The organism is Bacteroides sp. NSJ-39, from assembly GCF_014287315.1.
GTDB lineage: Bacteria > Bacteroidota > Bacteroidia > Bacteroidales > Bacteroidaceae > Bacteroides > Bacteroides finegoldii.
Genome location: NZ_JACOOB010000023.1, coordinates 1 through 57671 on the forward strand (window position 1 = coordinate 1; position 57671 = coordinate 57671).

The window sequence follows — 57671 nt, forward strand, 5'->3', positions numbered from 1 at the left end:
ACTACTTGGACAATAATTTGGTCGAGCGGTACAACCGATATATATCACTGTCCAGAAGAAATTCCCTTTTCTTTGGAAGCCATAAGGGGGCGGAAAGAGGTGCCTTATTTTATTCGCTGACCTGTTCATGCAGAATGCAGGGAATAAATACCTTCGAATATATCACGGAGGTAATCAATAAAGCGGCAAAGCTACCACCAAATACGGACATAAAGGTATATAGAAATTCATTGCCGGACAAATGGAAAGAAAATAGAAGTAGGATCGAAACATAAAGAGGAGATGCTACTTCTATTTTTTGAGGGGGGACGGCATCGCCGAGACGCTTACGTAATAACATCAATGATTCTGCAATGCCTCAATCAACAATGTTATATTGGCGGTGAACAATCTGACGGAAATAGCCAATAGAATGATACCAAAGAACTTACGAATAATATAGATACCACCTTTGCCGAGGAAACGCTCAACACGTCCGGTCATACTCACCACGAAATATACCCAGATCATATTCAGCACCAAAGCTATAATAATATTAACGCTTGCATATTCCGCCCGGAGAGAAAGCAACGTCGTGAAAGCTCCGGCGCCCGCAAGCAGAGGAAAAACAAGCGGAACCAAAGTAGCCTCTTTGATAGGCCCCTGATTCTTAAAAATCTCAATATCCAGAATCATCTCCAAAGACATGAGGAAAATAACAAATGCACCGGCAACCGCAAATGACTCAATATCCACATGAAAAAGCTTCAACATCATATCACCCGCATAGAAGAACCCGATTAACAAGACGAAAGAAATGACAGTAGCTTTCATCGCATTTACATCTTTACCTCTTTCTTTTAGGTTAATAATAATAGGTATAGAGCCGATAATATCTATTACGGCAAAAAGTACGATAAACGCACTGATCATCTGCTGCCAATTAAAGCCTGTGAACATAATTTCCTCCTTTTTTTCTGCAAATATACTCTATTTTTATGCATTCAAACAATAAAAAAAACAAAAAGAGAGGTCAGATGTTGACAGCAGTATCGTATTATGAGTAAATTTGTACGATTAACAAGAAATTACGACGTATGGAAACAATGTTCGACACTTTGCTCCAATTGCCTTTATTTCAAGGTCTTTGTAATGAAGATTTTACCAGTATTCTGGAAAAAGTAAAGCTACACTTTATCAAACATAAAGCAGGGGAGACCATCATTGAAAATGGAAGTGCTTGCACACAACTTTGTTTTCTATTGAAAGGAGAAGTTTCAATCGTCACAAATTCCCCCCAAAATATATACACAGTCATCGAACAGATGGAAGCACCTTATTTAATAGAGCCGCAATCACTGTTTGGAATGAGCACCCATTACACCTCTTCTTACATAGCACATACAGAAGCGCATACTGTAAGTATCAGCAAAGCCTTTGTGCTCAGCGACCTGTTCAAATATGATATTTTCCGGCTTAACTATATGAATATTGTCAGTAACCGGGCACAAAATCTTTATTCCCGTTTATGGGAGGAACCGGCTCAGGACTTGAAAAATAAAATCATTCGTTTCTTCCTGCTACATTGCGAAAAAACACAGGGAGAAAAAATATTCAAGGTAAAGATGGACGACCTTGCCCGTTATCTGGATGACACCCGGCTGAATACGTCCAAAGCTCTTAATGAACTGCAAGACAACGGCGTGCTTGAATTACGCCGGAAAGAGATCCTGATCCCGGACGCAGTGAAGTTAGTGAACGATTAGAAGTGGCTCTGCAATAAACGAAACAATTCGAATACTGCTAAATTTTTCACCACGGATTACAGAGATTTCCACAGATTTATTATTAAAACGAACTTTTAATGTTAATCTGTGGCAATCTGTGTAATCCGTGGTGAGTTTTGATATATAACTAGGAATAATTTATCACTCCCACTCTATGGTAGCTGGCGGTTTAGAACTAATATCATAGGTTACGCGATTCACGCCTTTTACCTTATTAATAATATCATTTGATACTTTACCCATAAATTCATATGGCAAATGTGCCCAATCGGCAGTCATAGCATCGGTTGAGGTCACAGCACGCAATGCAACAGCACGTTCATACGTACGCTCGTCACCCATGACACCGACAGACTGCACCGGCAACAGAATAACTCCCGCCTGCCATACTTTATCGTACAGTCCCCAATCACGCAATCCTTGAATAAAAATATCATCCGCATCTTGTAAGATACGTACTTTCTCACGGGTAATATCGCCCAAAATACGTACAGCCAAGCCCGGTCCGGGGAACGGATGGCGGGTAATCAGATGCTCCGGCATACCCAATTCACGCCCCACACGACGAACTTCATCCTTGAACAGCAAGCGAAGCGGCTCGCAAAGTTTTAGATTCATCTTTTCAGGAAGTCCGCCTACATTATGGTGGCTTTTAATCACCGTACCTGTAATAGATAACGACTCGATACAGTCCGGATAGATTGTTCCCTGAGCCAGCCATTTTACATCCTTTATCTTATGAGCCTCTACATCGAATACATCGATAAAACCCTTACCTATAATCTTACGTTTACCTTCCGGCTCAGTCACGCCCGCCAGTTCCGAGAAGAATTTTTCGCTGGCATCTACACCAATCACGTTCAGTCCGAGACATTCGTAATCTTTCATCACATTCTTGAACTCATTCTTACGCAGCATACCATGATCTACGAAAATACAAGTCAGGTTCTTGCCAATAGCCTTATTCAGCAACACGGCAGCAACAGAAGAATCTACACCACCGCTCAAACCGAGCACAACCTTATCATCTCCCAACTGGGCTTTTAATTCAGCTACAGTACTTTCAATGAAAGAGGCCGGTGACCAGTCTTGCTTGCAACCACAGACATCCACCACAAAATTCCTCAATATCTGCGTACCGTCTTCACTATGAAACACCTCCGGATGGAACTGTACGCCCCATACCTGCTCACCCTCTATTTGATAAGCCGCAATCTCTACTTTATCCGTCGAAGCGATCTTTTTGAAATTATCAGGAATAGCGGTAATCGTATCACCGTGGCTCATCCATACTTGCGAGCCGTCACGCACTCCTTTCAGCAGCACATTATCTTTGCAGAAAGAAGCCAAATGAGCACGTCCATATTCACGTGTACCCGCCGGTTCCACTTTTCCACCATTGGTATACGACAGATACTGCGCACCATAACAGATACCCAATATCGGATATTTACCACGAATCTCACTCAAATCGACTTTAAACGCATCTTTATCGTAAACCGAAAAAGGACTGCCCGAAAGGATTACCCCTTTAATTGTAGAATCATCTTTTGGAAATTTGTTGTAAGGAATGATTTCGCAATATGTATCCAATTCGCGCACACGACGACCTATAAGCTGTGTTGTTTGCGAACCGAAATCAAGAATTATTATTTTTTCCTGCATATAAATGGTTGGATTTTAAATAAATGATTTGCAAAAGTAGAAAAAAGTACGCAATCTATTATTAATAATAAGGAGAAAAATAAAAGGAGATTCACAGGATAACGCCCGGAATCTCTTCCTATATTTTATCGGAATTAATCTCTCTTCTCTTTCAGTAAGTCACGAATTTCCGTCAACAGCACCTCTTCTTTCGTAGGTGCAGGAGGAACAGGAGGTGCGGCAGGCGCTTCCTCTTTTTTCTTAGCCGTCAGTTTCGTAATCAGGCGTATAAATAAGAATATAGAAAAGGCAATAATCAGAAAGTCAAAGGTAGCCTGCAAGAACTGACCGTAATCCAATGATACCGCAGGCGCAATCTCTTTGCCGTCGGCTCCAATCTCAGCCGCCTTCATTACCCATTTCAAATCCGTAAAGTTCACACCGCCAACCAGCAAGCCGATCGGAGGCATAATTACATTAGCAACCAGCGATGATACGATCTTGCCGAACGCCCCACCAATAACCACACCGACAGCCATGTCAATGACGTTTCCTTTCATTGCAAACGCCTTAAAGTCCTGTAAAAATGTACTCTTTCCCATCTTTTTTCAATATTTAATGTGAATTTAATATGCGAATATAAAAACATTTTTGTAATTTTGCACCGCATTTGAAAAATAAAACAAATGCGGAGACCGAGAGATATTTGAACAAATATTATAAAACCCTTAAAAGTTTAAACAAAATGATTAAAGTAGGTATTAATGGATTCGGACGTATCGGACGTTTCGTTTTCCGCGCTGCAATGAAGAGAAACGATATTCAAATCGTAGGTATCAATGACCTTTGCCCGGTTGATTACTTGGCTTACATGTTGAAGTATGACACAATGCACGGTCAATTCGACGGTACTATCGAAGCAGATGTTGAAAACAGCAAATTGATCGTTAACGGTCAAGCTATCCGTATCACAGCTGAAAGAAATCCGGCTGACTTGAAATGGAATGAAGTAGAAGCTGAATACGTTGTAGAATCTACAGGTTTGTTCTTGAGCAAAGACAAAGCTCAGGCTCATATCGAGGCTGGTGCAAAATATGTTGTAATGTCAGCTCCTTCTAAAGATGACACTCCGATGTTCGTTTGCGGTGTAAACGAAAAAACATACGTTAAAGGTACTCAATTCGTATCTAACGCTTCTTGTACTACTAACTGCTTGGCTCCTATCGCTAAAGTATTGAACGACAAGTTCGGTATCCTTGACGGTTTGATGACTACAGTTCACTCTACAACTGCTACTCAGAAAACAGTTGACGGTCCTTCTATGAAAGACTGGAGAGGTGGTCGTGCTGCTTCTGGTAACATCATCCCTTCTTCTACTGGTGCTGCTAAAGCTGTAGGTAAAGTTATCCCTGCATTGAACGGCAAATTGACTGGTATGTCTATGCGTGTTCCGACTTTGGACGTATCTGTAGTTGACTTGACAGTTAACTTGGCTAAACCGGCTACTTACGCTGAGATCTGCGCTGCAATGAAAGAAGCTTCTGAAGGCGAATTGAAGGGTATTCTGGGTTACACTGAAGATGCAGTTGTTTCTTCTGACTTCTTGGGTGACACTCGTACTTCTATCTTCGATGCTAAAGCCGGTATCGCTTTGACTGACACATTCGTTAAAGTTGTATCTTGGTATGACAACGAAATCGGTTACTCTAACAAAGTTCTTGATTTGATCGCTCACATGGCATCAGTTAACGCTTAATTAGAAGATTAACATATAAGAAACCGCTGCGGATAACCGTAGCGGTTTTTTTGTATTCATTTTATATATTGTTAAAAAGCAAGCTTTTATCCGCATAGTAAGCTACAATTTTAGTAGTTTTGTGTTCTTATGGAAAGATTATTAATAACATTGATACTAATTTGCAGCATGAGTAATATAATAAATGCCCAGAATCCTTTCTTCGGACAGTACTTGACACCGCACGAAACCGTGCCTTTTGACCGTATAAAAACCGAGCACTATGAACCTGCTATTCTTGAAGGAATCAAGCAACAAAATGCAGAGATAAATGCTATCATACAGAACCCGGAAAAAGCAGACTTCCGAAATACAATAGAAGCTTTCGAACAATCCGGAGAGTTACTGGACAGAGTTACCGCCGTGTTCGGCAATATGCTCAGTGCGGAAACCAACGATGACCTGCAGGCATTGGCGCAAAAAATAATGCCGCTACTCAGCGAGCATAGTAACAATATCACGCTGAACGAAAAACTCTTTGCACGTGTAAAAGAGGTATACAACCAAAAAGAAAACTTACAGCTCAATCCGGAAGAAAGTAAGTTGTTGGAAAATGCCTATAATAGCTTCGTTCGTCACGGCGCTAATCTAGAAGGAGAAGCACGTGAAGAATACCGTCGGTTAACCACCGAGTTAAGTAAGTTAACACTGACTTTCAGCGAGAACAACTTAAAAGAAACAAATCGCTACCAAATGCTGTTGACGAAAAAAGAAAGTCTTGCCGGACTTCCCGAAATTATTGTGGAAGCAGCTGCCGAAACAGCGAAAAGTGAAGATAAAGAAGGATGGGCATTTACCCTTCACGCGCCAAGTTATGTTCCTTTTATGACCTATGCCGACAACCGTGATTTACGGCAGAGGTTATACATGGCGTACAATACAAAATGTACGCATGACAACGAATTCAACAATATCGAGATCGTAAAAAAGATAGCAAATACGCGCATGAAAATAGCGCAATTGCTGGGTTACAAGGATTATGCGGAATATACGCTCGTAAAACGGATGGCCGAAAACAGCGAGTCTGTATACAAGCTGCTTAACCAACTGTTGGAAGCATACACACCTACCGCACAACAGGAATACAAAGAGGTACAGGAGTTGGCACGTAAAGAGCAAGGAGAGGATTTTGTCTTAATGCCGTGGGACTGGAGTTATTACTCCAACAAGCTGAAAGATAAGAAATTCAATATCAACGAAGAAATGCTTCGCCCCTACTTCGAACTCGAACAAGTAAAGAAAGGAGTATTCGGACTTGCAGAAAGGTTATATGGAATAACTTTCCGCAAAAACACGGAGATTCCTGTTTACCATAAAGATGTAGAGGCATTTGAAGTATTCGATAAAGACGGGAAATTCCTGGCTGTCCTGTATACTGACTTCCATCCGCGTCTAGGAAAACGTGCCGGAGCTTGGATGACCAGCTACAAAGATCAATGGATAGATAAGCAAACCGGTGAAAACAGTCGTCCGCACGTATCCGTTGTAATGAATTTCACCAAACCGACCGAAAACAAGCCTGCCCTGCTGACTTTCAATGAAGTAGAGACATTCCTTCATGAGTTCGGGCATAGCCTGCACGGTATGTTTGCCAACTCTACCTATAAGAGTTTGAGCGGAACCAATGTATATTGGGACTTCGTGGAGTTGCCTTCACAAATCATGGAGAATTTTGCCATAGAAAAGGACTTCCTAAATACATTTGCCCGCCATTATCGGACAGGTGAAGCTCTGCCGGATGATTTAATAAAACGATTGGTAGACGCTTCAAATTTTAATGTAGCATACGCTTGTTTGCGACAGGTAAGTTTCGGTCTGCTCGATATGGCATGGTATACCCGCAATACAGCCTTTGAAGGGGATGTGAAAGCCTACGAGCAGGAAGCCTGGAAAAAGGCGCAGATATTGCCTGTCATCGAAGAAGCTTGCATGAGTACACAATTTTCTCATATCTTCGCCGGTGGCTATGCCGCAGGATATTACAGTTATAAATGGGCGGAAGTGTTGGATGCAGATGCATTCTCCCTGTTTAAGCAGAAAGGAATATTCAATTGTGAAATTGCCGATTCGTTCCGTAACAACATTCTATCGAAAGGAGGAACTGAGCACCCGATGGTACTTTACAAACGTTTCAGAGGACAAGAACCGTCTATTGACGCGTTGCTAATCAGAAATGGAATAAAGAAATAAGTATTAACTATGAAGAAGAGTATATTTCAAATAATAGGACTATTATTATTACTTCCTTTATTTTCAGGATGTAATGATTCGGATGATGTAGCCGCCATATTTACAGGAAAGACTTGGAAGCTAAACTATATCACTGTTGATGGAGGGCACGAGATGTTCGGCTTTTGGGAAAATGAAGCGGAAAAGAAGAAAAGTATGGATGAACTTAAAAAAAATGGCACATACAATGTTATATTTGAGGGTACAACTGAAGATGATCTGATTAAAGGAAACATAAGAGGAAGCGTTATCACTTCGTATCCCCTTGCCGGAACCTGGAGTGCAAACGGCAAAGACAATAAGTTCAAAGCCAATATCACGGAAGGAAAGGACGGAGGCGATAAACTTGCCAAAAATTTTCTGGAAGGTCTCAAGAATGCGACATCTTACGAAGGGGACAGCAAAAATTTATACCTTTTGTATAAGCCTACCGGAAGTCAGCAGACCTTTCGAATGGTCTTTTACGTTGTTAATCAGTAACTAATCCGACACACAATATGGACACAGAGAAGAAACAATCAGAACTTGACAAACGTTATATACGCATGGCTAGCATATGGGCGGAGAACTCCTATTGCCAACGCCGCAAAGTAGGAGCTTTAATCGTCAAGGATAAAATGATTATCTCCGACGGATATAACGGAACGCCTTCCGGTTTTGAGAATGTATGTGAAGATGAAAACAACGTGACAAAGCCATACGTTCTGCATGCGGAAGCAAATGCGATCACCAAAATAGCACGTTCAAACAACAGCAGTGACGGTGCAACGATGTATGTCACCGCTTCTCCCTGCATCGAATGTGCCAAATTAATCATACAGGCAGGTATCAAACGGGTGGTTTACTCGGAGCATTATCGCCTGGAAGATGGAATAGAGTTATTAAAGCGGGCAGGAATCGAAGTTATCTATACAGAACCGGATGAAAAGCCTGCTTCGGACAAATAATAAGACGAATAAATAAGACGAACGTTTTAAAAAAGGAATAGACATGAGTACAAAAAGCTCTTCACGTTTTACACCTGTCATCATAGCAATCAGCGTGGTAATCGGAATTCTTATCGGCACATTTTATGCCAAACATTTCGCCGGTAACCGTTTGGGTATCATCAATGGTTCCTCCAACAAGCTGAACGCACTGTTGCGAATCGTAGATGACCAATATGTAGACACTGTAAACATGACCGACCTCGTAGAAAAAGCTATGCCGCAGATTCTTGCCGAACTTGATCCGCACTCAACTTATATCCCGGCACAGAATCTCGAAGAAGTCAATTCGGAGTTGGAAGGCAGTTTCAGTGGAATCGGTATTCAGTTCACCATACAGAATGACACTATTCATGTGAATGCAGTCATTCAGGGAGGTCCTTCTGAAAAAGTGGGACTGATGGCAGGCGACCGTATCGTCACTGTGGACGACAGTTTATTTGTGGGCAAGAAAGTAACCAATGAACGGGCCATGCGTACCTTGAAAGGACCGAAAGGTTCTCAAGTGAAATTAGGAATCAAACGCATGGGAGAAAAAGACCTGTTGAACTTCAATATCACACGTGGAGATATTCCTCAAAATACTGTAGACGCTGCTTACATGGTGAACGATGATATCGGCTACATAAAAGTGAGCAAGTTCGGACGTACCACTCATGTAGAGCTGCTCAACGCATTGGCACAGTTGAACCATAAAAAGTGCAAGGGGCTGATTATCGACCTGCGTGGTAACACCGGAGGATATATGGAAGCAGCTATCCGCATGGTAAACGAATTCTTGCCGGAAGGAAAACTGATAGTATATACGCAAGGCCGTAAATATCCCCGTGCAGAAGAATTTGCTAACGGCACAGGCAGTTGCCAGAAAATGCCACTCGTCGTACTCATTGACGAAGGTTCCGCTTCTGCCAGCGAGATTTTCACCGGAGCTATCCAAGACAACGATCGGGGAACAGTTATCGGACGACGCTCGTTCGGCAAGGGACTTGTACAGCAACCTATCGACTTCAGTGACGGTTCCGCTATCCGTCTGACGATTGCCCGCTATTACACTCCGTCCGGACGTTGTATCCAACGCCCATACGAAAGTGGCAAAGACCGGAACTACGAACTGGATTTATACAACCGTTATGAGCATGGAGAATTTTTCTCACGCGACAGTATCAAGCAGAATGAAAAAGAACGCTATAACACCAGTCTGGGACGTACCGTATATGGCGGTGGCGGTATCATGCCGGATATATTCGTACCGCAAGATACTACAGGAGTCACTTCTTACCTTTCTACGGTTATCGGCCGCGGACTGACTATCCAATTTACTTTCCAATATACCGACAATAACCGGAAAAAGCTCAGCGAGTACGAGACGGAAGAAGAACTGTTGAATTATCTCCGCCGTCAAGGACTGGTAGAACAGTTTGTCCGCTTTGCTGACAGTAAGGGAGTGAAAAGAAGAAATATCCTGATCCAAAAGTCGTATAAGCTGTTAGAAAAAAACATTTATGGCAACATCATCTACAATATGCTAGGGTTGGAGGCTTATCTTCAGTATTTTAACAAGAGTGACGCCACTGTCAACAAAGGTATTGAAATACTCGAAAAAGGAGAAGCTTTTCCCAAAGCACCGATAGCTGTGGAAGAGGAAGAAGCAACCAATAAAGATGGAAAGAAAAAAGGAACTGCGTAAACATATAGCAACACTGAAGACACATTATAATTCAGTGTTGCGGAAGTCGCTATCAACCCAAATACTTGCCGCCCTCGAAGCCCATCCGGCTTTTAGGGCGGCAAGCACCGTTTTACTTTACTATTCATTGAAGGATGAAGTAGAAACACATACATTTGTACAAAAATGGAGCAAAAAGAAACGTATTCTACTCCCGGTAGTGGTAGACGATGATTTAGAATTACGGATATATACCGGTCCCGAAGACATGGCAACTGGAAGCTATGGCATAGAAGAACCGACGGGAGAATTATTTACCGACTATGCAACCATAGACTTTATCGCTGTTCCCGGAGTAGCTTTCGACCTGAAAGGAAACCGTCTGGGACGGGGAAAAGGATATTACGATCGACTTTTACCACGCATACCATCAGCCTACAAAGCAGGTATCTGTTTTCCGTTCCAATTAGTAGAAGAAGTTCCTGCGGAATCTTTCGACATCCGCATGGATATAATTATAACCATCAACGAAAAATAATATTTGTAATAACGGTAGCCCCCACTTTCGTATTAAGCGCACGTATCAGCATTTCACGCCCCATCATCAACTCCTGCCGAAGAGCCGCAGAAGTGAGATGCACATACAAAGTCTGATTACGGATATAAAGATTGCTGGTATAAGTTGCCGCAGGTCCCAAGATTTCAGGCCAGGCATCCAACAATCTTTGTTCATTCAACGGAGACTCCAAACTCTCCTGACGAAGAAATTGCTGTATCAGTTTCCCTATCTGTTCAGCGTCATTACGTTTCATTGTTCAGCCTCCATTTCGCGAATGATTCCTTTTTCAACAAAAAACATCTTATAGTCACTGCCCACTTTATGCAAAATGCAATCCAGATGTTCCCGATTCGTATCCGTAATAAAGATCTGCCCGAAATTATCTCCGGCAACCAACTTCACTATCTGCTCCACCCGCGAAGCGTCCAGCTTATCAAAGATATCATCCAGCAATAATAGAGGAACAGTCCTTCCGGTACGTTTCAAAAAATCAAATTGTGCCAGTTTCAAAGCAACCAGATACGTCTTATTCTGTCCTTGCGAACCTTCTTTCTTGATCGGGAACTCCCCTAAAAGCATATTCAGTTCATCCTTATGAATTCCCCGCAAAGAGAAGCCCATAATCTTATCCCGTTCCCGGCTTTGCTTCAATACTTCCAACAACGAAGCCTCCCGCGCATGGGAATCGTAAGACAGTCCAACCTGTTCCTTATCTTGAGAAATGAATGAATAAAAAGACTGGAATATAGGAATAAACTCTTTGATAAACGCCTCACGCTTCTTGAATACAACCTCACCGGCTTGTGCCATCATCTCCTCCCACACCAGAAAGAGTTCTTCTTCCACCGGCAATTCGCTTTTCAGCAAAGTGTTGCGCTGCGTCAATGCTTTATTATAACGGATCAATGCATCCAGGTATTCCTTATCATACTGGGAAATCACCACATCCATAAACCGTCGGCGTTCATCACTTCCACCGGCAATCAGTTCTGAGTCGGCAGGCGACACCATGACCAGAGGCAGGAAACCGATGTGGTCCGAAAAACGGCTGTATTCTTTCTTATTCCTTTTGAATTGTTTCTTCGAACGGCGTTTCATTCCACAATAAATCTCTTCGGGAGTTCCATCCTCCGCCTCATAGAAACCTTGAATAACAAAGAAGTCCTGTTCATGACGAATATTCTGAGAATCAATCGGATTACCGGAGCTCTTACAGAAAGATAAAAAGTACACCGCATCCAACAAGTTGGTCTTTCCCATTCCATTCTGTCCGAAAAAACAGTTCAGTTTAGCGGAGAATCCCAGCTCCACCTCTTCCAAATTCTTATAATTCAATATGGATATTCGTTTCAGTATCATTGTTTACACGTTAATTTGTTCACAAAAGTAGCAAGATTTTCGTGGTTTTCGGAGGTAAAATAAAAAAAGATGGCTCTAAATTTCATTTGTAGATATAAAAAAACTAATTTTGCGAGTCGAAATATCAAACAGTGAATAATAACAAAAAGAATCATATAAAAATGGCAGAACAAAAAAATCAGAATGAACATCTGAATGTAGAAGATGCACTGACACAATCGGAAGCGTTTCTTATCAAGTACAAAAACGCAATCATCGGCGGTGTTGTTGCTGTGATTATTATTGTAGCAGGTTTTATCATGTACAAAAACCTCTATGCTGAACCTCGTGAAGAAAAAGCACAAGCTGCTCTTTTCAAAGGACAGGAATACTTTGAGCAGGACGCTTTTGAGCAGGCTCTGAACGGTGACAGTATCGGTTATGCCGGTTTCCTGAAAGTAGCGGATGACTACAGTGGAACAAAAGCCGCTAACTTGGCAAAAGCATATGCAGGTATCTGCTACGCACAACTCGGTAAATATGAAGATGCAGTAAAGATGCTGGATAGCTTCGACGGAAGCGACCAGATGGTTGCTCCGGCAATCTTGGGTGCTGCCGGCAACTGCTATGCGCAACTTGGACAATTAGATAAAGCGGCTTCTACTCTGCTGTCGGCAGCAGACAAAGCTGACAACAATACACTGAGCCCGATCTTCCTGTTGCAAGCCGGAGAAATCCTGGTAAAACAAGGAAAATATGACGATGCAGTAAACGCTTATACTAAGATTAAGGATAAATATTTCCAGTCTTACCAAGCAATGGACATCGACAAATACATCGAACAAGCTAAATTGATGAAAAAATAATAAGGCTCTAAATACCTTACTATATATAACTAAGTATATTATACTTTTTAGACGCGGATAACGCAGATAACGCGAATTTCAAAATGAACAAATCCGCATTATCTGCGTTATTTACGTTTAAAAGTCAATCCCCAAAATTCAAATTACTACTTACTATGGCAACAGCTTACCATAATTTATCCGAATACGATTTCAACTCTGTTCCGAACGCAGAGAATATGAAATTCGGCATTGTTGTATCTGAATGGAACTTCAATATTACAGGTGCTTTACTGAAAGGAGCGGTCGATACATTAAAAAAACATGGAGCCAAAAATGAAAATATTCTGGTAAAAACCGTACCCGGAAGTTTCGAACTTACCTTTGGCGCTAATCAAATGATGGAAAATTGTGATATTGATGCAATAATCGCAATCGGTTGCGTAATTAAAGGAGATACTCCGCATTTTGATTATGTTTGCATGGGAGCCACTCAAGGAATTACCGAGCTAAACGCAACTGGCGATATACCAGTAATTTACGGATTAATTACCACCAATACAATGGAGCAAGCAGAGGATCGTGCCGGTGGTAAGCTAGGTAACAAAGGAGACGAATGTGCAATTACTGCAATAAAAATGATTGATTTTGTTTGGAGTTTAAATAAATAGTTGTATCTTTGCACCGCAATTGAGAAACAAACCTCCTCAAGAGCAAAATAAAGGGCAAATACCAGAGTGGCCAAATGGGGCAGACTGTAAATCTGCTGGCTTACGCCTTCGGTGGTTCGAATCCATCTTTGCCCACAAAAATTGCGGAAGTAGCTCAGTTGATAGAGCATTAGCCTTCCAAGCTGAGGGTCGCGGGTTTGAGCCCCGTCTTCCGCTCTTTAAAGAGAATCCGAGAAATTGGATTCTCTTTTTTTATATACTTTAGACCGCCCAAATTATCTCTGCATCATGAAACCGAAACTATACAAACGGCAATTATAAAAAATATTATCAAAGCTCCATACAAGTACAAATGATTAAGAAAAAAAGTAATATCTATTTTCTACTTGAAATATGAATAAAATTATTACTTTTGACACTCAAATGAAAAGAGGAGTAACCCTTATAAAAAAATAAAATATGATGAAAAGACTACTTACAGTTACTGCAATCGGTCTGACGCTGCTAACCTGGCATGACAGCTGCACACACCCACCTAAAACTCAAGCAGCTTTCGTTCCCAAAGTAGCAACTCCTACCCGCCCCACCGAACTGAACAGACTTTCCATCGAGAACAATTCATCTCCGGTTGAAATCCCCGTTTTCACACATGGCGGATGAAACAAAGTAAATACATTTATGAAGACAGCTATTCCAAAACCCTCCAAACAGAGCATTATCCGTGAAGCCAGAGATTATGTAATGATTGCCGTCGGCATGATTTTGTACGGCATCGGCTGGACGGTATTCTTACTACCTAACGATATAACCACCGGAGGAGTGCCGGGTATCGCATCTATCGTATATTGGGCTACCGGCTTCCCCGTGCAATACACGTATTTCGCCATCAACTTTTTCTTGCTTTTGCTTGCCCTTAAATTATTAGGGTTGAAGTTCTGTATCAAAACGATCTTTGGAGTATTCACTTTGACCTTCTTTTTGTCTGTTATTCAAAAGATGGCGACAGGTATCAGTCTGCTTCACGACCAGCCGTTCATGGCATGTGTCATAGGAGCCTCGTTTTGCGGAGGTGGTATCGGTGTAGCCTTTTCATCCAACGGAAGTACAGGCGGAACAGACATTATCGCTGCCATCATCAACAAATATAGAGACATCACTTTAGGAAGAGTTGTATTAATTTGTGATATGATTATTATCTCTTCCAGTTATTTTGTCTTAAAAGACTGGGAAAAAGTGGTGTATGGATTTGTAACTCTATATATTTGTAGTTTCGTTCTTGACCAGGTAGTGAACAGCGCACGCCAATCCGTACAATTCTTTATCATATCCAACAAATATGAAGAAATAGGGCGGTGTATTAACGAATATCCACATCGGGGAGTGACGATTATCAATGCAACCGGTTTTTATACGGGACGTGAAGTGAAGATGATGTTCGTATTAGCGAAAAAACGGGAATCACCTATCATATTCCGGTTGATTAAAGATATAGACCCGAATGCTTTTGTTTCACAAAGTGCAGTCATCGGAGTGTATGGAGAAGGATTTGATCATATAAAAATAAAATAAACAAGAAATGAAAAACCAATATTGAAAAACATGAAATTTCGACCAACCCCCAAGTTATTAACAGGCATTTTCATGGGAATCGTTTCCCTGACAACATTTAATGCGACGGCTGAAAACGCTGTAAAGCCTTATTGGCAAGACGTGCAAGTAGTTGCTGTCAACAAAGAGTACCCCCGTACTGTGTTTATGACGTATGACAACCGCGACGATGCGCTAAGCGGCAAGTTTGAGCGAAGCAAATATTACCGCTTATTGAATGGAACATGGAAGTTCTTTTTTGTAGATTCCTATAAAAAACTTCCTGATAACATTACCGATCCGAATATCAGCACAGAATCGTGGGATGATATTCAAGTACCCGGTAATTGGGAAGTACAAGGACATGGAACAGCCATCTACACGAACCACGGATATGAGTTCAAACCGCGTAACCCTCAGCCCCCTACTCTGCCCGAAGCGAATCCGGTAGGAGTATACCGCCGGAATATCGACATTCCCTCCAATTGGGACGGACGGGATATCTACCTGCATCTGGCCGGAGTCAAATCCGGTGTATACGTATATATCAACGGACAGGAAGTGGGATATAGCGAAGATTCCAAGAATCCCGCTGAATTCCTTATCAACAAATATGTGAAACCCGGCAAGAACGTACTCACCCTAAAGATCTTCCGTTGGAGTACGGGTTCTTATCTCGAATGTCAGGACTTCTGGCGTATAAGTGGTATCGAACGTGACGTATACCTCTATTCACAGCCCAAAGTGGCAATCAAGGATTTCCGGGTAACATCGACATTGGATGATACTTATAAAAATGGTATCTTCAAGTTGACTATGGATATCCGCAATACCGGTTCTCAAACTTCCAAAGATTATATTATCGGATATAAGGTTTTTGATCCGAAAACAAATAAGGTAATCGCCGAAAGCGAAAAGAATTCCGCATTCAACGCCAACAGTACGATTTCTCTCTTCGGACATACGGAAATAGAGATACCCGATGTAAAGACATGGACCTCAGAACACCCCAATCTCTACAAACTGCTGATGTATATCAAGGACGGAGAGAAAATTGTGGAAATGGTTCCTTTCAATATCGGTTTCCGCCGCATTGAGATTAAGCCGATCGAACAAAAAGCCGCCAACGGACAGCCGTATGTCTGCTTATTCATCAACGGTCAACCTCTGAAACTGAAAGGGGTGAATATCCATGAACACAACCCGGCTACAGGACATTACGTACCAGAGGATTTGATGCGTCGTGACTTCGAGCTGATGAAACAACATAACTTGAACAGCGTACGTCTTTGCCACTATCCACAAGACCGCCGCTTCTACGAACTTTGCGACGAATACGGGCTGTACGTCTATGACGAGGCAAACATAGAAAGTCATGGAATGTACTACGATCTCCGTAAAGGCGGCACGCTGGGTAACAACCCCGAATGGCTGAAACCACACATGGACCGTACGATCAATATGTTCGAACGTAACAAAAACTATCCGAGTGTTACCATCTGGTCATTGGGCAATGAAGCTGGAAACGGATATAACTTCTATCAGACTTACCTATGGCTGAAAGAAGCGGATAAGAATATCATGGCACGCCCCGTTAACTACGAACGTGCTCAATGGGAATGGAACTCCGATATGTATGTTCCTCAATATCCGGGTGCCGATTGGTTGGAAAGTATCGGCAAAAACGGCAGTGACCGCCCTGTAGCTCCTTCCGAATATGCGCACGCTATGGGTAACTCCACCGGAAACCTGTGGGGACAGTGGCAGGCTATCTATAAGTATCCGAATCTTCAGGGTGGATATATTTGGGACTGGGTAGATCAAGGTATTCTCCAAAAAGACAAAAACGGAAAAGAATATTGGGCATACGGAGGCGATTTCGGTGTAAATGCGCCCAGCGACGGTAACTTCCTTTGCAACGGTCTTGTAAACCCCGACCGAAGTCCGCACCCCGCAATGGCTGAAGTGAAGTATGTACATCAGAATGTAGGATTTGAAGCAACAGACATCGCATCCGGCAAATTCAAGATTACCAATCGTTTCTACTTCACTAATCTGAAAAAATATCAGATTCATTATAATGTGGTCGCTAACAACAAAATCATAAGAGGCGGCAAGGTATCATTGGATATCGAACCGCAAGCTTCCAAAGAATTCACAGTACCGGTCAATGGGCTGAAAGCACAGCCGGGAACAGAATATTTTGTCAACTTCAGCGTAACGACAGTGGAGCCGGAACCTTTAATTCCGATTGGTTATGAAATAGCATACGACCAGTTCCAACTTCCTGTTCAGGCAGAAAAAGAAACGTATAAAGTCAGCGGACCTGCACTGAGCACATCCACACAAGGAGATGAACTCATTGTATCGTCTTCAAAGGTAAATTTCGTATTTAATAAGAAAAGCGGTCTGGTGACTTCCTATAAAGTAGACGGTACTGAATATTTCAAGGATGGATCCGGTATCCAACCTAATTTCTGGCGTGCTCCCAATGACAATGATTATGGAAACGGCGCTCCCAAACGTTTACAAGTTTGGAAAGAGTCGAGCAAGAATTTCCATGTGACGGATGTCAGCATGACGAATGAGAATAAAGTGGTTTCATTAAATGCAACTTACTTGTTGGCTGCCGGAAACCTTTATATAGTCACTTACAAAATCTATCCGAGCGGAGTAGTCAATGTGAATGCCAAGTTTACTTCTACGGATATGCAAGCAGCAGAAACGGAAGTTTCCGAAGCTACCCGCATGGCTACTTTCACTCCCGGAAGTGATGCAGCCCGCAAAGCAGCTTCCAAGTTGGAGGTTCCACGCATAGGAGTACGTTTCCGTCTGCCGGCTCAGATGAATAACGTACAATACTTCGGTCGTGGTCCGGAAGAAAATTACACCGACCGTAATCACGGAACAGTTGTCGGTGTATATAAGACAACGGCAGACAAAATGTATTTCAACTATGTTCGTCCGCAAGAAAACGGACATCGCACCGATACACGTTGGATTGCCCTGTCTCCGGACAAAGGCAAGGGGCTGGTCATTGTAGCCGACAGCTTAGTCGGATTCAACGCTTTACGCAACTCAATCGAAGATTTCGATTCGGAAGAAGCGCTTCCTCATCCTTACCAATGGAGTAACTTCACTCCCGAAGAAGTTGCCAATCACAATGAAAAAGCGGCACGTAACGTTCTGAGAAGAATGCATCATGTCAATGATATCACTCCAAGAGACTTCGTGGAAGTATGTGTGGATATGAAGCAACAAGGCGTGGGTGGCTATGACAGTTGGGGATCACGTCCGGAACCAATCTATCAGATTCCGGCCAATCGCGAATACAATTGGGGATTCACACTCGTCCCCGTCCGTTCTCCCGGTCAGGCCAATGAAGCCGCTAAATATGATTATCGATAACCTTAGTATAAATTTTTAAAGAAAAGACCCATGAAAGATTTATCTGGCATTGTAGCTAAATTCAAAGTTCAAGGCACAGTAGAAGAGATCAAGCCTTTAGGAACAGGACTTATCAACGACACCTATAAAGTAAACACCAAAGAGGTAGATGCCCCCGACTATGTCCTGCAACGCATCAATCATGCTATCTTTCAGAATGTAGAAATGCTTCAAGCAAATATATCCGCCGTTACAGGACATATACGCAAAAAACTGACAGAAGCAGGCGAAGCGGATATTGACCGCAAGGTGTTGAACTTCCTCGAAACGGAAGAAGGCAAGACATATTGGTTCGACGGTGAAAGTTACTGGCGTGTGATGGTATTCATCCCACGTGCAAAGACCTACGAGACGGTCAATCCCGAATATTCAAATTATGCCGGAAAAGCATTCGGTAATTTCCAGGCTATGCTAGCCGATATTCCGGAAACACTGGGAGAAACGATTCCCGACTTCCACAACATGGAGTTCCGTCTCAAACAACTTCGCGACGCTGTTACAGCGAATACAGCCGGAAGAGTGGCAGAAGTACAGTACTATCTGGATGAAATAGAAAAACGTGCAGACGAAATGTGTAAAGCGGAACGTCTGTATCGGGAAGGTAAACTCCCCAAACGAGTCTGCCATTGCGATACGAAAGTTAATAATATGATGTTCGACGAAGATGGCAAAGTGTTATGCGTCATTGACTTGGATACGGTAATGCCCAGCTTTATCTTCTCCGACTACGGTGATTTCCTCCGTACGGGAGCTAATACGGGTGACGAGGACGACAAGGATTTGGATCGTGTCAACTTCAATATGGAAATATTCAAGGCATTTACAAAAGGCTATCTGGAAGGCGCCAAGTCATTCCTGACTCCGATAGAGATCGAGAATCTTCCTTATGCAGCCGCACTATTCCCTTATATGCAGTGTGTACGGTTCTTGGCTGATTACATCAATGGAGATACTTACTATAAGATTAAATATCCCGAACATAACTTGGTTCGCACCAAAGCACAATTCAAGTTATTGCAAAGCGTAGAAGCTCACACACCGGAAATGGTGGAATTCATCAACGAATGCTTAAAAAGTTGAGAGTGGAGAATTGAGAGTGGAGAGTTTACCTGGTAAAAGCTCCATTCTCCCAGCGATAAACAATAGGAAGGCGGAGAAACGGCTTCAATTTCTCTGCCGTTTCTTTTGACATATAATCGGGAGTGGTCAATGTAACGGTCAGCTCTGTATTCTCTTTATTAAAGTCAGCTTTCATCAGTAGCATATCTGCCGGACGGCTAGCCTCATCAAATTCATAAACAGCTGTCGGTTCCGGAGTATTCAGGAAATCGTTCAATATCGGTAAAGTGACAAACTGAGAAGCTGCAAGCGGTTGCCAGTCGGTAGTATAAAAGTGAATACGGCTGTCGCAAGCAGGAGCGCAAGCCGTAGAAATAGTACAAATAATATTCGTCGTATCGTTCAACGCTAATAATTTCATTTGCCAGGTAGTCTGTGGAGACATCTGCATACGGATATAGTCTTTACTTAAATCCGTCATTTCCGATTTCTTACCGAATCGGTTCTCTACCTGTGCCCTCATCTTACTTTCCAGAAAGTCGATACAGTCTTCACGATTTACTTTGGTCAGCAGAGGACTCAAAGAATCCGGCATATTCACAAATACGGTTTTAGCTTCTTGCGCCTGAAGAGAAGTCATAGAAATGCTCCCGGCAACAGAAAAAAAGATTGCGACTGCTAATTTATTTATTTTCATATTTATCTTATTTAGTCCCCAAATATAAGAATATCATTCCGATTAACACTAGTATAAGGTCAATCGCTTTGCTTTTTAAATTCTTTTCACGGAAGAAAAGCGCACCGAAAATGAAAGAAACAATTACACTTCCCCGACGAACCATCGAAACAATGGAAATCATGGAATCATCATAACTCAATGCATAGAAATAGACAAAGTCGGCTGCAGAGAGGAAAATGGAAATCAGGATAATCGTCCAATCCCAGCGAAAAGGGGTAGTCGACTTTCTTTTCGGCCACCAAAGCAATAACAGAATGGGACACATGATAAAAACCTGATAAACATTATACCAAGACTGCACCAACATCGGGTTCAATGACTTCATCAGATACTTGTCATACAATCCGCTGATAGCTCCCGTTATCGCAGCCAGCACGATAAAGAATATCCATTTATTATGCTTGAAGTCGATTCCTTCTTTCTTTCCCGAACGGCTCAGCATGAAAAAAGAGACAACAGCCAGCAGCACACCGATCCATTGATAAAGGTTCAACCGCTCGCCAAACACGAGCATTGCCCCTACAAGCACCATCACCGGACGGGTGGCATTGATCGGTCCTACGATCGTAATAGGCAAATGTTTCATCCCGAAATAACCGAATATCCATGAAGACAGCACTATGAATGACTTGATGATAATATATTTATGCTGTTCCCAACCCGCAACAGGGACATTGAATATACTTCCTCCCAACAGATTCGGCTCATATATAGAGAACAGGATAAACGGCAGGAAGATAAGGCTGGAAAAGAAAGTGTTCAAGAACAATACAGGAAGCACCGCATTGTCTTTCAGTGATTTCTTTTTAAATACATCATAAAAGCCCAACAAAGTAGCTGATAAAAAAGCCAATAATAACCACATAGAAAATAAGTAAGAAGTAAAAATTAAAAATTAAAGGTGTGTAGGAGAAAGGAATATCGTATCAGGATATTCCACATTCACCAGAAACAAAGCCTGTCCCGGAGCGGAAGTCCCGGCTTTGCAACGGTCTTTCTGTTCTATAATTCGCCTGAAGCCCTCAATGGAAAGCTTTCCACGCCCCACTTCAATCAGTGTGCCCACTATGGCACGCACCATATTCCGCAAAAAGCGGTCGGCCCGGATGGTAAACACCCAAGTGGCGTCCTCTTCCCGTGTCCATTCCGCATGGGTAATATGGCAGATATTTGTCTTTACATCCGTATGCAATTTGCTGAAACTCGTAAAGTCAGTATATTCGAAAAGCACTTTCGCCGCCTCATTCATACGTTCATAATCCAACGGACTGTAAACCCTGCAGCGATATTGCCGGTTGAAAGGATATTTGGCAGTGGTCACATAATATTTGTAAGTCCGGGCTGTCGCATCAAAACGCGCATGAGCCTCCGGCCGGACACGGCAAACACGATAGACAGAAATATCAGGCGGTAACAAACGATTCAGTTTGTCGGCAACGGATTCCGTATCCAACGGTTCATCATAGTCAAAATGGGCAACCATCAAAGAGGCGTGCACCCCCGCATCAGTTCTCCCCGCTCCCACAACTTCTATCTCACGACGCAGAAAGGTAGACAATGCGTTCATCAAGCATTCCTGCACACTAATTCCATTCGGTTGAATCTGCCAACCGTGATAGTTGGTTCCATCATAAGCCAAATAAATAAAATACCTTTGCACGCTTATTCCTCCTTTTTTGAATTTTCGCGTGCAAAAGTAGTCATTTTATCTTATTTATCTTTGTATAGTTCGCATAAACTCGTATATTTGAAAAACAATATGGATGATTCACTAACTGTACCAAATTATGAGCAGTACTATTTTCCTCATTATCGCCCTCGTCACAACAGGCATTTTTGTGATTCAATTTATTCTATCAATCTTCTTCGGAGATATAGACGCTGATGTTGACGTAGACACTGACATCAGCAGCGTAGTTTCTTTCAAGGGGCTCACCCATTTCGGAATCGGATTTGGCTGGTATATGTATTTGGCAGGAAATACGGAGATTCAAACCTATGCCGTTGCAATCTTTGTAGGTCTCTGTTTCGTTCTCGCCGTCTGGTTCTTGTATAAAAAAGCTTTCCAACTACAACAGGTAAACCGTTCCGAACAGACAGAACAGTTGGTCGGACGCGAATGTACGATCTACTTCAAGCAAAATGACGGCAGATACACCGTACAGACAAAACGGGATGGAGCCATGCGCGAAGTGGACGTAATCTCCGAATCGGGAAAGACGTATCAAACGGGAGAGCATACGGTTATCACCCGATATCAGAACGGGACATTGTATATTCAGTAACTATTTAAAATACACAAATCTATGACACAAGAAATTCTAATCATGGTCGCTATATTAGTGGCGGTCATCTTACTCACTTTTATCGGTATCTTGTCTCGTTATCGCAAATGTAAGAGTGACGAAGTCCTCGTTGTATACGGTAAGACAGGAAGAGACAAAAAATCCGCAAAGCTATATCACGGAGGAGCAGCCTTTGTATGGCCGATTATCCAAGGGTATGAGTTCTTGTCAATGAAGCCGATGCAGATCGACTGCAAACTGACGGGGGCTCTTTCCGCACAGAATATACGTGTCGATGTACCGACTACTATCACTGTAGCCATCAGTACCGACCCGGAAGTGATGCAAAATGCCGCCGAACGTATGTTAGGGCTGACAATGGACGACAAACAGAATCTGATTACAGATGTAGTCTATGGGCAGATGCGTTTGGTTATCGCCGACATGACGATTGAAGAACTGAACTCCGACCGCGACAAGTTCCTTTCTAAAGTAAAAGACAATATCGATACGGAACTTCGCAAATTCGGTCTGTACCTCATGAATATCAATATCAGTGATATCCGTGACGCTGCCAACTATATCGTAAACTTAGGTAAGGAAGCCGAAAGTAAGGCACAGAATGAGGCGCAAGCGAACATCGAGGAACAGGAAAAATTAGGTGCCATTAAGATTGCCAATCAAATAAAAGAACGGGAAACAAAGGTTGCCGAGACGCGTAAAGACCAGGATATCGCCATTGCAGAAACAAAGAAATTGCAGGAAATTTCCGTTGCCAATGCAGACAAGGACAGAATCTCCCAAGTAGCCATCGCAAATGCAGAAAAAGAATCTCAAGTAGCCAAAGCGGAAGCTGAAAAGAACATCCGTATCGAACAGGCAAATACCGAAAAAGAAAGTCGTATTGCCGAACTGAACTCCGACATGGAAATCAAACAGGCGGAAGCTGCGAAGAAAGCCGCTATCGGGCGAAATGACGCACAAAAAGAGGTTGCTTTATCAAATGCGGATTTGGCTGTAACACAAGCTAACGCTGATAAGCAAGCCGGTGAAGCCGCTGCAAGATCGGAAGCAGCTGTACAAACAGCCCGTGAAATCGCTCAAAAAGAAGTAGAAGAAGCAAAAGCCCGGAAAGTGGAATCTTCATTAAAGGCGGAAAAGATTGTACCTGCCGAAATCTCCAGGCAGGAAGCTATTCTTCAAGCAAACGCTATTGCGGAAAAGATAACCCGTGAAGCGGAAGCCCGTGCAAAAGCCACTTTGGCACAAGCGGAAGCAGAAGCAAAAGCTATCCAACTGAAACTGGAAGCGGAAGCAGAAGGTAAAAAGCGTTCATTACTTGCCGAAGCGGAAGGTTTCGAAGCAATGGTAAGAGCTGCCGAATCCAATCCGGCTATCGCCATCCAATACAAGATGGTAGACCAATGGAAAGAAATTGCCGGTGAACAGGTGAAAGCATTCGAACATATAAACTTAGGAAATATCACCGTATTTGACGGCGGAAACGGAGGAACAAGCAATTTCTTGAATACATTAGTAAAAACGGTTGCACCAAGTCTCGGTGTATTGGACAAGTTGCCTATCGGTGAAACAGTGAAAGGTATCATTAATCCGGAAAATAAAACGGAAGAAAAGCCCGCAACGAAAGCTGAAGAAAAAAAGAAATAATCCGAATTTATTAGTTTAGTAAAGTGCGCTGATGAGAAAAAGAAAAGTCTTATTCTCATCAGCGCACTTTTATCATATATACGAATCAGTATAAAAACGGTGCGGAAAGGAGCCAAATACTATTTTTATTTCTTTTTCTGCCTAATCAGATTAGCCGCGTTACTTATTCTTTTTGCGTTTGACTATAGTATTCCGCAAGAGTAACTATAGTCTTCCTTACGTATAACTATAGTCATACGCAAAGTACACTATAGTTATACGAAGTAAAAGTAACGAATGAAATGAGTCTAAATAGTGAATCGATTATAAAAGAATGCCTATAGAAATCAATAAGAATAAGAAGGCTATCATTGTTTAATTCAAAACCTAGTACGTTTATGAATATGCAGCGGAAATAATGCAAAGCATAGAACGTATGGAAAAATAGCGTATATTTGCGGGCAAAAAGACAAAATGACTATTTACAAGCTTCGCATACTACCACTATTTTTACTAGTTATTAGCTTCACGACATTCACTTCAGGGTGCAAAAAGAAAGATATGTCACTGAAACTGAATGAGCCCCGCAACATTCGTGGCGTTGTCAGTTACAAACGCTCTTTCCCTGATTTGAACGATGCACATCTCAAAGTCGCTAAAAAGATAGGTATCAGCCCGTTGGCAGACCGAGAGGAAGCGGAAGCTATGAAAGAAAAGCTGACTCATATCACTGATAATGATTTCTATACAGTAGATTCATTAACACACTCCATCCCCTACCTCGTTCCACGTGCCAGCGCATTGCTCGATACAATCGGCTCCAACTTTCTCGATTCACTGGCTGCCAAAGGGTTGAACCCGAATCAAGTGATTGTCACATCCGTGCTGCGTACACAAAACGATGTGAAGCGTCTCCGCCGCCGCAACGGAAATGCTTCCGTCAATTCGGCACATTGTTTCGGGGCTACTTTCGATGTAAGTTGGAAACGTTTCAAGAAAGTAGAAGATGAAGACGGACGCCCCTTACAGAATGTCAGCGCAGACACCCTTAAACTCGTCCTGTCAGAGGTATTGAGAGACTTGCGGAAAGCTGAAAAATGCTATATTAAATATGAGCTGAAGCAAGGTTGTTTCCATATTACGGCCAGGTGACGTAAGAAATGAATGTAAATTGCAATAAAATTCGCCCCTAAACAATCAGAGAATCCAAAACGTTTCATTAAATTTGCAGAAATTTTTCTTTAATACAATTGAATGATAGAGAAACTGATTGTTCTTGAGGACATTGATCCGGTTATTTTTTACGGTGTAAACAACGCCAACATACAGTTAATTAAAGCTTTATATCCGAAGCTACGCATAGTTGCCCGAGGTAATGTCATCAAAGTGCTGGGCGATGAGGAAGAAATGTGTGCTTTCGAAGAAAATATCACCAAACTTGAGAAATACTGTGCCGAATATAACTCTCTGAAAGAAGAGGTTATCATTGACATTATAAAAGGAAATGCCCCGCAAGCAGAGCAAACCGGAAACGTGATTGTATTCAGCGTCACAGGAAAACCCATCATCCCCCGAAGTGAAAACCAGCTGAAACTGGTAGAAGGATTTGCCAAGAATGATATGGTATTCGCCATCGGTCCGGCGGGTTCGGGAAAGACATATACCGCTATCGCCCTTGCCGTACGCGCATTGAAGAATAAAGAAATCAAGAAAATCATCCTTAGCCGCCCCGCCGTAGAAGCCGGAGAAAAGCTCGGTTTCCTGCCCGGCGACATGAAAGATAAGATCGACCCATACTTGCAACCTTTATATGATGCCTTGCAAGACATGATACCTGCCGCCAAGTTAAAGGAATACATGGAATTGAACGTTATCCAGATTGCTCCGTTAGCCTTTATGCGCGGACGCACACTGAATGACGCAGTCGTAATCTTGGATGAAGCCCAAAACACCACTACGCAACAAATCAAAATGTTCCTTACCCGTATGGGTATGAACACCAAAATGATTGTGACGGGAGACATGACACAGATCGACCTCCCCGCTTCACAAACATCGGGACTGGTGCAAGCCCTCCGTATCTTGAAAGGAGTGAAAGGTATCAGTTTTGTTGAACTGAGTAAAAAGGATATCGTACGCCATAAACTGGTGGAACGTATCGTGGATGCTTACGAAAAATTCGACAAAGAAGCGAAAGCCGAGCGGAACGGTTCACTACAGAGGACACAAAGCACACAGAGGATTTAATCCAAATATCTCAATGAAGACTCTGTGTACTCCGTGTCCTCCGTGGTGAAATTAAAGAAAGAAGCATAATTTTAATATATATATCATTATGAAAGCATTAACAAAAACAGATTTCAACTTTCCTGGACAGAAAAGTGTGTATCACGGAAAAGTGCGCGATGTGTACAACATCAACGGCGAAAAACTCGTCATGGTAGCAACCGACCGTATTTCGGCCTTTGACGTAGTACTGCCCGAAGGTATCCCTTACAAAGGACAAATGCTGAACCAGATTGCAGCTAAATTCCTTGACGCCACTACTGACATTTGCCCGAACTGGAAACTGGCTACTCCGGACCCGATGGTAACGGTAGGTGTATTGTGCGAAGGCTTCCCGGTAGAAATGATTGTACGCGGCTATCTCTGCGGCAGCGCATGGCGTGCTTACAAAAGCGGCGTACGCGAAATTTGCGGTGTGAAGTTACCGGACGGAATGCGTGAAAACGAAAAATTTCCGGAACCAATCATCACTCCGACTACAAAAGCCGAAATGGGATTGCACGACGAAGACATCTCCAAAGAAGAAATCCTGAAACAAGGACTGGCTACTCCGGAAGAATATGAGGTTCTCGAAAAATACACATTAGCTCTCTTCAAACGCGGCACTGAAATCGCAGCGGAACGCGGACTGATTCTCGTAGATACAAAATACGAATTCGGTAAGCATAACGGTACCATCTATCTGATGGACGAAATCCACACACCGGACTCAAGCCGTTATTTTTACTCTGAAGGTTATCAGGAACGCTTCGAAAAAGGCGAACCGCAGAAACAGCTTTCTAAAGAATTCGTCCGCGAATGGTTGATGGAGAACGGTTTCCAGGGTAAAGAAGGTCAGAAAGTGCCCGAAATGACTCCGGCTATCGTACAGAGCATCAGCGACCGTTATATCGAATTGTTCGAGAACATCACCGGTGAGAAATTTGTAAAAGAAGATACCAGCAATATTGCTGAACGTATCGAAAAGAACGTTATGAATTTCTTGACTGAATAAGAATGGATTACCCGCAACAACATATCAAACCTTACGACAAGGAAGGAAAGAAAACCGAGCAGGTGGAACGTATGTTCGACAACATCGCGCATGCCTACGATAAGTTGAATCACACCTTATCCTTAGGGATAGACCGCAGTTGGAGACGTAAGGCCATAGCCTGGCTTCGCCCTTTCCATCCGCAACGTATGATGGATGTAGCTACCGGCACAGGAGATTTTGCCATCCTTGCCTGCCGCGAGCTGCAACCCGCTGAGTTAATCGGCACGGATATATCGGAAGGTATGATGAATGTGGGACGTGAAAAAGTAAAGAAGGAAGGACTCTCGGACAAAATATCTTTTGCCCGGGAGGACTGTACTTCACTCTCTTTTGCCGACAATGACTTTGACGCTATTACCGTAGCTTTCGGTATCCGCAACTTCGAAGACCTCGACAAAGGTCTCTCCGAGATGTGCCGTGTACTGAAACCGGGAGGCCATCTTGTGATTCTGGAGCTAACCACTCCGGAGCGCTTTCCGATGAAGCAACTATTCTCCATCTACTCAAAAATCGTCATTCCGTTACTGGGCAAACTTCTCTCCAAAGACAACAGCGCTTACCGTTATTTGCCGGACACCATCAAAGTATTTCCGCAAGGGGAAATAATGAAAGGAGTTCTTTCAAAAGCCGGATTCGGCGAAGTGAGTTTCAAGCGGCTGACCTTTGGTATCTGCACTCTTTATACTGCGACAAAATAGTGAGTTAATTAATTTAATCCTTTTCTTTTATGGAAAAATATGGTTTAATCGGTTATCCTCTGAGACATTCATTTTCTATCGGATACTTTAATGAGAAATTCAAATCCGAGGGTATCGATGCAGAGTATGTGAATTTCGAGATTCCCAGTATCAATAACTTCATGGAAGTCATCGAAGAGAACCCCAATTTATGCGGACTCAATGTCACCATTCCTTACAAGGAGCAAGTAATTCCTTTCCTGGATGAACTCGATCGTGACACGGCAAAGATAGGAGCAGTAAACGTGATTAAAATCATCCGCCAACCAAAAGGTAAAGTAAAATTAGTAGGTTATAACTCTGACATTATCGGATTTTCCCAATCCATACAGCCTTTATTGCAACCCCATCACAAGAAAGCCTTGATTCTAGGTACCGGCGGGGCCTCCAAAGCAGTCTATCACGGACTTAAAAATCTGGGAATCGAAAGTGTATTCGTTTCACGCACTCATAAAGCGGACAATATGCTGACTTACGAAGAGCTAACCCCCGAAATCATGGCGGAATATACGATTATCGTCAACACTACTCCCGTAGGTATGTTTCCTAAAGTCGATTTCTGCCCGAATATCCCATACAATCTAGTAACTCCAAACCATTTGCTCTACGATTTGTTATATAATCCGAATGTTACCCTTTTTATGAAAAAGGGTGAAGCACAAGGAGCCGTTGTCAAAAACGGTCTGGAAATGTTGCTTCTTCAAGCATTCGCCGCTTGGGAAATCTGGCATAAGTAAATCACATTTCCCCTCACTCTCGGCAGAAGAAGTCAGGGGCAAATCAAAGAGGTATAATTATGAGGAGAAAAGTTGTCTATAGCATTATCGTTGTCATGTTGATATTGACCGGTTGTACCATTGGAGGAAGTTTCTATATGTTGAATCTATCTCTGACGCCGGATGGCAAGATATTGTCTAAAGACGCTGATTCTTATCCTTTTATGTACAGAAACTATCCTTTTCTGCGTTCGTGGGTAGATAGTCTGCGACAAGTAAATGCCCTGAAAGACACTTTTATCGTCAACCCGCACGGCATACAGCTTCATGCTTACTATGTGGCTGCTCCCAGACCCACAAACAAAACCGCAGTTATTGTACACGGATATACGGATAATGCTATCCGTATGTTTATGATCGGTTACCTCTACAATCGGGATTTAGGCTTCAACATTTTGCTTCCCGACCTTCAGCACCAAGGCGAAAGTGAAGGTCGGGCCATTCAGATGGGATGGAAAGACCGTCTGGATGTATTGCAATGGATGAACATCACCAATAGTATCTTTGGAGACAGCACGCAGATGGTAGTGCATGGTATTTCGATGGGAGGCGCAACCACAATGATGGTATCCGGTGAGGAGCAGCAGCCTTTCGTCAAGTGCTTTGTGGAAGATTGCGGTTATACCAGTGTGTGGGATGAATTTTCCCATGAGCTGAAAAGTTCTTTCGGTCTCCCTCCTTTCCCTTTGATGTATACCACCAGTTGGCTATGCGAAAAGAAGTACGGATGGAATTTCAAAGAGGCCTCTTCGCTGAAACAAGTAGCAAAATGCCAACTGCCGATGTTGTTTATCCACGGCGACAAAGATACATACGTTCCGACTTGGATGGTTTATCCGCTTTACGAAGCAAAACCGGAACCTAAAGAACTTTGGATAGTACCAGGTGCGGCTCACGCCCTTTCATACAAAGAGAATAAACAGGAATACACAGATAAAGTCCGTAAGTTTGTCGGGCAATATATTCATTAAACGATGAAATTAATATTCACATTCATAGCTATTACTTTCTTACTGATCCCCTTACGGGCTCAAGAGAAAGTGTACACAGTAGACAATCTTCCGAAAGTCCACTTACAGAATAAGACGCAATATGTATGCAATCCTGCGGGAATACTGTCAAAAGCAGCCTGTGATAGTATAGATTCCATGCTTTATGCTTTAGAACTGCAAACCGGTATTGAGACGGTCGTTGCAGTGCTTCCCTCCATTGGAGAGGAAGATTGTTTCGATTTCTGTCATCAACTGCTCAATCAATGGGGTGTAGGAAAGAAAGATAAGAATAACGGTTTGGTTATTCTATTAGTAACCGACCAACGCTGCATTCAATTTTATACCGGATACGGTCTGGAAGGAGTTCTCCCCGACGCTATCTGCAAGAGGATTCAGACGAAATACATGATTCCGTATCTGAAAGACGGGAATTGGAATGCCGGAATGGTGGCCGGTTTGAAAGCGACTTGCCAAGTTCTTGACGGTTCTATGGAGAACGATTCTCTTTCCGGTTCAACCAATAACGGAGGTTCATTCGATTTCATCCTCGCCGTATTTTTCTTTATACTGATTGGTGGAGGTATCGCTTTCCTTTCCGCACGCAAGCAAAGCCGTTGTCCGAAATGCGGAAAACACACGTTACAAAGAAGCGGTAGCCGACTGATCTCCAAAGTCAATGGCGTGAGAACCGAAGACATCACTTACACGTGTAGAAATTGCGGTCATACCCTCACACGTCGCCAACAAAGTTATGACAATGATTATCATCACCGAGGTGGTGGCGGTCCGTTTATTGGTGGTTTCGGCGGAGGCAGAAGTTTCGAAGGCGGAGGCAGTTTTGGCGGAGGCAGCTTCGGTGGAGGAATGGGCGGAGGAGGTGGTGCCGGTTCACGATTCTAGTCAATTCACGACTCCAACTAAAACCTAGAAAAGTCAAGGAAACACCAAGATTTAAAATCAAATTATCAATATCAATCAATAAAAACGATAAATATGAAAAAGTCAGTTATCATTATTTTAGCTGTTATAGCTGTCATTGTCATTTGGGCTGTCAGCATGTACAACGGTCTTGTCGCTATGGATGAGAAAGTAAATGGTCAATGGGCCAATGTAGAAACTCAATACCAACGCCGCGCCGATTTAATTCCCAATCTGGTAAATACAGTAAAAGGGTATGCGACACATGAAAAAGAAACGCTGGAAGGAGTGGTTGAAGCACGCAGTCAAGCAACACAAATGAAAGTCGATGCAGCCGACCTGACACCAGAAAAACTCGCTCAATACCAGAAAGCACAGGGCGCCGTTACTTCCGCCTTAGGCAAATTATTAGCAATTACGGAAAATTATCCGGATTTGAAGGCTAATCAGAACTTCCTTGAACTGCAAGCCCAATTGGAGGGGACGGAAAACCGTATCAACGTGGCACGCAAAAATTTCAATGATGCTGCACAGGCTTATAACACCAATATCCGCCGTTTCCCCAAGAATATCTTTGCCGGAATGTTCGGATTTGAAAAGAAAGCTTACTTCGAAGCGGAAGAAGGTAGCGAAAAAGCACCGAAGGTAGAGTTCTGAAAAGAGGCAACGGCATTTCTAGTAAGATAGTTGGCTGTACAAAAAAAAAGCAGTACTTTTGCAGCCGTATACAAAATAATTCTATAACTCATGAGTAATCAACGATACATGATGCGTGGCGTAAGCGCATCAAAAGAAGATGTGCACAACGCCATCAAGAACATCGACAAAGGAATTTTCCCTAAAGCATTCTGCAAAATCATTCCCGATATATTGGGAGGCGATCCGGAATACTGTAACATCATGCATGCCGACGGAGCCGGAACCAAGTCTTCGCTTGCTTATATGTATTGGAAAGAAACCGGCGACCTGTCCGTTTGGAAAGGTATTGCGCAGGACGCTTTGATCATGAATATCGATGACCTGCTTTGCGTGGGGGCCGTAGATAATATTCTTGTCTCTTCTACCATCGGACGCAACAAGCTGTTAATTCCGGGGGAAGTAATTTCCGCCATTATCAATGGAACGGATGAGCTGCTTGCCGAGCTCCGCGAAATGGGAGTAGGCGTATATGCCACCGGTGGTGAGACAGCCGATGTCGGTGATCTTGTCCGCACTATTATTGTTGATTCCACAGTAACTTGCCGCATGAAACGTTCGGATGTGATAGACAATGCCAACATCCGTCCGGGTGATGTGATTGTCGGTCTTGCTTCTTACGGACAAGCTACTTATGAAAAAGAATACAATGGCGGCATGGGCAGCAACGGCCTGACAAGTGCCCGTCACGACGTATTCGGCAAATACCTTGCAGAAAAATATCCGGAAAGCTATGATGCGGCAGTTCCCGAAGAACTGGTTTATTCTGGAAACCTAAAATTGACAGACAGTGTGGAAGGCTCTCCGATCGACGCCGGCAAGTTAGTACTCTCTCCTACCCGTACATACGCGCCGGTAGTAAAGAAGTTGTTGGATGCACTACGTCCTGAAATACACGGAATGGTACACTGCTCCGGTGGTGCACAAACCAAAGTTTTACACTTTGTTGAAAACGTTCGTGTAGTGAAAGATAATCTTTTCCCTGTTCCTCCTTTATTCAAGACTATTCAAGAACAAAGCGGCACAGATTGGGCGGAAATGTACAAGGTGTTCAATATGGGACATCGGCTTGAAGTCTATCTGTCACCGGAACACGCTGAAGAAGTTATCGCCATTTCCGAATCATTTGGAATACCGGCACAGATTGTCGGGCGTATCGAAGCATGTGACAAGACTGAATTAATCATTAAGAGTGAATTCGGAGAATTTAGATACTAAAGAATGGCAGATAACAGTACCATATTAGAGAAACTGGACGGTCTTGTAGCCCGTTTTGAAGAAATATCAACCCTCATCACCGACCCGGCAGTCATTGCCGACCAGAAACGTTATGTCAAACTGACAAAGGAATACAAGGAACTGGATGACTTGATGAAAGCCCGCAAGGAATATATTCAATTGCTGGGCAACATCGAAGAAGCCAAAAATATCCTTGCCACCGAGTCGGATACAGATATACGCGAAATGGCCAAAGAGGAAATGGACCTTAGCCAGGAACGCCTTCCGGTATTGGAGGAAGAAATCAAGTTAATGCTTGTTCCTGCCGACCCGCAAGACAGCAAGAATGCCATTCTTGAAATTCGCGGTGGAGCAGGAGGCGATGAAGCGGCAATCTTTGCCGGTGACCTTTTCCGCATGTATGCCAAATACTGCGAAGTAAAAGGATGGAAACTGGAAGTCTCCAACGCCAACGAAGGAACTGCCGGCGGATACAAGGAAATAGTTTGTAGTGTCACGGGAGACAATGTTTACGGCACATTGAAGTATGAATCGGGTGTACACCGCGTACAGCGTGTTCCCGCCACAGAGACTCAGGGACGTGTACATACTTCGGCAGCTTCGGTAGCCGTACTTCCTGAAGCAGAAGAGTTCGATGTGGTCATCAACGAAGGAGAAATCAAATGGGATACTTTCCGAAGCGGCGGCGCAGGCGGACAGAACGTTAATAAGGTAGAATCCGGAGTGCGTCTGCGCTATATCTGGAAGAACCCCAATACCGGTGTTTCCGAAGAAATCCTGATCGAATGTACCGAGACACGCGACCAACCCAAAAATAAAGAGCGCGCATTGGCCCGTCTCCGTACTTTCATCTACGACAAGGAGCATCAGAAATATATCGACGACATTGCTTCCAAACGTAAAACGATGGTTTCAACGGGAGACCGCTCTGCGAAAATCCGTACATACAACTATCCGCAAGGACGTATCACCGACCACCGCATTAATTACACGATTTATAATCTTGCGGCTTTCATGGACGGGGATATACAAGACTGTATCGACCACCTGATCGTAGCTGAAAATGCGGAACGGTTGAAGGAAAGCGAACTTTAGATAAGTTGAGAGTTGAAAATTGAGAGTTGAGAGTGATTCTAAAATAGTAAAAAACAGTAAACAATAAGATGGATAAGCAACAATTATTTGAAAACATAAAACGCAAAAAATCATTCCTTTGTGTAGGGCTTGATACTGACATCAAGAAAATTCCGGAACATCTGCTGAAAGAAGAAGATCCGATTTTTGCTTTCAATAAGGCAATCATCGACGCGACAGCCGATTTGTGCATAGCCTACAAACCCAATTTGGCTTTTTACGAAAGTATGGGTGTAAAAGGATGGATCGCTTTTGAAAAGACAGTAAAGTATATCAAGGATAATTATCCGGATCAGTTCATCATTGCCGATGCAAAACGTGGTGATATAGGAAACACTTCCGCCATGTATGCCCGTACTTTCTTCGAGGAACTGGATATCGACTCTGTAACCGTAGCTCCTTACATGGGAGAAGACAGTGTGACTCCGTTTCTTACTTACGACAACAAATGGGTTATCCTGTTGGCATTGACTTCCAACAAAGGATCTCATGACTTCCAATTGACAGAAGATGCAAATGGCGAACGTCTATTTGAAAAAGTACTGCGCAAATCACAGGAATGGGCAAACGATGACCGTATGATGTACGTAGTAGGCGCTACTCAAGGACGTGCTTTTGAAGATATCCGCAAAATTGTTCCTGACCATTTCCTTCTCGTTCCCGGTATCGGAGCGCAAGGCGGCTCGCTCGAAGAAGTTTGCAAATATGGTATGAATAGCACTTGTGGATTGATTGTAAACTCTTCCCGTGGCATTATCTACGTAGATAAGACAGAAAAGTTTGCAGAAGCTGCCCGTACTGCTGCACAAGAAGTTCAGGCACAAATGGCAGAACAATTGAAGAGAGTGATTAACAATCAGTAATTAAGTGGTCTACGAAAGAAAGATAATTAACGACCCGGTATTCGGGTTCATTAATATACCCAAGGGATTACTGTATGATATTGTACGTCATCCCCTATTGCAGCGTCTTACCCGCATCAAGCAGGTGGGACTCTCATCGGTAGTATATCCCGGTGCACAGCACACCCGTTTCCAACATTCACTGGGAGCATTCTACCTAATGAGCGAAGCAATCACCCAACTAGCGTCCAAAGGTAATTTTATCTTTGACAGTGAAGCGGAAGCTGTGCAGGCTGCCATCCTTCTGCATGACATTGGGCATGGCCCATTCTCACATGTACTGGAGGATACAATCGTGAAAGGAATTCCTCACGAAGAAATTTCCCTCATGCTGATGGAACGGATGAACAAGGAGATGAACGGACAACTCAGTCTTGCCATCCAAATCTTCAAGGATGAATATCCAAAACGTTTCTTGCATCAGCTGGTTAGCGGGCAACTGGACATGGACCGGCTTGATTATCTTCGTCGTGACAGTTTTTATACAGGAGTAACAGAAGGAAACATCGGCTCTGCACGAATCATAAAAATGCTTGATGTGGCCGACGACCGTCTCGTAGTCGAGTCTAAAGGTATCTATTCCATAGAGAACTTTCTTACGGCACGCCGTCTGATGTATTGGCAAGTATACCTGCACAAAACCTCGGTCGCATACGAAAAAATGTTGATCAGCACTCTTCTACGCGCTAAAGAACTAGCCTCACAAGGTATAGAACTGTTCGCATCACCTGCATTACGTTTTTTCCTTTACAACGATATCACTCCTACGGAATTCTACAGCAATCCCGATTGCCTGGAGAATTTTATCCAGCTGGATGACAATGATATCTGGACGGCTTTGAAAGTATGGAGCACCCATACCGATAAGGTACTTTCGACTTTAAGTATGGGAATGATTAACCGAAATATCTTTAAAGTGGAAATTTCGTCGGAACCGATTAGTGAAGACAGAAAAAAAGAATTAACTTTGCAAATCAGCCAACAACTAGACATACCCCTTTCCGAAGCGAACTATTTTGTTTCTACCCCCAGCATCGAAAAGAACATGTACGACCCGGCAGATGACAGTATTGACATTATCTATAACGACGGCACAATCAAAAACATAGCCGAAGCTTCGGACATGCTGAACATCTCATTATTGTCCAAAAAGGTAAAGAAATACTATCTCTGTTACCAGAGATTACACAGATAAGTATAAAATATTCATTCAATAACACGGAAATCTGAAAAAAAAGTCCGTTATTTGTGAACTAATTAAATTTTAAATAAAAGACATGGAGTTCTCGGCTAAGCAAATTGCAGAATTTATCCAAGGGGAAATCATTGGAGACGAAAACGCTACGGTACACACATTCGCTAAAATTGAAGAGGGAATGCCCGGAGCAATTTCTTTCCTGTCGAACCCTAAATATACACCTTATATCTACGAAACACAATCAAGCATTGTTCTGGTTAACAAGGATTTTACTCCTGAACATGAAATTAAAGCCACTCTTATCAAAGTGGAAAATGCATACGAAAGCCTGGCGAAACTGCTCAATCTCTACGAAATGAGCAAACCTAAAAAACAAGGTATCGATTCACTAGCATTTGTTGCCCCCAGTGCCAAGATTGGTGAGAATGTATATATTGGTGCTTTTGCCTATATCGGTGAAAATACCGTAATTGGAGATAACACCCAGATTTATCCGCATACTTTTGTTGGAGACGGTGTGAAAATAGGTGATAATTGTCTGCTTTACTCAAATGTCAACATCTACCACGACTGCCGTATAGGTAATGAATGTATCCTGCATTCAGGTGCTGTGATCGGGGCGGACGGATTTGGCTTTGCTCCTACTCCGAACGGATACGATAAGATTCCTCAAATCGGAATCGTGATTCTGGAAGATAAAGTGGATATAGGCGCCAATACCTGTGTAGACCGTGCTACAATGGGAGCTACAATAGTACATAGTGGTGCTAAAATAGATAATCTGGTGCAGATAGCACATAATGATGAAATAGGTTCACATACTGTGATGGCTGCGCAAGTCGGTATTGCCGGCTCTACAAAAATCGGTGAATGGTGCATGTTCGGCGGTCAGGTCGGTATTGCCGGACACATCAAAATAGGGGATAAAGTAGGATTGGGCGCACAATCCGGTGTTCCCGGAGACATCAAATCCGGAAGCCAGCTGATCGGAACTCCACCTATGGATCCCAAACAATATTTCAAAGCGTCCATCATAAGAAAAAGCCTGCCGAATATGCAGAAGGAGCTACATGACCTGCGCAAAGAAATCGAAGAATTAAAACAACTATTAAATAAGTAACCAATGCTGAAACAAAAAACGCTGAAAGATAGCTTTTCACTGAGCGGGAAAGGTCTTCACACTGGACTTGATCTCACTGTAACATTCAATCCGGCTCCGGACAATCACGGATATAAAATCCAACGTATTGACGTAGAAGGACAACCAATAATCGATGCAGTAGCCGACAATGTGGTGGAAACCACACGTGGTACTGTTTTGTCGAAGAATGGAGTTAAAGTAAGCACCGTGGAACATGGTATGGCAGCCCTTTACGCATTGGGCATTGATAACTGTCTTATCCAGGTAAACGGCCCGGAATTTCCGATATTGGATGGTAGCGCACAATATTATGTACAAGAAATAGAACGTGTAGGAACAGTAGAACAGAATGCTGTCAAAGACTTTTATATTATCAAATCTAAAATAGAGTTCCGGGATGAAACGACCGGTTCATCCATCATCGTATTGCCGGATGAGAATTTTAGCCTGAATGTATTGGTTTCCTACGATTCAACCATCATTCCGAATCAGTTTGCAACACTCGAAGATATGCATAAATTCAAAGACGAAGTGGCTGCCAGCCGTACTTTCGTCTTTGTTCGCGAAATAGAACCGTTACTTTCCGCCGGCCTGATTAAAGGTGGCGACTTGGATAACGCTATCGTAATCTACGAACGTAAGATGTCGCAAGAAAGTTTCGATAAGTTGGCAGATGTGATGGGAGTACCCCACATGGACGCCAATCAGTTAGGCTATATTAATCACAAGCCATTGGTTTGGCCGAACGAATGTGCCCGTCACAAATTGCTGGATGTTATCGGTGACCTTGCCTTAATCGGTAAACCGATCAAAGGACGTATCATCGCTACCCGTCCCGGACATACGATCAACAACAAATTCGCCCGTCAGATGCGGAAAGAAATCCGTCTGCACGAAATCCAGGCACCGGGCTATGACTGCAATCGGGAACCGGTAATGGATGTAAACCGTATCCGTGAGCTACTACCTCACCGTTATCCGTTCCAATTGGTGGACAAAGTAATTGAAATTGGTGCCAACTATATTGTAGGCGTCAAGAATATCACTGCTAATGAACCTTTCTTCCAAGGTCATTTTCCACAAGAACCTGTTATGCCGGGTGTACTTCAGGTAGAGGCTATGGCACAGGTCGGAGGTTTGCTTGTTCTCAACTCTGTTGATGAACCGGAACGTTATTCTACTTATTTCATGAAGATAGACGGTGTCAAATTCCGCCAGAAAGTAGTGCCGGGAGATACACTGATTTTCCGTGTGGAATTGTTAGCCCCCATCCGTCGTGGAATCTCTACCATGAAAGGTTATGCATTTGTTGGAGAGAAAGTGGTTTGCGAAGCTGAATTCATGGCACAAATAGTAAAAAACAAGTAATTAACAATTGAAAATTCAAATGATAAGTCCTTTAGCGTATATCCATCCCGAAGCTAAAATAGGGGAAAATGTAGAAATTGCGCCTTTTGTATTCATAGATAAAAACGTGGTTATCGGCGACAATAATAAAATTATGGCTAATGCCAATATTTTATATGGCTCGCGTATCGGCAACGGAAACACTATATTTCCGGGAGCCGTCATCGGGGCCATCCCGCAAGACCTTAAATTTCGCGGAGAAGAATCAACCGCTGAAATCGGAGACAACAACCTGATTCGCGAAAACGTAACAATCAACCGTGGTACGGCAGCTAAAGGGCGCACGATTGTGGGAAGCAACAACTTACTGATGGAGGGTGTGCACGTAGCGCACGATGCATTAGTGGGAAACGGATGTATCATAGGCAATTCTACCAAAATGGCAGGAGAAATCGTGATTGACGACAATGCAATCGTCAGTGCTAACGTATTGATGCACCAATTCTGTCATGTAGGTAGCCATGTAATGATTCAAGGCGGATGTCGTTTCAGCAAAGACATCCCTCCTTACATCATCGCAGGACGCGAACCTATCGCCTTCAGTGGTATCAACATCATCGGTCTGCGCCGTCGCGGTTTTGCCAATGAAGTGATCGAAAGCATTCACAATGCCTATCGTATCATCTATCAAAGTGGTTTGAATACGACAGAAGCATTAAAGAAAATTGAAGATGAATTTGAAAAGAGTCCGGAGATTGACTATATTATCAACTTCATCCGTAACTCAGAGCGTGGCATTATTAAATAAACAGTTCAAAATAGTCATATTATGATATACAGATTTACTATTATATCTGATGAAGTTGACGATTTTGTCAGAGAAATACAAATTGACCCGGAAGCTACTTTCTTTGACTTCCATGAGGCAATACTGAAATCAGCAGGGTATACAAACGACCAGATGACTTCTTTCTTTATCTGCGATGATGATTGGGAAAAAGAAAAAGAAGTCACTTTGGAAGAAATGGATGATAATCCCGAAATGGATAGCTGGGTGATGAAAGAAACCACAATCAGCGAATTAGTAGAAGATGAAAAGCAGAAATTACTCTACGTATTCGATTACATGACAGAACGTTGTTTCTTCATCGAACTATCTGAGATTATCACCGGAAAGAATATGACAGGTGCCAAATGTACCAAGAAATCTGGAGAAGCTCCCAAACAGACTGTGGATTTTGAAGAAATGGCTGCTAGCGGCGGTTCGCTTGATTTAGATGAAAACTTCTATGGCGACCAAGACTTCGATATGGAAGACTTCGACCAAGAAGGATTCGATATCGGTGGCGATACAGGTAGCCCTTATGACGAAGATAAATATTAATTTAACGATTAGTGATTTAATGATAAGTGTGGTAAAGATTCGTTTATTCACAGATCATTAAATCACTAATCTGTTACCATTAACCACTTATCCCCCTTGCCTACTCTCATTGTTCTTATAGGTCCTACCGGTGTAGGAAAAACAGAATTAAGCCTGCGGATAGCAGAGTCTTTTCAAACAAGCATTGTATCTGCTGATTCAAGACAACTTTACGCCGAATTAAAGATAGGTACGGCAGCTCCTACTCCCGACCAACTCAAACGTGTACCTCATTATTTGGTCGGTACGCTTCATTTGACAGATTATTACAGTGCCGCCCAATACGAAACGGAAGCGTTGGAAATCCTCAATAAGTTATTTACGCAACACGAGGTCGTGGTTCTTACCGGTGGCTCAATGATGTATGTAGACGCTATCTGTAAAGGTATCGACGATATTCCTACCGTTGATGCGGAAACCCGCCAACTCATGCTACAGAAATATGAGGAGGAAGGACTTGAACAACTCTGTGCAGAACTTCGCCTGCTGGATCCGGAATATTATCGGATAGTCGATCTGAAGAATCCCAAACGGGTTATTCATGCATTGGAAATTTGTTATATGACCGGACGCACTTATACCTCTTTTCGCACCCAACAAAAAAAAGAACGTCCGTTCCGCATTATTAAAATAGGATTAACCCGTGACCGGGAAGAGTTGTATGACCGTATTAACCGTCGGGTAGATATGATGATGGAAGAAGGATTAGTGGAAGAAGTACGCTCGGTACTTCCCTATCGCCACCTCAATTCGCTCAACACAGTAGGTTATAAAGAACTGTTCAAGTATCTGGATGGAGAATGGGAACTCTCCTTTGCCATAGATAAAATCAAGCAAAACTCCCGCATTTATTCGCGTAAACAGATGACTTGGTTCAAACGAGATGAAGAAATACAATGGTTCCATCCGGAACAAGAAACGGAGATACTGGCGTACCTCCGTCAACAAATAGGGTGACATTGCAAGCAGTTTCTTCTCGAGTCCACAGCGACAATATTTAAAGTCCTTTTCACAAAGAGATTGAAACTTCCCAATAATCCTTATCAAATCTGCATAAAAATCCATCAGGTTTTGTCGAATCTAAGTTTATTGTTACTTTTGCAATTACGAATAAAAACCAAAACCGAATTAAAAAAGCAGATGAAAAAGATCAGCATCACTCTATTACTCTGCCTTCTCTGTCTGACAGGAATGGCACAAGGACAAAAGGCACTCGATTTAAAAGATATCACCTCGGGACGTTTCCGTCCGGAAAACATTCAAGGCGTAATTCCGATGCCTGATGGAGAACATTACACACAAATGAATGATGACGGCACTCAAATCATCAAATATTCTTTCAAGACAGGTGAAAAAGTAGAAGTGATCTTCGATGTAAAGACTGCCCGCGAATGTGATTTCAAGCACATCGACAGCTATCAGTTCTCACCCGACGGAAAAAAACTACTGATTGCCACCAAGACGACCCCGATTTATCGGCACTCATATACAGCTGTACATTATATCTACCCTTTGAAACGAAATGATAAGGGCGTTACGACAAACAACATCATTGAACGGCTGTCTGACGGCGGACCTCAACAGGTCCCCGTCTTTTCTCCGGACGGAACAATGATAGCTTTTGTCCGCGATAACAATATCTTTCTTGTGAAACTGCTTTATGGCAATAGTGAAAGCCAGGTTACCGAAGACGGTAAACAGAACTCTATTATCAACGGCATCCCGGACTGGGTGTATGAAGAAGAATTCAGTTTTAACCGTGCGTTGGAATTCAGTGCCGATAATACGCAAATCGCTTACATCCGTTTTGACGAATCAGCAGTACCGTCCTATTCTTTTCCGGTATTTGCCGGACAAGCACCCCACATTAATGCTTTGAAGGACTATCCGGGTGAATATACCTACAAGTATCCGAAAGCCGGATATCCGAATTCCAAAGTCGAGGTACGCACTTATGATATCAAATCGCACGTCACCCGCACAATGAAACTTCCGTTGGATCCGGATGGATACATTCCCCGCATCCGCTTTACCAAAGACGCCAACAAGCTGGCCATCATGACACTGAACCGTCATCAAGACCGCTTCGATCTTTATTTTGCCGACCCACGTTCAACACTTTGCAAACTGGTGCTACGTGATGAATCACCCTATTATATCAAGGAGAACATCTTCGATAATATCGAATTCTATCCTGAATATTTCAGTTTGCTCAGCGAGCGTGACGGATATAGCCACCTCTATTGGTACAGTATGGGAGGCAATCTGATCAAAAAGGTTACAAACGGCAAATACGAAGTAAAAGACTTCTTGGGATATGACGAAGAGGACGGATCTTTCTATTACACCAGCAATGAAGAAAGTCCTTTGCGTAAAGCAGTCTACAAGATAGATAAGAAAGGTAAAAAGACCAAGCTGTCTCAAAAAAGCGGAACCAATACCCCGCTCTTCAGCAAATCAATGAAGTACTACATGAATAAGTTTACGAGTCTTGATACCCCCATGTTGGTTACGTTGAACGACAATTCGGGTAAGACTCTAAAAACATTGGTTACGAATGACAAGTTGAAACAGACCCTGTCCGGATATGCTGTGCCGCAGAAAGAATTCTTTACTTTCCAGACTACGGATGGTGTAACCCTGAACGGATGGATGATGAAACCTGTTAATTTCTCCGCATCGAAGAAATACCCGGTCTTGATGTATCAATATAGCGGACCGGGCTCGCAACAAGTATTGGATACATGGGGAATCAGTTGGGAAACCTATATGGCGAGTCTCGGCTACATCGTAGTATGCGTGGATGGTCGGGGAACAGGAGGACGCGGAGAAGCCTTCGAGAAATGTACCTATCTGAAAATCGGAGTAAAAGAAGCCAGAGACCAAGTGGAGACCGCTCTCTATCTCGGTAAACAAGCATACGTGGATAAAGACCGGATCGGTATTTGGGGATGGAGCTACGGCGGATACATGACTCTAATGAGCATGAGCGAAGGTACTCCCGTTTTCAAGGCAGGCGTAGCCGTTGCCGCACCGACCGACTGGCGTTTTTATGACACTATTTATACCGAACGTTTCATGCGTACTCCCAAAGAGAATGCAGAAGGATACAAGGCCTCATCCGCTTTTACCCGTGCCGACAAACTGCATGGCAACTTGTTGCTCGTACACGGTATGGCAGATGACAACGTTCATTTCCAGAATTGTGCAGAGTATGCCGAGCAGCTGGTACAACTCGGAAAACAGTTTGATATGCAGATTTATACCAATCGCAATCACGGAATATACGGTGGAAATACCCGTCAGCACTTATACACCCGGTTGACTAACTTCTTCTTGAACAATTTGTAATGGCTGACAGAGTACGTAAGCCTGAATGGCTGAAAATTAATATCGGTGCCAACGAACGATACACCGAAACCAAACGAATAGTTGACTCCCACTGCCTGCACACAATCTGCAGCAGTGGGCGTTGCCCCAATATGGGAGAATGCTGGGGGAAAGGAACGGCTACTTTCATGATCGGCGGTGACATCTGCACCCGCAGTTGTAAGTTCTGCAACACACAGACCGGTCGGCCACATCCGCTGGATAGTAACGAACCTACTCATGTGGCAGAGTCCATCGCACTAATGAAACTCGACCATGCTGTCATCACTTCCGTAGACCGTGACGACCTCCCGGACTTGGGGGCCGAACATTGGGCACATACCATCCGCGAGATAAAGCGCCTGAATCCTCAGACTACCATCGAAGTGCTGATACCCGATTTTCAAGGAAAAACGGAACTGGTAGATCTCGTGATAGAGGCCCATCCCGACATTATTTCACACAATATGGAAACCGTACGCCGCATTAGTCCGCTAGTGCGCAGTGCAGCCAACTACGACACAAGTCTGCAAGTAATCGGCCGCATCTCTTCCAAAGGAGTGAAATCAAAAAGCGGCATTATGGTCGGTTTAGGAGAAACTCCAGAAGAAGTGGAAACATTGATGGATGACTTATTGACTGTCGGTTGCCAGATTCTTACTATCGGACAATACCTGCAACCCAGCCACCGTCATTATCCCGTTGCAGAATACGTAACTCCCCTTCAATTTGCAAAATACAAAACAATCGGTTTAGAAAAAGGATTTAACATTGTAGAGAGCGCTCCCCTTGTCCGTTCATCCTACCATGCAGAGAAACACATCCGTTAAGCAAACAAAACACAGGCACTATTTGTTTTATAAGCAGAACCGACAAATAAACATTAAGTAGAGATGGAGCATAAAGGAATACTTTCTTCTGCATTTAACATGTCACTGGGTTTTGTCCCCGTTATTATTTCCATTTTATTGTGTGAACTTATAACGCAAGACACGGCTATTTACATCGGTACAGGTATAGGTATCGTAGGTATATATCTTTCTCACCGACAAAAGGGGGTACTACTCCCTAACTTTATCCTATACATAGCAACCGGAGTACTGTCATTACTATCCCTAGCCGCACTCATTCCGGGAGATTATGTTCCGCCGGGTGCTCTACCGCTTACCCTGGAAGTGGGTATTCTCATTCCCATGTTAAGCCTTTATATGCATAAGAGAAGGTTTATCAACTATTTCTTAAGGCAGATAGGCGCTTGCAAAAAACGTTTATATGCCCAAGGAGCCGAAGCCGCCGTCGTATCGGCACGTATTGTCCTGATCTTCGGTATACTTCATTTTATCATTATCAGCATTACCGTTATTCTCCAGTCTCCGTTGAGCAAGACCAGCTTGTTTGTACTTTATAAGATACTGCCTCCTACAGTCTTTATAATGAGTATCTTGTTCAACCAGGTCGCCATCCGTTTCTTTAATCACCTGATGGCTCACACAGAGTACGTGCCTATTGTCAATACCAAAGGAGACGTGATTGGAAAGACTCCCGCGATAGAAGCCATCAATTATAAGAACACCTATATCAACCCGGTGATACGCATAGCTGTCTCCACACACGGAATGCTCTTTCTTTGTGACAGACCGTCCACAGCCATTCTGGATAAAAACAAAGTGGATATTCCAATGGAATGTTATCTCCGATATGGAGAATCCTTGGCAGAAGGTGTCAACCGTCTGATCAGCAATGCAATTCCCCAAGCAAAAGATATCAAGCCGGAATTCAATATCGTCTATCACTTTGAAAATGAAGTGACAAACCGCCTCATTTATCTATTCATCATCGATTTGGAGGACGATTCCGTTCTGTGTACTCCCCGCTTCAAGAACAGCAAGTTATGGAATTTCAAACAGATCGAAGAGAATCTGGGTAAAGGCTTCTTCAGTTGTTGTTTCGAAGATGAATACGAACACCTGAAAAACGTTATTTATATAAGAGAAAAATACAAGGAATCTTAGACAGATCGGGCACATGCCCCTTCCAGTCTTTCACCGTACGTGTTTGGATATACTCACCTTCGCAAGTAATATTGGCGGCAATGCACAACTTCGTTTGCGGACGGCAGTTTTGTAGAATGTCTTCCACCATTTTGTGATTCCGATAAGGCGTCTCGATAAACAGTTGTGTCTGATTCTCAGCATACACGCGCTGCTCCAATACCTTCAGTTTCTTGCCACGTTCTCCCGGCTCAATCGGCAGATAACCATGAAACGCGAAACTCTGACCGTTAAAGCCCGAACCCATCACCGAAAGAATAATGGAAGAAGGTCCGACCAGAGGCACCACCTTCAACTTTTTACGCTGTGCAATAGCTACCACATCCGCTCCCGGATCAGCAACAGCCGGACACCCCGCCTCTGAGATAACTCCCATAGAAGCACCACCTATCAGAGGTTTCAAGTAACCGGAAATATCTTCGGGCGAAGTATGTTTATTCAACGGATAAAACGTCAACGCATCAATATCAATCTCCTTATCTACCTTTTTCAGAAAACGACGGGCCGAACGGATATCTTCGACTATAAAATACCGGATACCGGAAATGATTTCCTTATTATAAGAAGGCAATACTTTCTCAATAGGCGTATCACCTAAAGTCACGGGCAGCAAATAAAGGGCAGTTTCCACTTTTAAATGAAGAATTAAGAATTAATCTATCTCAAGAAGCCAGATAGTCGGATTCACTCAGCATTGCATGATAGTCGGTAAACTCTAAAAGATCTTTCAGCTTCATATCTTTATGCTTTTTCATATACGAAGCAACAATCCTCGCACCGACCCATATTCCTATCAATGCCGGAGCCTGGCAACCCAACATCTCAACAGCCGGAGCCGGTTTCATATAATAACGGAATACCATCGGATCACGGGCATGAAGATGATCGTTGGAACAGATATAATCCCAGATAGCCTTTTCATTCTCCCTGCACCAGTCATTTTCCTCTTTCGAATACCCCATCGCCTCGCCTATATTATCATAATCCAGCAAGTTCTGCACAACGTAATTAATCTTTCCGGAGTGTATCATCAAGTCAATAAGGCACGTTCCCTCATGATAATCCATATCATAACGGCTCAGAAGATAAAACGAAAAACAATCCGGCACAATACGTTCCGGGCGCATGGAGCGGCACTGGTAATCGTAATAGAAACGCTTATACAAAGGATAATCTTCTCCCATATACTTATCCAGACTGATACCCAACAGAGAATCTACCAGAACGATAGACTCGTTGAACGCCGAGATTTGCGAGTAGACAAGCGGAACCTCCGTATCGGGAACCTCCTTCTTCAACTTCCGGAATCCCTTAGTAAGCCCCTCCTCTACTGCATCCAAATTGGGGAACTGAGTTTCCACATCATTCATCAGACGAACCAGCGTCGTATCTGAATAGAATTTTTGCAGGCGTTGCGAAATCGTATCATCTTTCACCGTGCCGATAGCCAGTACATCCTCAATCAGTATCTTTGTCGGCATACGGTAATCCATCGTCAACTTCTGCATAGCAGAAAAGCTGTTGGAGCGAACATATTCGCTCAACAGCTTATCATATCTCAGAACAGAAATCTCTCCTTCTTTCTGCTCCGTACCTTTTCCTGTGCTTATCCCACAGGAGGCGAGAAGCATACTTATTATAATAAGAAGAGAAATCCGTAATTTCATAATTTATTATCCGTAAATGATATTACCATTTTCGTCCTTGTACTCATCGAGCCCCTTCTCGTATGTAGCCATAGCACGGAGACTCATACCTACGCTGGAGAATCCACCGTCATGGAACAAATTCTGCATAGTCACCTTACGGGTGAGATCGGAAAACATCACGATACAATAATCGGCACATTCGTCAGCAGTCGCATTTCCCAGCGGAGACATACGGTTGGCAAAGTCGAACAGCTTATCCATACCTTTCACTCCCGAACCTGCAGTAGTGAATGTAGGCGACTGAGAGATCGTATTCACACGCACACTATGTTCGCGTCCGTAGATATAACCGAAACTGCGGGCGATAGATTCCAACAGCGCTTTTGCATCCGCCATATCGTTGTAGCCGTAGAAAGTACGCTGTGCAGCAACATAACTCAATGCAACGATTGAGCCGTAATCGGCAATAGCGTTCAGTTTCTTGGCCGACTGAATCATTTTGTGGAATGAAACGGCCGAAATATCCAATGTCTTATCCAACATTCCATAGTCAAGGTCATCGTAAGTACGTTTCTTGCGTACGTTGGGAGACATACCGATAGAGTGGAGCACAAAATCTATTTGTCCGCCCAGTATATCCATCGAGGTCTTGAATACATTCGACAAATCCTCCACACTGGTCGCATCTGCCGGAACGATCTGGCAATTCAGTTTTTCCGCCAAAGCATTGACTTCTCCCATACGGATAGCCATCGGAGTATTTGATAATGTAATAGTTGCACCTTCTTCTACAGCACGTTCAGCCACTTTCCAGGCAATAGACTGATCATTCAGCGCGCCGAAGATAATACCTCTTTTTCCTTTCAACAAGTTGTAACTCATATCTTTTAATAGTTAAATTTTGTGCAAAGATAGGATATTTCTGCATAAAAACACGAGAAGTGTGCAAATAATAGACACAAATGACAAAAAATACACGTATTCTATCAATTAGTCCACATTCCCTTGAACTTTCACTCCTATCTTTGCAATCGTTAATTACGAGTTCTTGCAGTGCTCGGCAGAATGCCAAGAAAAACAATAAAATGTATAACCCTATAGAAAATTAGATTACTAAATGAACACATTGACAAAAAGATTCCTCTGGATGGCTATATGTTGTTTGCCGTTTATTTCAGGATGCAAACAAAGTGAGTGTGCCGTAGAAGAGAACTTGATAAGTGATGCTCTTTACCGGAATTTACCTTTCGAAATGCCTAAAGTACAACAACCGGCTTTTCCTGCTTATGAAGTGAACATTGAAAAATTCGGAGCCAAAGGAGACGGTTTGTTCCTAAACACGAAAGCAATCAACGATGCTATCAAAGACGTAAACCAACATGGAGGGGGAAAAGTGATTATCCCGGAAGGTATCTGGCTGACAGGACCTATCGAACTGCTAAGTAACGTCAATCTTTATACGGAAAGAAACGCGCTGGTACTCTTCACCGGTGACTTTGAAGCATACCCCATTATCGCCACTTCTTTTGAAGGGTTGGAAACCCGCCGTTGCCAATCTCCTATCTCAGCCCGCAATGCGGAAAATATCGCTATCACAGGATACGGTACATTCGACGGAAACGGTGACTGCTGGCGGCCGGTCAAAAAAGGAAAGCTGACCGCATCACAGTGGAAAAAGCTGGTCAATTCAGGCGGTGTGCTCGACGAGAAACAGGAAATATGGTATCCTACACCCGGTTCACTGAAAGGAGCAATGGCTTGCAAAGATTTCAATGTGCCCGAAGGTATCAATACGGATGAGGAGTGGAATGAAATCCGTCCCTGGTTACGTCCTGTACTATTAAGCATTGTCAAAAGCAAAAAAATACTGCTCGAAGGGGTCACCTTCAAGAATTCACCGAGCTGGTGTCTGCATCCGCTGTCTTGCGAAGACTTTACAGTGAACAACATCATGGTCATCAATCCCTGGTATTCACAGAATGGTGATGCAATCGACCTGGAATCTTGTAAGAATGCACTAATTATCAACAGTGTGTTTGATGCGGGAGATGACGCAATCTGTATCAAGTCCGGCAAGGATGAAGACGGTCGCCGTCGAGGAGAACCTTGTCAGAATGTGATTGTGAAAAACAACACTGTATTGCACGGACACGGCGGATTCGTGGTAGGTAGCGAAATGTCCGGTGGCGTGAAGAATATCTATGTGGAAGATTGTACTTTTATGGGAACTGACGTAGGCCTGCGCTTCAAAAGTACACGTGGACGTGGCGGTGTGGTAGAAAACATCTACATTAATAACATCAACATGATCAATATACCGAACGAACCGCTGCTCTTCGACCTGTTTTACGGTGGAAAGGGAGCTGGTGAAGAATCGGAAGAAGACCTATTGAACCGCATGAAAACCGCTATTCCCCCGGTTACAGAAGAAACTCCCGCATTCCGCAACATCCACATTTCAAATATTGTATGCAGAGGTTCGGGAAGGGCTATGTTCTTCAACGGATTACCCGAAATGCCGATCAGCAATGTCACTGTTAAGGATGTCGTGATGACAGAAGCAACAGACGGAATTGTCATCAGCCAGGTAGACGGGGTGACCTTGGAAAATGTATATGTAGAATCTTCCAAAGGCAACAATATATTAAACGTTAAGAACGCCAAGAACCTGACAATAGACGGAAAGGCTTATGAGGAATCGGCGAAAGAGGAGAAGTTCACCACAGAGAACGCAGAGGACACAGAGGTACAAATCTGAATAAATGGATTTTATATTATTAAACCGAATCCTCTGTGACCTCAGTGTCCTCTGTGGTGCAAGTGCAAAAAAGAAAACCACAATATCATTATATAGAGTAAAAAGCTCAAATAGCAGACTATTTTATCTTCCAAAGATAGACAGTCTGCTATTTTTTTCAACTACTTTTGCAGAGAGAAATACGACGTATAACATCAACCTTAGAATCATGAAGAAGAATCTTATTATACTTGCTTTCCTTTTAGGAGGTTTCCACTTGTCTTCCCAAGCGCAGAAACAGGACAAAAACATTACGATAGAAGTGCATAACAATTGGAATCAGGCAAAAACAGACGCCCCGATTGTTATCAACCTGCATGAGTTACACGCAGATTTCAAAATCAAATCCGCCGTTGTCATGGAAGGGACGAACGAGGTTCCTTCCCAACTAGACGACTTGGACAAAGACCGCAAGATGGACGAACTGGCTTTCGTCGCCGACCTTCCCGCTCATGGCAGAAAAACATTCCAGGTCACTCTTTCTTCGGAGAAAAGCACGAAGACCTATCCGGAAAGGGTATATGCCGATATGTTTATCGCAGACCACCGGAAAGGGAAACATCAGCGGGTGCAGGCAATTACCGTTCCCGGTAGCAGTAATATATATAGTATGGTACGCCCTCACGGTCCGATTCTGGAATCAGAGCTGGTGGGATACCGACTTTACTTTAACGAAAAGCAGACACCGGACATCTATGGAAAATTCAATAAAGGCCTGGAAATCAAAGAATCTCAGTTCTATCCAACGGACGCACAATTAGCTAAAGGATTCGGTGATGACGTACTTCGCGTGTTCGACAGTTGCGGACCGGGTGCATTGAAAGGCTGGAACGGACAGAAAGCAACGCATATCACTCCGGTGGAAACACGGACGGAGCGTATCATATCCTACGGTCCGGTACGTGCAATTGCAGAAATAGAAGTAACCGGATGGAAATATCAAGACACGGAATTGGACATGACAACCCGCTACACACTATATGCCGGACATCGTGACCTTCACATCGAGGCTTTTTTTGACGAACCGCTCGATAAAGAAGTTTTCTGCACGGGTGTACAGGACATCGTAGGCGCTTCCAAGTCCTTCTCCGATCATAAGGGGTTAGTAGGAAGCTGGGGTACGGACTGGCCTGTCAACGATACGGTGAAATATGCCAAAGAGACTGTTGGGCTGGGTACCTGCATTCCGCAACGTTATGTGCAATCGGAGGAAAAAGATAAAGCGAACTTCCTCTATACGATTACCGCTCCGGGAAACAACTATTTCCAATATCATACCACTTTCACTTCGATGAAAGAAACATTCGGATATAAAACCCCGGAAGCTTGGTTTGCCTATCTCCGCAAATGGAAAGAAGAACTGGCACATCCGGTAACTGTAAAAATTAAAGGTATCCGTTAACAAAGCGATATCCACACCATATAAACAAGGTAGATACAAATACAACTAAACAAAATTTACGAGGTTTCTACCAATTTTTATGCGACTCTGCACAATTATTCCTCCTTGTGCAGAGTCTTTTTTCATACCTTTGTCACATCACATAAATCATATAAATCATTTATATAAAACTATTTAATCTATTTATATCATGAAACGACTGACACAGACTCTGGTTCTCTGCCTGCTCACTACCTTCCCAGTTCTGGCACAGAGCAACTACGTATCCGAAGTATGGGTTTCCGATCTTGGAAACGGGAAGTATAAGAACCCGGTACTCTATGCCGATTATTCCGATCCGGACGCTTGCCGTGTAGGCGACGATTTCTATATGACTTCATCCAGTTTCGGCTGTCTGCCCGGACTACAAATACTACATTCCAAAGATTTGGTAAACTGGACGTTCATCGGTGCAGCAGTACCCGACGCGCTTGCTCCTATCCAAACTCCCGAACGTCCCGAACACGGCAACCGTATATGGGCTCCTTCTATCCGCCATCACAATGGTGAGTTTTATATCTTCTGGGGAGATCCCGATCAAGGAGCTTTCATGGTGAAAGCCAAAGATCCGAAAGGTCCATGGAGCGAGCCCGTTCTGGTAAAAGCCGGAAAAGGAATCATCGACACTTGTCCGCTATGGGATGAAGACGGAAAAGTATATCTGGTACACGCATATGCGGGAAGCCGTGCCGGATTAAAAAGTGTCATCACTATCTGCGAACTGAATGCTGAAGCCACAAAGACCATCACTCCTTCACGTATCGTCTTCGACGGTCATGAGGCCCATCAAACTTGTGAAGGTCCTAAATTCTATAAAAGAAACGGCTATTATTATATTTTCCATCCGGCAGGCGGTGTGCCGACAGGATGGCAAGTGGTGCTACGCTCCAAAAACGTATACGGCCCTTACGAATGGAAAACTGTACTTGCACAAGGTAACTCTCCCGTCAACGGGCCTCATCAAGGCGCATGGGTAGATACGCCTACCGGTGAAGACTGGTTTCTCCACTTTCAAGACGTAGGTGCTTACGGACGTATCATGCACCTGCAACCTATGAAATGGATAAACGACTGGCCTGTGATCGGGGTAGACAAAGACGGTGACGGGTGTGGTGAACCGGTCCTGACTTACAAGAAGCCTAACGTGGGAAAGACTTATCCTATCTGCACTCCACAGGAAAGTGACGAGTTCGACGGCTACACACTGTCTCCGCAATGGCAATGGCATGCTAATATCAACGAGAAATGGGCCTACTACGCAGGTGACAAGAGTTACGTGAGATTATACTCTTACCCTGTTGTACAAGATTACAAAAATATGTGGGATGTAGCTAACCTATTATTACAAAAGACTCCTTCTGACAATTTCACAGCCACAATGAAACTGACCTTCACTCCCAATCAGAAAAACAAAGGTGAACGTACCGGATTGATTGTGATGGGCAGGGATTATGCCGGATTATTCCTAGAAAATACGGATAAGGGACTTACTCTGTCGCAAGTGGAATGCAAAAGAGCCGATAAAGGGAAACCGGAACAATCGAACGCTTCTGTCAGCCTCACTCAAAACACAGTTTATCTGAAAGTAAAATTCAAATGTGACGGAAAGAAAATCAAAGCCAGCGAAGGAGGACATGACCTTCTTGTCGTGTGTGACTTCAGCTACAGTCTTGATGGAAAGAAATATCAACCACTAGGCAATCCTTTTCAAGCAAGGGAAGGACAATGGATCGGTACCAAGATCGGAACATTCTGCACACGTCCGGCTATCGTGACTAATGATGGCGGATGGGTGGATGTGGATTGGTTCCGCATTGCCAAGAAGTAACATTCTTCAAAAGGAAGAACATAAGAAGAGCAGTCCTACAGACTGCTCTTCTTTACAATATCTGCCAGTTCCTTATCTGTAAGATTCTCACATTCAGATTTATCATAAATTGTCAGAAGGACAATATTTGTATCGGTTTCCGATATCAAAACAGTGAGAGTGATGACTCTAGCCCCTCCACTTTTACCTTTTCCTTTAGAAGAAATTGCCATACGCACTTTATGAAGTCCTCTACCTAAATCCACACCTTACTGTGGTTCCCGTCTCAACGACTCCAGTAAACCAGCAAAATCCTGCCGCATTGATTTATAATGCTTACTTAATCTTTTCAATTCTCTCTTAAATAAAGAAGTAGCTATAATATTACAGTTCATTGAGTAAATCTTCGGCTGAAAAACCTTTTGCCTTTCCTTCGCGTATCAGTCGGGCTTCCTCACACGCTTCCTTCAAATCATCCAATACCTCTGATTTCGTTCGGGGGATATAGGGCACACAGTCCTCCTTCACTGTATTTATATTGACGGAAGACTCACCGTGAAGTACCATCTTTACCTTATCAAGCAACTGACGGCTATCCGACATTAATATTTCTCGGGCCAATTCAGCTTTATAAGCTTCCAGTTCCATTGAATTGTCCATTGTTATCTCCTTTCTTCTTTCATTTAAGTAACTACAAAGATAACGAAAGTAACCGGAAATCGAGTCATTAATCCGTTTTTATTCCTACCTTTGCCATCCGAATATCATAAAATACAGGATTAACAATAACCCCAAACCACAATGAAGAAACTAGCAATATTCGATTTGGATGGTACATTGCTAAATACGATCGCCGATCTGGCACACAGTACCAACTATGCTCTAAATAAATTAGGATATCCCACGCATGAAATAGAAAAGTATAACTTCATGGTAGGAAACGGTATCAACAAACTCTTTGAACGTGCCCTGCCCGAAGGAGAAAAAACAGAGGAAAATGTACTCCGTGTCCGCAAAGAGTTTATTCCTTATTATGATATTCACAATGCGGATGATAGCCGTCCCTATCCGGGTGTTCCAGAGTTATTGACCGATCTGCAGTCCGCCGGCATTCAGATTGCCGTAGCTTCCAATAAATATCAGGCCGCTACGGAGAAACTGATAGCTCACTACTTTCCGAACATTCATTTCACTGCCGTGTTCGGTCAGCGGGAAGGAATCAGTGTAAAGCCCGACCCTACGGTTGTCTTCGATATATTAAAGTTGGCCAATGTAGAAAAAGACGAGGTTCTCTACATAGGAGACTCCGGAGTAGATATGCAAACGGCCGCCAATGCAGGAGTAACCGCTTGTGGGGTAATATGGGGCTTTCGTCCCAAAAGCGAATTGGAAGAATTCAAACCGGCATATATCGTAGATACTACAGAAAAGATTTTATCACTTTTTACCCTCATACCCTCATAAACAGCTGTATCGACTTATTCATCGACATTTCAGCAATGAGAGCAAGCCTGATAGTAAGTATGAGAGCAAAAGTTACTCTCATACTTACTATCAGGCATAGTTTTTTTATTGAATCCGATATGTCTCCCTAAAAAACTTGTTTCTTTGGGGTAAAAAGACCATCCTTGTAATAGTATTCATTTTGGATGAAATGACCGGAAAATAAGATAAAATGTCCGGAGTATTTCCATCGAAAGAATTCGTTTCCATGAAACAAGGAAACGAATTCAAGGTAAAAAAACACTTAGATCAAGGTATTTTATCGCGGAAATTTTTCCGTGAAAATTTGCTAAGGCCAAGAATATTAACTACTTTTGTAGCTGAAGAGTTATTTGAGGTTATGCAGAAAAACGCAAGCGAGCGATGGATTTTCGTCACCTAATCGTTACCTGCCTATTTTCTATGCTCCGCTTATCTTTTGAAACTCAAAAAATTAAAAAGAACTACGCTATTTTAATAAAAAAATCATCAAAAAGACATCATTGATATATAACCACAAAGGAAATAACAAGCGGAATACCTTCAAATCTCCTGTCATGTTTTGTCATGGATAGCCAGTTGTCATAGAAGAAGGGGCGGTGAAAAGAAAAAAGGCTTTCCTGAAGGGGGAGCGTAAAGCCACTCCCCTTTTGGAAAGCAGGATACAGCGGACATCCGATACCGTGAAAAAAGAAAAAACTGCCAGCACATTGTGAAGTGCACCCCAAAAGTTAGACACTAAACTCTTGAGGTGTTTATGGGAAATAAACTCTCTTTAGTCCAATGGGAATTGCCGGACGATCCACTGCTTTGTGGCAAGTCACACGAACATTCTCGTTAATATCACGCGCATTGCCGGAAATGTAAGGCATGTCAATGGAAGGGATGCCGCTCTTATTATATCCCATAGATGTCATGGGAAAAACAAAATAGCGAGGGCTCTGCGCTTCTATAAAAGGAAAATTCTCTTCATACTCTGCCCTGCTCAGTTCCAGCATATATTCAAAATATTCGCGGCTCATCTCTATTTGTTTGTCAAAAGGTAAAGTTTTGTCCAGTTTCCAAATAGCAGTACAATCCATAGGATATAAAGGATTACCTTCCTGATCGAGGACCACAAGATACATATGTCCGGGTATCTCGACAAATTCAATACTTATTCCTGCACTCAGACAAAGGCTTGCCATTGCGCAAGTTAGCGTGGTACAATATCCCTGGCCATTATTAAACACTTCGGCAAAAGTAGACAGGAGCGTTCCCTCAAAAGAATATACTACTCCATATTTATTCATCAACCAATAAAATGCAACCAATTGCTCCTTGACATAATCATTTCCCCACTGATAACCAAAAAATCCATCTTTTATGTCTGCGATATCACTCATTGCTTCCTGTTTCAGTCTACTTACCATAGGATTATTGGGTGAAACATAACCAAAGAAAAAAGGCTCAAAAGACAAATAGCATATTTCACCATCTTCTCTAATAGGATATTCACCCCAATCCAACGTTTTCAAATATGCAACATAATCCTTAGCATCTGGAGTATCCAGCTCCCAATAAACAGAGTATGGATCTTCTTGAAAGGGAGATACATTAAATTGTTTGGAATATTGACAAATTATATTTCCTTTCATTCTGATTTCCCATTCCATCGTAATAGGCATTGCTGACTTTATGGAAGAAAATTTTTCATATTTCCATTTGATAGGAAAAAACATTTCGATACGCTCGTCTCCGGTTGTCAGCATGGATACCGTTCTCTCTTCATTGAGGGCTGAAGCTTTCATTGTCACATGGATTTCTTGCCCGGCAGCCGGATTATCAAAGGCAAGTACCATATCTTCAAACCGGTCTCCCATTTTATAATATTTACTGATACTTGGAGCCAGATAAGTAAAAAGCGGTGAGATATAATCAGTTCCCCTGGTTGCGAACCAACTCTGCGACAATGCTTCTATATGCAAATTCCTCATTGGAATTTCCTCGTTATCAGCCTCTTCCATAACCTCGGTATAATAATTCTTCTCACAGGCTGTCAAGCAGACTGCCAAACACATCCCAGTCAATATCCGGGAAAATAAATTTGTTAATTTCATATATCTTATATAATAATACAAAGCAAGAAACTGTTTTAAAATAATTGGATGATAATATTAATCAGTCGGTCAGTTATAATAATTTTAAATTCGCAATCCCCAAAATCATGAGCTATAATTATCCGTTTGACTAAAAACAATGGCAAGTTTATTAAAAATACTGTAGATCTACAAAAAAATAATCAAAAGAGAGATCTGTCAATGAAATTTTAACAAATTTGAAAAAATCATTAAGGGTACTCCCAGATAACCTTGTGCCGAGTTTATCCCTGTGTCACTATTTTGCTATTTGTGTCATTGCCTTGTCTACGGGATATAATGTTAGGGATCTTACTCTTAATTTCTGCAACTTTGCAAACAACAAAGATTCACTGTCAATGTTGGCTGCTTCTGATATCATATTCAACGCTACAATATCAAAATCTGAGAACTTGAGAATAGCTCTTCTTCTTGGTATATTTTCGTTATTGATTAAATTGCCGGCTACCGGTTTGCATATGTTCAGGAATTTTGCCAATTTTGCACATTGGTTATATATATAATATTTGTTTGTTAAAAAAATTACCACTTTTAATCTGTTAAATTTTAGTAAAACAACAACTTATTATTCATTAATCTTTTAATTTAATTACGCTAACACATTATATATTAATCAAATTTTTTATTTATCAGTATGAACAGCAAATTTTTTATTTTAATTCTTTTATGTATGGTGTCGCTCTCTTTCAGCAGTTGCAATAAAGATAAAGACCAGAAGGTGAGCAACTCAGAACGCCTTATCGGTGAATGGATTTATCGTACAACACAGGAAAAGACAAACGGGGAGTGGAAAGATATGCCTACACAGGTAGGTGCTGAAGGCGCGCAGACATTCTATAAAGATGGAAA

The 57671-nt window shown here is 42.8% G+C and carries 55 protein-coding genes, 2 tRNA genes and 2 pseudogenes (1 of these 59 running past the window's edge); 44 read left to right on the forward strand and 15 right to left on the reverse strand.

Annotation, left to right across the window (positions count from 1 at the left end; genetic code table 11):
- The coding region (locus H8S63_RS17660; protein ID WP_186927525.1) for a transposase at positions 1-275 on the forward strand (275 nt) is incomplete at its 5' end.
- A 64-nt stretch (positions 276-339) separates the two neighbouring features.
- Here H8S63_RS17660 and H8S63_RS17665 read toward each other — a convergent pair.
- On the reverse strand, positions 340-939 hold the full coding sequence (locus H8S63_RS17665; RefSeq protein WP_186927526.1) for a MarC family protein: 600 nt from the start codon (positions 937-939) through the stop codon (positions 340-342).
- Positions 940-1076: 137 nt separating this feature from the next.
- On the opposite strand from H8S63_RS17665, the gene H8S63_RS17670 reads away from it, so the two are divergent.
- Positions 1077-1745 carry a Crp/Fnr family transcriptional regulator gene (locus H8S63_RS17670; protein ID WP_055278462.1) on the forward strand — a complete coding sequence of 223 codons (669 nt, stop codon included), beginning with the start codon at positions 1077-1079 and terminating at the stop codon, positions 1743-1745.
- Positions 1746-1907: 162 nt separating this feature from the next.
- Here H8S63_RS17670 and guaA read toward each other — a convergent pair whose 3' ends face one another.
- Both guaA and mscL read right to left on the reverse strand, forming a co-directional pair.
- Positions 1908-3431, reverse strand: coding sequence for a glutamine-hydrolyzing GMP synthase (gene guaA / locus H8S63_RS17675; RefSeq protein ID WP_007757252.1), 1524 nt, complete (start codon positions 3429-3431; stop codon positions 1908-1910).
- 134 nt (positions 3432-3565) lie between these two features.
- Positions 3566-4012, reverse strand: a complete 447-nt coding sequence (gene mscL, locus H8S63_RS17680; protein WP_186927527.1) for a large-conductance mechanosensitive channel protein MscL — start codon at positions 4010-4012, stop codon at positions 3566-3568.
- Positions 4013-4155: 143 nt separating this feature from the next.
- On the opposite strand from mscL, the gene gap reads away from it, so the two are divergent.
- The 6 genes from gap (at position 4156) to H8S63_RS17710 (ending at position 10624) form a co-directional block, all read left to right on the forward strand.
- On the forward strand, positions 4156-5166 hold the full coding sequence (gene gap / locus H8S63_RS17685; RefSeq protein ID WP_007765077.1) for a type I glyceraldehyde-3-phosphate dehydrogenase: 1011 nt from the start codon (positions 4156-4158) through the stop codon (positions 5164-5166).
- Between the two features lie 168 nt (positions 5167-5334).
- Positions 5335-7395 carry a M3 family metallopeptidase gene (locus H8S63_RS17690; protein ID WP_022275412.1) on the forward strand — a complete coding sequence of 687 codons (2061 nt, stop codon included), beginning with the start codon at positions 5335-5337 and terminating at the stop codon, positions 7393-7395.
- Positions 7396-7404: 9 nt separating this feature from the next.
- Positions 7405-7914 (forward strand): DUF4847 family protein, encoded by a 510-nt coding sequence (locus H8S63_RS17695; protein ID WP_186927528.1) that lies wholly within the window; start codon positions 7405-7407, stop codon positions 7912-7914.
- Positions 7915-7931: 17 nt separating this feature from the next.
- Positions 7932-8381, forward strand: a complete 450-nt coding sequence (locus tag H8S63_RS17700; RefSeq protein WP_007757240.1) for a dCMP deaminase family protein — start codon at positions 7932-7934, stop codon at positions 8379-8381.
- Between the two features lie 43 nt (positions 8382-8424).
- Complete coding sequence (locus H8S63_RS17705; RefSeq protein ID WP_186927529.1) at positions 8425-10107, forward strand: S41 family peptidase; 1683 nt, start codon at positions 8425-8427, stop codon at positions 10105-10107.
- A 37-nt stretch (positions 10108-10144) separates the two neighbouring features.
- Positions 10145-10624 (forward strand): 5-formyltetrahydrofolate cyclo-ligase, encoded by a 480-nt coding sequence (locus H8S63_RS17710; protein WP_050761312.1) that lies wholly within the window; start codon positions 10145-10147, stop codon positions 10622-10624.
- Here the strand turns inward: H8S63_RS17710 and H8S63_RS17715 are convergent.
- Both H8S63_RS17715 and H8S63_RS17720 read right to left on the reverse strand, forming a co-directional pair.
- A complete protein-coding gene (locus tag H8S63_RS17715) occupies positions 10611-10898 on the reverse strand; it encodes a DUF721 domain-containing protein (protein ID WP_007757231.1) in 288 nt (95 codons plus the stop codon). The genes H8S63_RS17710 and H8S63_RS17715 overlap by 14 nt on opposite strands.
- Positions 10895-12004 carry a DNA replication/repair protein RecF gene (locus H8S63_RS17720; RefSeq protein WP_186927530.1) on the reverse strand — a complete coding sequence of 370 codons (1110 nt, stop codon included), beginning with the start codon at positions 12002-12004 and terminating at the stop codon, positions 10895-10897. The genes H8S63_RS17715 and H8S63_RS17720 overlap by 4 nt, the downstream gene beginning before the upstream one ends.
- A gap of 161 nt (positions 12005-12165) precedes the next feature.
- Here H8S63_RS17720 and H8S63_RS17725 point away from each other — a divergent pair, with 161 nt between their 5' ends.
- From H8S63_RS17725 to H8S63_RS17760, 8 genes are all read left to right on the forward strand, one after another.
- On the forward strand, positions 12166-12849 hold the full coding sequence (locus tag H8S63_RS17725) for a tetratricopeptide repeat protein (RefSeq protein WP_007765063.1): 684 nt from the start codon (positions 12166-12168) through the stop codon (positions 12847-12849).
- 155 nt (positions 12850-13004) lie between these two features.
- Positions 13005-13499 carry a 6,7-dimethyl-8-ribityllumazine synthase gene (gene ribH, locus H8S63_RS17730; RefSeq protein ID WP_022275424.1) on the forward strand — a complete coding sequence of 165 codons (495 nt, stop codon included), beginning with the start codon at positions 13005-13007 and terminating at the stop codon, positions 13497-13499.
- 52 nt (positions 13500-13551) lie between these two features.
- Positions 13552-13634: transfer RNA gene (locus tag H8S63_RS17735), tRNA-Tyr, on the forward strand.
- An 8-nt stretch (positions 13635-13642) separates the two neighbouring features.
- Positions 13643-13715: transfer RNA gene (locus H8S63_RS17740), tRNA-Gly, on the forward strand.
- A 243-nt stretch (positions 13716-13958) separates the two neighbouring features.
- On the forward strand, positions 13959-14159 hold the full coding sequence (locus H8S63_RS17745; protein WP_186927552.1) for a hypothetical protein: 201 nt from the start codon (positions 13959-13961) through the stop codon (positions 14157-14159).
- A gap of 18 nt (positions 14160-14177) precedes the next feature.
- Positions 14178-15068 carry a YitT family protein gene (locus tag H8S63_RS17750; RefSeq protein WP_007757706.1) on the forward strand — a complete coding sequence of 297 codons (891 nt, stop codon included), beginning with the start codon at positions 14178-14180 and terminating at the stop codon, positions 15066-15068.
- A 72-nt stretch (positions 15069-15140) separates the two neighbouring features.
- A complete protein-coding gene (locus tag H8S63_RS17755) occupies positions 15141-18494 on the forward strand; it encodes a glycoside hydrolase family 2 TIM barrel-domain containing protein (protein ID WP_370527613.1) in 3354 nt (1117 codons plus the stop codon).
- Positions 18495-18524: 30 nt separating this feature from the next.
- Positions 18525-19613 carry a phosphotransferase enzyme family protein gene (locus tag H8S63_RS17760; RefSeq protein ID WP_186927532.1) on the forward strand — a complete coding sequence of 363 codons (1089 nt, stop codon included), beginning with the start codon at positions 18525-18527 and terminating at the stop codon, positions 19611-19613.
- A gap of 25 nt (positions 19614-19638) precedes the next feature.
- Here H8S63_RS17760 and H8S63_RS17765 read toward each other — a convergent pair whose 3' ends face one another.
- From H8S63_RS17765 to truA, 3 genes are read right to left on the reverse strand one after another with little or no spacing between them, the layout of a single operon-like run.
- The gene (locus tag H8S63_RS17765; RefSeq protein WP_186927533.1) at positions 19639-20289 is read right to left on the reverse strand and encodes a DUF3256 family protein; all 651 of its coding nucleotides are present in this window, start codon (positions 20287-20289) and stop codon (positions 19639-19641) included.
- 7 nt (positions 20290-20296) lie between these two features.
- A complete protein-coding gene (locus H8S63_RS17770) occupies positions 20297-21196 on the reverse strand; it encodes a DMT family transporter (protein WP_007765029.1) in 900 nt (299 codons plus the stop codon).
- 30 nt (positions 21197-21226) lie between these two features.
- On the reverse strand, positions 21227-21991 hold the full coding sequence (truA, locus tag H8S63_RS17775; RefSeq protein ID WP_007757711.1) for a tRNA pseudouridine(38-40) synthase TruA: 765 nt from the start codon (positions 21989-21991) through the stop codon (positions 21227-21229).
- A 127-nt stretch (positions 21992-22118) separates the two neighbouring features.
- On the opposite strand from truA, the gene H8S63_RS17780 reads away from it, so the two are divergent.
- From H8S63_RS17780 to H8S63_RS17885, 22 genes are all read left to right on the forward strand, one after another.
- Entirely contained in the window at positions 22119-22616 is a 498-nt protein-coding gene (locus tag H8S63_RS17780; RefSeq protein WP_186927534.1) for a hypothetical protein, read from the forward strand.
- Between the two features lie 21 nt (positions 22617-22637).
- A complete protein-coding gene (locus tag H8S63_RS17785) occupies positions 22638-24284 on the forward strand; it encodes a flotillin family protein (RefSeq protein ID WP_007757713.1) in 1647 nt (548 codons plus the stop codon).
- Between the two features lie 453 nt (positions 24285-24737).
- Positions 24738-25415 (forward strand): DUF5715 family protein, encoded by a 678-nt coding sequence (locus H8S63_RS17790; RefSeq protein WP_186927535.1) that lies wholly within the window; start codon positions 24738-24740, stop codon positions 25413-25415.
- Positions 25416-25517: 102 nt separating this feature from the next.
- A complete protein-coding gene (locus H8S63_RS17795; RefSeq protein WP_186927536.1) occupies positions 25518-26510 on the forward strand; it encodes a PhoH family protein in 993 nt (330 codons plus the stop codon).
- 88 nt (positions 26511-26598) lie between these two features.
- A complete protein-coding gene (locus H8S63_RS17800; RefSeq protein ID WP_007757719.1) occupies positions 26599-27543 on the forward strand; it encodes a phosphoribosylaminoimidazolesuccinocarboxamide synthase in 945 nt (314 codons plus the stop codon).
- 2 nt (positions 27544-27545) lie between these two features.
- The gene (gene ubiE, locus H8S63_RS17805) at positions 27546-28283 is read left to right on the forward strand and encodes a bifunctional demethylmenaquinone methyltransferase/2-methoxy-6-polyprenyl-1,4-benzoquinol methylase UbiE (RefSeq protein WP_022276101.1); all 738 of its coding nucleotides are present in this window, start codon (positions 27546-27548) and stop codon (positions 28281-28283) included.
- Positions 28284-28312: 29 nt separating this feature from the next.
- The gene (locus H8S63_RS17810; RefSeq protein WP_186927537.1) at positions 28313-29059 is read left to right on the forward strand and encodes a shikimate dehydrogenase; all 747 of its coding nucleotides are present in this window, start codon (positions 28313-28315) and stop codon (positions 29057-29059) included.
- A gap of 59 nt (positions 29060-29118) precedes the next feature.
- Positions 29119-30069, forward strand: coding sequence for an alpha/beta hydrolase (locus H8S63_RS17815; protein WP_022276102.1), 951 nt, complete (start codon positions 29119-29121; stop codon positions 30067-30069).
- Between the two features lie 3 nt (positions 30070-30072).
- Entirely contained in the window at positions 30073-30990 is a 918-nt protein-coding gene (locus H8S63_RS17820; RefSeq protein WP_186927538.1) for a YgcG family protein, read from the forward strand.
- A gap of 93 nt (positions 30991-31083) precedes the next feature.
- On the forward strand, positions 31084-31665 hold the full coding sequence (locus H8S63_RS17825) for a LemA family protein (protein WP_007757729.1): 582 nt from the start codon (positions 31084-31086) through the stop codon (positions 31663-31665).
- Between the two features lie 90 nt (positions 31666-31755).
- Positions 31756-32922 carry an AIR synthase-related protein gene (locus H8S63_RS17830; protein WP_022276105.1) on the forward strand — a complete coding sequence of 389 codons (1167 nt, stop codon included), beginning with the start codon at positions 31756-31758 and terminating at the stop codon, positions 32920-32922.
- Positions 32923-32925: 3 nt separating this feature from the next.
- The gene (prfA, locus tag H8S63_RS17835; RefSeq protein WP_007757731.1) at positions 32926-34038 is read left to right on the forward strand and encodes a peptide chain release factor 1; all 1113 of its coding nucleotides are present in this window, start codon (positions 32926-32928) and stop codon (positions 34036-34038) included.
- 68 nt (positions 34039-34106) lie between these two features.
- Positions 34107-34940 carry an orotidine-5'-phosphate decarboxylase gene (pyrF, locus tag H8S63_RS17840; protein ID WP_007757732.1) on the forward strand — a complete coding sequence of 278 codons (834 nt, stop codon included), beginning with the start codon at positions 34107-34109 and terminating at the stop codon, positions 34938-34940.
- A 4-nt stretch (positions 34941-34944) separates the two neighbouring features.
- Complete coding sequence (locus tag H8S63_RS17845; RefSeq protein ID WP_143865531.1) at positions 34945-36174, forward strand: HD domain-containing protein; 1230 nt, start codon at positions 34945-34947, stop codon at positions 36172-36174.
- 82 nt (positions 36175-36256) lie between these two features.
- On the forward strand, positions 36257-37297 hold the full coding sequence (gene lpxD / locus H8S63_RS17850; protein ID WP_007757740.1) for a UDP-3-O-(3-hydroxymyristoyl)glucosamine N-acyltransferase: 1041 nt from the start codon (positions 36257-36259) through the stop codon (positions 37295-37297).
- Between the two features lie 3 nt (positions 37298-37300).
- Entirely contained in the window at positions 37301-38686 is a 1386-nt protein-coding gene (locus H8S63_RS17855) for a bifunctional UDP-3-O-[3-hydroxymyristoyl] N-acetylglucosamine deacetylase/3-hydroxyacyl-ACP dehydratase (protein WP_007757741.1), read from the forward strand.
- 19 nt (positions 38687-38705) lie between these two features.
- Positions 38706-39473, forward strand: a complete 768-nt coding sequence (gene lpxA, locus H8S63_RS17860) for an acyl-ACP--UDP-N-acetylglucosamine O-acyltransferase (RefSeq protein WP_007757742.1) — start codon at positions 38706-38708, stop codon at positions 39471-39473.
- Between the two features lie 21 nt (positions 39474-39494).
- Positions 39495-40049, forward strand: coding sequence for a hypothetical protein (locus tag H8S63_RS17865; protein WP_007757744.1), 555 nt, complete (start codon positions 39495-39497; stop codon positions 40047-40049).
- A 96-nt stretch (positions 40050-40145) separates the two neighbouring features.
- Positions 40146-41045, forward strand: a complete 900-nt coding sequence (miaA, locus tag H8S63_RS17870) for a tRNA (adenosine(37)-N6)-dimethylallyltransferase MiaA (protein WP_186927539.1) — start codon at positions 40146-40148, stop codon at positions 41043-41045.
- 183 nt (positions 41046-41228) lie between these two features.
- Positions 41229-43439 (forward strand): S9 family peptidase, encoded by a 2211-nt coding sequence (locus H8S63_RS17875; protein WP_186927540.1) that lies wholly within the window; start codon positions 41229-41231, stop codon positions 43437-43439.
- Positions 43439-44287 carry a lipoyl synthase gene (lipA, locus tag H8S63_RS17880; protein WP_007764999.1) on the forward strand — a complete coding sequence of 283 codons (849 nt, stop codon included), beginning with the start codon at positions 43439-43441 and terminating at the stop codon, positions 44285-44287. Before H8S63_RS17875 ends, lipA begins: the two co-directional genes overlap by 1 nt.
- 63 nt (positions 44288-44350) lie before the next feature.
- Positions 44351-45469 (forward strand): hypothetical protein, encoded by a 1119-nt coding sequence (locus H8S63_RS17885; RefSeq protein WP_186927541.1) that lies wholly within the window; start codon positions 44351-44353, stop codon positions 45467-45469.
- Here the strand turns inward: H8S63_RS17885 and H8S63_RS17890 are convergent.
- From H8S63_RS17890 to H8S63_RS17900, 3 genes are read right to left on the reverse strand one after another with little or no spacing between them, the layout of a single operon-like run.
- Positions 45435-46139, reverse strand: a complete 705-nt coding sequence (locus H8S63_RS17890; RefSeq protein WP_007749722.1) for an SAM-dependent methyltransferase — start codon at positions 46137-46139, stop codon at positions 45435-45437. The two genes, H8S63_RS17885 and H8S63_RS17890, sit on opposite strands and share 35 nt — an antisense overlap.
- A 31-nt stretch (positions 46140-46170) precedes the next feature.
- On the reverse strand, positions 46171-47175 hold the full coding sequence (locus H8S63_RS17895; RefSeq protein ID WP_186927542.1) for a gliding motility lipoprotein GldB: 1005 nt from the start codon (positions 47173-47175) through the stop codon (positions 46171-46173).
- Between the two features lie 6 nt (positions 47176-47181).
- On the reverse strand, positions 47182-48039 hold the full coding sequence (locus H8S63_RS17900) for an enoyl-ACP reductase (protein ID WP_007749728.1): 858 nt from the start codon (positions 48037-48039) through the stop codon (positions 47182-47184).
- Positions 48040-48274: 235 nt separating this feature from the next.
- Here H8S63_RS17900 and H8S63_RS17905 point away from each other — a divergent pair, with 235 nt between their 5' ends.
- From H8S63_RS17905 to H8S63_RS17915, 3 genes are all read left to right on the forward strand, one after another.
- Positions 48275-49915, forward strand: coding sequence for a glycoside hydrolase family 28 protein (locus tag H8S63_RS17905; RefSeq protein ID WP_186927543.1), 1641 nt, complete (start codon positions 48275-48277; stop codon positions 49913-49915).
- A 208-nt stretch (positions 49916-50123) separates the two neighbouring features.
- On the forward strand, positions 50124-51356 hold the full coding sequence (locus H8S63_RS17910) for a DUF4861 domain-containing protein (protein WP_186927544.1): 1233 nt from the start codon (positions 50124-50126) through the stop codon (positions 51354-51356).
- 190 nt (positions 51357-51546) lie between these two features.
- Positions 51547-53223: a glycoside hydrolase 43 family protein gene (locus tag H8S63_RS17915; RefSeq protein ID WP_186927545.1), complete on the forward strand. Its 1677-nt coding sequence runs from the start codon at positions 51547-51549 to the stop codon at positions 53221-53223.
- Between the two features lie 35 nt (positions 53224-53258).
- Here H8S63_RS17915 and H8S63_RS17920 read toward each other — a convergent pair.
- A pseudogene (locus H8S63_RS17920) lies at positions 53259-53597 on the reverse strand (type II toxin-antitoxin system RelE/ParE family toxin).
- Positions 53587-53862, reverse strand: coding sequence for a hypothetical protein (locus H8S63_RS17925; RefSeq protein ID WP_186927546.1), 276 nt, complete (start codon positions 53860-53862; stop codon positions 53587-53589). Before H8S63_RS17925 ends, H8S63_RS17920 begins: the two are co-directional and overlap by 11 nt.
- Before the next feature lie 141 nt (positions 53863-54003).
- Here H8S63_RS17925 and H8S63_RS17930 point away from each other — a divergent pair, with 141 nt between their 5' ends.
- Positions 54004-54666 carry an HAD family hydrolase gene (locus tag H8S63_RS17930; RefSeq protein ID WP_186927547.1) on the forward strand — a complete coding sequence of 221 codons (663 nt, stop codon included), beginning with the start codon at positions 54004-54006 and terminating at the stop codon, positions 54664-54666.
- A gap of 247 nt (positions 54667-54913) precedes the next feature.
- On the forward strand, positions 54914-55087 hold the full coding sequence (locus H8S63_RS17935; protein WP_186927548.1) for a hypothetical protein: 174 nt from the start codon (positions 54914-54916) through the stop codon (positions 55085-55087).
- Positions 55088-55439: 352 nt separating this feature from the next.
- Here the strand turns inward: H8S63_RS17935 and H8S63_RS17940 are convergent, their stop codons facing one another.
- Together H8S63_RS17940 and H8S63_RS20220 are read right to left on the reverse strand one after the other, a co-directional pair.
- On the reverse strand, positions 55440-56783 hold the full coding sequence (locus tag H8S63_RS17940; RefSeq protein WP_186927549.1) for a hypothetical protein: 1344 nt from the start codon (positions 56781-56783) through the stop codon (positions 55440-55442).
- Positions 56784-57076: 293 nt separating this feature from the next.
- Positions 57077-57351 (reverse strand): annotated as a pseudogene (locus H8S63_RS20220) (IS982 family transposase); the annotation flags it as partial.
- 105 nt (positions 57352-57456) lie between these two features.
- On the opposite strand from H8S63_RS20220, the gene H8S63_RS17945 reads away from it, so the two are divergent.
- Positions 57457-57671 carry the beginning of a hypothetical protein gene (locus tag H8S63_RS17945; RefSeq protein WP_186927550.1) on the forward strand. 220 nt of this gene lie beyond the right edge of the window, so the window shows 215 of its 435 coding nt (coding positions 1-215); its start codon is at positions 57457-57459; its stop codon lies beyond the right edge, outside the window.

Bases quoted from the DNA above. Each gene is read 5' to 3' on its own strand.
- H8S63_RS17665 (WP_186927526.1), bottom strand. From the start codon at position 939: ATGTTCACAGGCTTTAATTGGCAGCAGATGATCAGTGCGTTTATCGTA.
- H8S63_RS17670 (WP_055278462.1), top strand. From the start codon at position 1,077: ATGGAAACAATGTTCGACACTTTGCTCCAATTGCCTTTATTTCAAGGT.
- guaA (WP_007757252.1), bottom strand. From the start codon at position 3,431: ATGCAGGAAAAAATAATAATTCTTGATTTCGGTTCGCAAACAACACAG.
- mscL (WP_186927527.1), bottom strand. From the start codon at position 4,012: ATGGGAAAGAGTACATTTTTACAGGACTTTAAGGCGTTTGCAATGAAA.
- gap (WP_007765077.1), top strand. From the start codon at position 4,156: ATGATTAAAGTAGGTATTAATGGATTCGGACGTATCGGACGTTTCGTT.
- H8S63_RS17690 (WP_022275412.1), top strand. From the start codon at position 5,335: ATGAGTAATATAATAAATGCCCAGAATCCTTTCTTCGGACAGTACTTG.
- H8S63_RS17695 (WP_186927528.1), top strand. From the start codon at position 7,405: ATGAAGAAGAGTATATTTCAAATAATAGGACTATTATTATTACTTCCT.
- H8S63_RS17700 (WP_007757240.1), top strand. From the start codon at position 7,932: ATGGACACAGAGAAGAAACAATCAGAACTTGACAAACGTTATATACGC.
- H8S63_RS17705 (WP_186927529.1), top strand. From the start codon at position 8,425: ATGAGTACAAAAAGCTCTTCACGTTTTACACCTGTCATCATAGCAATC.
- H8S63_RS17715 (WP_007757231.1), bottom strand. From the start codon at position 10,898: ATGAAACGTAATGACGCTGAACAGATAGGGAAACTGATACAGCAATTT.
- H8S63_RS17720 (WP_186927530.1), bottom strand. From the start codon at position 12,004: ATGATACTGAAACGAATATCCATATTGAATTATAAGAATTTGGAAGAG.
- H8S63_RS17725 (WP_007765063.1), top strand. From the start codon at position 12,166: ATGGCAGAACAAAAAAATCAGAATGAACATCTGAATGTAGAAGATGCA.
- ribH (WP_022275424.1), top strand. From the start codon at position 13,005: ATGGCAACAGCTTACCATAATTTATCCGAATACGATTTCAACTCTGTT.
- H8S63_RS17745 (WP_186927552.1), top strand. From the start codon at position 13,959: ATGATGAAAAGACTACTTACAGTTACTGCAATCGGTCTGACGCTGCTA.
- H8S63_RS17750 (WP_007757706.1), top strand. From the start codon at position 14,178: ATGAAGACAGCTATTCCAAAACCCTCCAAACAGAGCATTATCCGTGAA.
- H8S63_RS17755 (WP_370527613.1), top strand. From the start codon at position 15,141: ATGGGAATCGTTTCCCTGACAACATTTAATGCGACGGCTGAAAACGCT.
- H8S63_RS17760 (WP_186927532.1), top strand. From the start codon at position 18,525: ATGAAAGATTTATCTGGCATTGTAGCTAAATTCAAAGTTCAAGGCACA.
- H8S63_RS17765 (WP_186927533.1), bottom strand. From the start codon at position 20,289: ATGAAAATAAATAAATTAGCAGTCGCAATCTTTTTTTCTGTTGCCGGG.
- H8S63_RS17770 (WP_007765029.1), bottom strand. From the start codon at position 21,196: ATGTGGTTATTATTGGCTTTTTTATCAGCTACTTTGTTGGGCTTTTAT.
- H8S63_RS17780 (WP_186927534.1), top strand. From the start codon at position 22,119: ATGAGCAGTACTATTTTCCTCATTATCGCCCTCGTCACAACAGGCATT.
- H8S63_RS17785 (WP_007757713.1), top strand. From the start codon at position 22,638: ATGACACAAGAAATTCTAATCATGGTCGCTATATTAGTGGCGGTCATC.
- H8S63_RS17790 (WP_186927535.1), top strand. From the start codon at position 24,738: ATGACTATTTACAAGCTTCGCATACTACCACTATTTTTACTAGTTATT.
- H8S63_RS17795 (WP_186927536.1), top strand. From the start codon at position 25,518: ATGATAGAGAAACTGATTGTTCTTGAGGACATTGATCCGGTTATTTTT.
- H8S63_RS17800 (WP_007757719.1), top strand. From the start codon at position 26,599: ATGAAAGCATTAACAAAAACAGATTTCAACTTTCCTGGACAGAAAAGT.
- ubiE (WP_022276101.1), top strand. From the start codon at position 27,546: ATGGATTACCCGCAACAACATATCAAACCTTACGACAAGGAAGGAAAG.
- H8S63_RS17810 (WP_186927537.1), top strand. From the start codon at position 28,313: ATGGAAAAATATGGTTTAATCGGTTATCCTCTGAGACATTCATTTTCT.
- H8S63_RS17815 (WP_022276102.1), top strand. From the start codon at position 29,119: ATGAGGAGAAAAGTTGTCTATAGCATTATCGTTGTCATGTTGATATTG.
- H8S63_RS17820 (WP_186927538.1), top strand. From the start codon at position 30,073: ATGAAATTAATATTCACATTCATAGCTATTACTTTCTTACTGATCCCC.
- H8S63_RS17825 (WP_007757729.1), top strand. From the start codon at position 31,084: ATGAAAAAGTCAGTTATCATTATTTTAGCTGTTATAGCTGTCATTGTC.
- H8S63_RS17830 (WP_022276105.1), top strand. From the start codon at position 31,756: ATGAGTAATCAACGATACATGATGCGTGGCGTAAGCGCATCAAAAGAA.
- prfA (WP_007757731.1), top strand. From the start codon at position 32,926: ATGGCAGATAACAGTACCATATTAGAGAAACTGGACGGTCTTGTAGCC.
- pyrF (WP_007757732.1), top strand. From the start codon at position 34,107: ATGGATAAGCAACAATTATTTGAAAACATAAAACGCAAAAAATCATTC.
- lpxD (WP_007757740.1), top strand. From the start codon at position 36,257: ATGGAGTTCTCGGCTAAGCAAATTGCAGAATTTATCCAAGGGGAAATC.
- H8S63_RS17855 (WP_007757741.1), top strand. From the start codon at position 37,301: ATGCTGAAACAAAAAACGCTGAAAGATAGCTTTTCACTGAGCGGGAAA.
- lpxA (WP_007757742.1), top strand. From the start codon at position 38,706: ATGATAAGTCCTTTAGCGTATATCCATCCCGAAGCTAAAATAGGGGAA.
- H8S63_RS17865 (WP_007757744.1), top strand. From the start codon at position 39,495: ATGATATACAGATTTACTATTATATCTGATGAAGTTGACGATTTTGTC.
- H8S63_RS17875 (WP_186927540.1), top strand. From the start codon at position 41,229: ATGAAAAAGATCAGCATCACTCTATTACTCTGCCTTCTCTGTCTGACA.
- lipA (WP_007764999.1), top strand. From the start codon at position 43,439: ATGGCTGACAGAGTACGTAAGCCTGAATGGCTGAAAATTAATATCGGT.
- H8S63_RS17885 (WP_186927541.1), top strand. From the start codon at position 44,351: ATGGAGCATAAAGGAATACTTTCTTCTGCATTTAACATGTCACTGGGT.
- H8S63_RS17895 (WP_186927542.1), bottom strand. From the start codon at position 47,175: ATGAAATTACGGATTTCTCTTCTTATTATAATAAGTATGCTTCTCGCC.
- H8S63_RS17900 (WP_007749728.1), bottom strand. From the start codon at position 48,039: ATGAGTTACAACTTGTTGAAAGGAAAAAGAGGTATTATCTTCGGCGCG.
- H8S63_RS17905 (WP_186927543.1), top strand. From the start codon at position 48,275: ATGAACACATTGACAAAAAGATTCCTCTGGATGGCTATATGTTGTTTG.
- H8S63_RS17910 (WP_186927544.1), top strand. From the start codon at position 50,124: ATGAAGAAGAATCTTATTATACTTGCTTTCCTTTTAGGAGGTTTCCAC.
- H8S63_RS17915 (WP_186927545.1), top strand. From the start codon at position 51,547: ATGAAACGACTGACACAGACTCTGGTTCTCTGCCTGCTCACTACCTTC.
- H8S63_RS17925 (WP_186927546.1), bottom strand. From the start codon at position 53,862: ATGGACAATTCAATGGAACTGGAAGCTTATAAAGCTGAATTGGCCCGA.
- H8S63_RS17930 (WP_186927547.1), top strand. From the start codon at position 54,004: ATGAAGAAACTAGCAATATTCGATTTGGATGGTACATTGCTAAATACG.
- H8S63_RS17935 (WP_186927548.1), top strand. From the start codon at position 54,914: ATGAAACAAGGAAACGAATTCAAGGTAAAAAAACACTTAGATCAAGGT.
- H8S63_RS17940 (WP_186927549.1), bottom strand. From the start codon at position 56,783: ATGAAATTAACAAATTTATTTTCCCGGATATTGACTGGGATGTGTTTG.